The sequence below is a fragment of the Streptomyces sp. NPDC043876 genome (genome assembly GCF_056435825.1).
Window position 1 is genome coordinate 57672 of sequence record NZ_JBWKDV010000004.1, and the last position, 55851, is coordinate 113522.

Annotated in this window: 52 protein-coding genes and 5 pseudogenes (2 of these 57 running past the window's edge); 27 read left to right on the forward strand and 30 right to left on the reverse strand. The window is 70.4% G+C overall.

Annotated features, from left to right (window positions below):
* Both AC0693_RS13985 and AC0693_RS13990 read left to right on the forward strand, forming a co-directional pair.
* Positions 1 to 74, forward strand: partial view of a cytochrome P450 family protein gene (locus AC0693_RS13985; protein ID WP_478801896.1) — the end only. It extends 1225 nt beyond the left edge of the window; 74 of the gene's 1299 nt are visible here — the last part of the coding sequence; the start codon falls outside the window, past its left edge; it ends in the stop codon at positions 72 to 74.
* 223 nt (positions 75 to 297) lie between these two features.
* Positions 298 to 510: pseudogene (locus AC0693_RS13990) on the forward strand (LacI family DNA-binding transcriptional regulator); the annotation flags it as partial.
* Here the strand turns inward: AC0693_RS13990 and AC0693_RS13995 are convergent.
* Positions 505 to 837, reverse strand: a pseudogene (locus tag AC0693_RS13995) (helix-turn-helix domain-containing protein); the annotation flags it as partial. The pseudogenes AC0693_RS13990 and AC0693_RS13995 sit on opposite strands and share 6 nt — an antisense overlap.
* A 501-nt stretch (positions 838 to 1338) precedes the next feature.
* Here AC0693_RS13995 and AC0693_RS14000 point away from each other — a divergent pair.
* The 9 genes and pseudogenes from AC0693_RS14000 (at position 1339) to AC0693_RS14040 (ending at position 10562) form a co-directional block, all read left to right on the forward strand.
* On the forward strand, positions 1339 to 3228 hold the full coding sequence (locus tag AC0693_RS14000; RefSeq protein ID WP_478801897.1) for an ATP-binding cassette domain-containing protein: 1890 nt from the start codon (positions 1339 to 1341) through the stop codon (positions 3226 to 3228).
* A gap of 138 nt (positions 3229 to 3366) precedes the next feature.
* Complete coding sequence (locus tag AC0693_RS14005; protein WP_478801898.1) at positions 3367 to 4254, forward strand: phosphotransferase enzyme family protein; 888 nt, start codon at positions 3367 to 3369, stop codon at positions 4252 to 4254.
* Positions 4251 to 4736 (forward strand): NUDIX domain-containing protein, encoded by a 486-nt coding sequence (locus AC0693_RS14010; RefSeq protein ID WP_478801899.1) that lies wholly within the window; start codon positions 4251 to 4253, stop codon positions 4734 to 4736. Before AC0693_RS14005 ends, AC0693_RS14010 begins: the two co-directional genes overlap by 4 nt.
* Positions 4737 to 4860: 124 nt before the next feature.
* Complete coding sequence (locus AC0693_RS14015; RefSeq protein WP_478801900.1) at positions 4861 to 6027, forward strand: MFS transporter; 1167 nt, start codon at positions 4861 to 4863, stop codon at positions 6025 to 6027.
* Positions 6024 to 6602, forward strand: coding sequence for a class I SAM-dependent methyltransferase (locus AC0693_RS14020; protein ID WP_478801901.1), 579 nt, complete (start codon positions 6024 to 6026; stop codon positions 6600 to 6602). The genes AC0693_RS14015 and AC0693_RS14020 overlap by 4 nt, the downstream gene beginning before the upstream one ends.
* A 36-nt stretch (positions 6603 to 6638) precedes the next feature.
* Positions 6639 to 7793: a bifunctional class I SAM-dependent methyltransferase/NUDIX hydrolase gene (locus AC0693_RS14025; protein WP_478801902.1), complete on the forward strand. Its 1155-nt coding sequence runs from the start codon at positions 6639 to 6641 to the stop codon at positions 7791 to 7793.
* Between the two features lie 560 nt (positions 7794 to 8353).
* Positions 8354 to 9100, forward strand: a pseudogene (locus tag AC0693_RS14030) (PIG-L deacetylase family protein); the annotation flags it as partial.
* Between the two features lie 840 nt (positions 9101 to 9940).
* Entirely contained in the window at positions 9941 to 10402 is a 462-nt protein-coding gene (locus tag AC0693_RS14035; RefSeq protein WP_478801903.1) for a hypothetical protein, read from the forward strand.
* Positions 10403 to 10412: 10 nt separating this feature from the next.
* Positions 10413 to 10562, forward strand: a complete 150-nt coding sequence (locus AC0693_RS14040; RefSeq protein ID WP_478801904.1) for a hypothetical protein — start codon at positions 10413 to 10415, stop codon at positions 10560 to 10562.
* Between the two features lie 356 nt (positions 10563 to 10918).
* Here AC0693_RS14040 and AC0693_RS14045 read toward each other — a convergent pair whose 3' ends face one another.
* The 6 genes and pseudogenes from AC0693_RS14045 to AC0693_RS14070 form a co-directional block, all read right to left on the reverse strand.
* Positions 10919 to 11500 (reverse strand): YdeI/OmpD-associated family protein, encoded by a 582-nt coding sequence (locus AC0693_RS14045; RefSeq protein WP_478801905.1) that lies wholly within the window; start codon positions 11498 to 11500, stop codon positions 10919 to 10921.
* A 557-nt stretch (positions 11501 to 12057) separates the two neighbouring features.
* Positions 12058 to 12720: a hypothetical protein gene (locus AC0693_RS14050; protein WP_478801906.1), complete on the reverse strand. Its 663-nt coding sequence runs from the start codon at positions 12718 to 12720 to the stop codon at positions 12058 to 12060.
* A gap of 299 nt (positions 12721 to 13019) precedes the next feature.
* A pseudogene (locus AC0693_RS14055) lies at positions 13020 to 13404 on the reverse strand (hypothetical protein); the annotation flags it as partial.
* Positions 13405 to 13781: 377 nt separating this feature from the next.
* Entirely contained in the window at positions 13782 to 14525 is a 744-nt protein-coding gene (gene lepB / locus AC0693_RS14060; RefSeq protein ID WP_478801907.1) for a signal peptidase I, read from the reverse strand.
* A gap of 77 nt (positions 14526 to 14602) precedes the next feature.
* Positions 14603 to 14817, reverse strand: a pseudogene (locus AC0693_RS14065) (IS256 family transposase); the annotation flags it as partial.
* 400 nt (positions 14818 to 15217) lie between these two features.
* Entirely contained in the window at positions 15218 to 15883 is a 666-nt protein-coding gene (locus AC0693_RS14070; protein ID WP_478801908.1) for a ribonuclease FAU-1 family protein, read from the reverse strand.
* Positions 15884 to 16172: 289 nt separating this feature from the next.
* Here AC0693_RS14070 and AC0693_RS14075 point away from each other — a divergent pair, with 289 nt between their 5' ends.
* Positions 16173 to 17036, forward strand: coding sequence for a hypothetical protein (locus AC0693_RS14075; protein ID WP_478801909.1), 864 nt, complete (start codon positions 16173 to 16175; stop codon positions 17034 to 17036).
* A gap of 203 nt (positions 17037 to 17239) precedes the next feature.
* The gene (locus AC0693_RS14080) at positions 17240 to 17950 is read left to right on the forward strand and encodes a DUF6193 family natural product biosynthesis protein (RefSeq protein WP_478801910.1); all 711 of its coding nucleotides are present in this window, start codon (positions 17240 to 17242) and stop codon (positions 17948 to 17950) included.
* Between the two features lie 467 nt (positions 17951 to 18417).
* Here the strand turns inward: AC0693_RS14080 and AC0693_RS14085 are convergent, their stop codons facing one another.
* The 4 genes from AC0693_RS14085 to AC0693_RS14100 all read right to left on the reverse strand — a co-directional run bounded on the left by AC0693_RS14085 (position 18418) and on the right by AC0693_RS14100 (position 21541).
* Positions 18418 to 19029 carry a hypothetical protein gene (locus AC0693_RS14085; RefSeq protein WP_478801911.1) on the reverse strand — a complete coding sequence of 204 codons (612 nt, stop codon included), beginning with the start codon at positions 19027 to 19029 and terminating at the stop codon, positions 18418 to 18420.
* Between the two features lie 240 nt (positions 19030 to 19269).
* Positions 19270 to 19500, reverse strand: coding sequence for an excalibur calcium-binding domain-containing protein (locus tag AC0693_RS14090; RefSeq protein WP_478801912.1), 231 nt, complete (start codon positions 19498 to 19500; stop codon positions 19270 to 19272).
* Between the two features lie 287 nt (positions 19501 to 19787).
* Positions 19788 to 20447 (reverse strand): LuxR C-terminal-related transcriptional regulator, encoded by a 660-nt coding sequence (locus AC0693_RS14095; RefSeq protein WP_469337516.1) that lies wholly within the window; start codon positions 20445 to 20447, stop codon positions 19788 to 19790.
* On the reverse strand, positions 20435 to 21541 hold the full coding sequence (locus tag AC0693_RS14100; RefSeq protein ID WP_478801913.1) for a sensor histidine kinase: 1107 nt from the start codon (positions 21539 to 21541) through the stop codon (positions 20435 to 20437). Before AC0693_RS14100 ends, AC0693_RS14095 begins: the two co-directional genes overlap by 13 nt.
* Before the next feature lie 243 nt (positions 21542 to 21784).
* Between AC0693_RS14100 and AC0693_RS14105 the strand changes: the two genes are divergently transcribed.
* Together AC0693_RS14105 and AC0693_RS14110 are read left to right on the forward strand one after the other, a co-directional pair.
* Positions 21785 to 22000 (forward strand): hypothetical protein, encoded by a 216-nt coding sequence (locus AC0693_RS14105; RefSeq protein WP_469319358.1) that lies wholly within the window; start codon positions 21785 to 21787, stop codon positions 21998 to 22000.
* A 553-nt stretch (positions 22001 to 22553) separates the two neighbouring features.
* Positions 22554 to 24056, forward strand: a complete 1503-nt coding sequence (locus AC0693_RS14110) for a non-reducing end alpha-L-arabinofuranosidase family hydrolase (protein ID WP_478801914.1) — start codon at positions 22554 to 22556, stop codon at positions 24054 to 24056.
* Positions 24057 to 24316: 260 nt separating this feature from the next.
* Here the strand turns inward: AC0693_RS14110 and AC0693_RS14115 are convergent, their stop codons facing one another.
* Positions 24317 to 25564 (reverse strand): amidohydrolase family protein, encoded by a 1248-nt coding sequence (locus AC0693_RS14115; RefSeq protein ID WP_478801915.1) that lies wholly within the window; start codon positions 25562 to 25564, stop codon positions 24317 to 24319.
* A 98-nt stretch (positions 25565 to 25662) separates the two neighbouring features.
* Here AC0693_RS14115 and AC0693_RS14120 point away from each other — a divergent pair, with 98 nt between their 5' ends.
* The 3 genes from AC0693_RS14120 to AC0693_RS14130 all read left to right on the forward strand — a co-directional run bounded on the left by AC0693_RS14120 (position 25663) and on the right by AC0693_RS14130 (position 27046).
* Positions 25663 to 26139 (forward strand): MarR family winged helix-turn-helix transcriptional regulator, encoded by a 477-nt coding sequence (locus AC0693_RS14120; RefSeq protein ID WP_469337523.1) that lies wholly within the window; start codon positions 25663 to 25665, stop codon positions 26137 to 26139.
* A 128-nt stretch (positions 26140 to 26267) separates the two neighbouring features.
* Positions 26268 to 26675 carry a DUF3662 domain-containing protein gene (locus AC0693_RS14125; protein WP_469319362.1) on the forward strand — a complete coding sequence of 136 codons (408 nt, stop codon included), beginning with the start codon at positions 26268 to 26270 and terminating at the stop codon, positions 26673 to 26675.
* Positions 26676 to 26905: 230 nt separating this feature from the next.
* Entirely contained in the window at positions 26906 to 27046 is a 141-nt protein-coding gene (locus tag AC0693_RS14130; RefSeq protein ID WP_469319363.1) for a hypothetical protein, read from the forward strand.
* A gap of 116 nt (positions 27047 to 27162) precedes the next feature.
* On the opposite strand, the gene AC0693_RS14135 is transcribed toward AC0693_RS14130, so the two are convergent.
* On the reverse strand, positions 27163 to 27516 hold the full coding sequence (locus tag AC0693_RS14135) for a PRC-barrel domain-containing protein (protein ID WP_478801916.1): 354 nt from the start codon (positions 27514 to 27516) through the stop codon (positions 27163 to 27165).
* Positions 27517 to 27878: 362 nt separating this feature from the next.
* Between AC0693_RS14135 and AC0693_RS14140 the strand changes: the two genes are divergently transcribed.
* Entirely contained in the window at positions 27879 to 28385 is a 507-nt protein-coding gene (locus tag AC0693_RS14140; protein WP_478801917.1) for an SET domain-containing protein, read from the forward strand.
* Positions 28386 to 28508: 123 nt separating this feature from the next.
* Here AC0693_RS14140 and AC0693_RS14145 read toward each other — a convergent pair whose 3' ends face one another.
* From AC0693_RS14145 to AC0693_RS14195, 11 genes are all read right to left on the reverse strand, one after another.
* A complete protein-coding gene (locus AC0693_RS14145; protein ID WP_478801918.1) occupies positions 28509 to 29861 on the reverse strand; it encodes a preATP grasp domain-containing protein in 1353 nt (450 codons plus the stop codon).
* Between the two features lie 51 nt (positions 29862 to 29912).
* Positions 29913 to 31019 (reverse strand): ricin-type beta-trefoil lectin domain protein, encoded by a 1107-nt coding sequence (locus tag AC0693_RS14150; protein WP_478801919.1) that lies wholly within the window; start codon positions 31017 to 31019, stop codon positions 29913 to 29915.
* Between the two features lie 174 nt (positions 31020 to 31193).
* A complete protein-coding gene (locus AC0693_RS14155) occupies positions 31194 to 32591 on the reverse strand; it encodes a glycoside hydrolase family 43 protein (protein ID WP_469320793.1) in 1398 nt (465 codons plus the stop codon).
* Between the two features lie 440 nt (positions 32592 to 33031).
* Positions 33032 to 35365: a glycoside hydrolase family 44 protein gene (locus AC0693_RS14160; RefSeq protein ID WP_478801920.1), complete on the reverse strand. Its 2334-nt coding sequence runs from the start codon at positions 35363 to 35365 to the stop codon at positions 33032 to 33034.
* Positions 35366 to 35641: 276 nt separating this feature from the next.
* Positions 35642 to 36034, reverse strand: a complete 393-nt coding sequence (locus AC0693_RS14165) for a hypothetical protein (RefSeq protein WP_478801921.1) — start codon at positions 36032 to 36034, stop codon at positions 35642 to 35644.
* A complete protein-coding gene (locus AC0693_RS14170; protein ID WP_478801922.1) occupies positions 36027 to 36890 on the reverse strand; it encodes a heavy metal-binding domain-containing protein in 864 nt (287 codons plus the stop codon). Before AC0693_RS14170 ends, AC0693_RS14165 begins: the two co-directional genes overlap by 8 nt.
* Position 36891: 1 nt before the next feature.
* Positions 36892 to 37770 carry a heavy metal-binding domain-containing protein gene (locus AC0693_RS14175; RefSeq protein ID WP_478801923.1) on the reverse strand — a complete coding sequence of 293 codons (879 nt, stop codon included), beginning with the start codon at positions 37768 to 37770 and terminating at the stop codon, positions 36892 to 36894.
* 166 nt (positions 37771 to 37936) lie between these two features.
* Positions 37937 to 38863, reverse strand: a complete 927-nt coding sequence (locus tag AC0693_RS14180; RefSeq protein WP_478738545.1) for a hypothetical protein — start codon at positions 38861 to 38863, stop codon at positions 37937 to 37939.
* A gap of 155 nt (positions 38864 to 39018) precedes the next feature.
* The gene (locus AC0693_RS14185; protein ID WP_478801924.1) at positions 39019 to 39636 is read right to left on the reverse strand and encodes a hypothetical protein; all 618 of its coding nucleotides are present in this window, start codon (positions 39634 to 39636) and stop codon (positions 39019 to 39021) included.
* Between the two features lie 142 nt (positions 39637 to 39778).
* Entirely contained in the window at positions 39779 to 40873 is a 1095-nt protein-coding gene (locus AC0693_RS14190; protein WP_478801925.1) for a hypothetical protein, read from the reverse strand.
* A 66-nt stretch (positions 40874 to 40939) separates the two neighbouring features.
* Positions 40940 to 41509 carry a DUF6434 domain-containing protein gene (locus AC0693_RS14195; RefSeq protein ID WP_478801926.1) on the reverse strand — a complete coding sequence of 190 codons (570 nt, stop codon included), beginning with the start codon at positions 41507 to 41509 and terminating at the stop codon, positions 40940 to 40942.
* A gap of 708 nt (positions 41510 to 42217) precedes the next feature.
* On the opposite strand from AC0693_RS14195, the gene AC0693_RS14200 reads away from it, so the two are divergent.
* Entirely contained in the window at positions 42218 to 42886 is a 669-nt protein-coding gene (locus AC0693_RS14200; RefSeq protein WP_478801927.1) for a hypothetical protein, read from the forward strand.
* A 288-nt stretch (positions 42887 to 43174) separates the two neighbouring features.
* A complete protein-coding gene (locus AC0693_RS14205) occupies positions 43175 to 44605 on the forward strand; it encodes a non-reducing end alpha-L-arabinofuranosidase family hydrolase (protein ID WP_478801928.1) in 1431 nt (476 codons plus the stop codon).
* A gap of 150 nt (positions 44606 to 44755) precedes the next feature.
* Here the strand turns inward: AC0693_RS14205 and AC0693_RS14210 are convergent, their stop codons facing one another.
* The 3 genes from AC0693_RS14210 to AC0693_RS14220 all read right to left on the reverse strand — a co-directional run bounded on the left by AC0693_RS14210 (position 44756) and on the right by AC0693_RS14220 (position 47174).
* Positions 44756 to 45055 carry a cupin domain-containing protein gene (locus AC0693_RS14210; RefSeq protein WP_469320484.1) on the reverse strand — a complete coding sequence of 100 codons (300 nt, stop codon included), beginning with the start codon at positions 45053 to 45055 and terminating at the stop codon, positions 44756 to 44758.
* Positions 45056 to 45334: 279 nt separating this feature from the next.
* Positions 45335 to 45748 carry a VOC family protein gene (locus AC0693_RS14215; RefSeq protein ID WP_478738558.1) on the reverse strand — a complete coding sequence of 138 codons (414 nt, stop codon included), beginning with the start codon at positions 45746 to 45748 and terminating at the stop codon, positions 45335 to 45337.
* A gap of 64 nt (positions 45749 to 45812) precedes the next feature.
* A complete protein-coding gene (locus AC0693_RS14220) occupies positions 45813 to 47174 on the reverse strand; it encodes a pectate lyase family protein (protein WP_478801929.1) in 1362 nt (453 codons plus the stop codon).
* 152 nt (positions 47175 to 47326) lie between these two features.
* Here AC0693_RS14220 and AC0693_RS14225 point away from each other — a divergent pair, with 152 nt between their 5' ends.
* The 3 genes from AC0693_RS14225 to AC0693_RS14235 are packed head-to-tail and all read left to right on the forward strand — an operon-like array spanning position 47327 to position 48614.
* Positions 47327 to 47827: a DUF2975 domain-containing protein gene (locus tag AC0693_RS14225; protein WP_478801930.1), complete on the forward strand. Its 501-nt coding sequence runs from the start codon at positions 47327 to 47329 to the stop codon at positions 47825 to 47827.
* Positions 47827 to 48078: a helix-turn-helix domain-containing protein gene (locus AC0693_RS14230; RefSeq protein WP_469333442.1), complete on the forward strand. Its 252-nt coding sequence runs from the start codon at positions 47827 to 47829 to the stop codon at positions 48076 to 48078. The genes AC0693_RS14225 and AC0693_RS14230 overlap by 1 nt, the downstream gene beginning before the upstream one ends.
* Before the next feature lie 20 nt (positions 48079 to 48098).
* Complete coding sequence (locus tag AC0693_RS14235) at positions 48099 to 48614, forward strand: hypothetical protein (protein WP_478801931.1); 516 nt, start codon at positions 48099 to 48101, stop codon at positions 48612 to 48614.
* 68 nt (positions 48615 to 48682) lie between these two features.
* Here the strand turns inward: AC0693_RS14235 and surE are convergent, their stop codons facing one another.
* Positions 48683 to 49600, reverse strand: a complete 918-nt coding sequence (gene surE / locus AC0693_RS14240) for a 5'/3'-nucleotidase SurE (protein WP_356408586.1) — start codon at positions 49598 to 49600, stop codon at positions 48683 to 48685.
* An 85-nt stretch (positions 49601 to 49685) separates the two neighbouring features.
* Complete coding sequence (locus AC0693_RS14245) at positions 49686 to 50963, reverse strand: MFS transporter (RefSeq protein WP_478801932.1); 1278 nt, start codon at positions 50961 to 50963, stop codon at positions 49686 to 49688.
* Between the two features lie 889 nt (positions 50964 to 51852).
* On the opposite strand from AC0693_RS14245, the gene AC0693_RS14250 reads away from it, so the two are divergent.
* The 3 genes from AC0693_RS14250 (at position 51853) to AC0693_RS14260 (ending at position 55401) form a co-directional block, all read left to right on the forward strand.
* On the forward strand, positions 51853 to 52587 hold the full coding sequence (locus AC0693_RS14250) for a phosphatase PAP2 family protein (protein ID WP_478801933.1): 735 nt from the start codon (positions 51853 to 51855) through the stop codon (positions 52585 to 52587).
* Between the two features lie 107 nt (positions 52588 to 52694).
* Positions 52695 to 54260 (forward strand): carboxylesterase/lipase family protein, encoded by a 1566-nt coding sequence (locus tag AC0693_RS14255; protein WP_478801934.1) that lies wholly within the window; start codon positions 52695 to 52697, stop codon positions 54258 to 54260.
* A gap of 133 nt (positions 54261 to 54393) precedes the next feature.
* Positions 54394 to 55401 (forward strand): LacI family DNA-binding transcriptional regulator, encoded by a 1008-nt coding sequence (locus AC0693_RS14260; RefSeq protein WP_478801935.1) that lies wholly within the window; start codon positions 54394 to 54396, stop codon positions 55399 to 55401.
* Between the two features lie 27 nt (positions 55402 to 55428).
* Here the strand turns inward: AC0693_RS14260 and AC0693_RS14265 are convergent, their stop codons facing one another.
* Positions 55429 to 55851, reverse strand: the 3' portion of a protein-coding gene (locus tag AC0693_RS14265) for a phosphatase PAP2 family protein (RefSeq protein WP_478801936.1). 378 nt of this gene lie beyond the right edge of the window; 423 of the gene's 801 nt are visible here — the last part of the coding sequence; the start codon falls outside the window, past its right edge; it ends in the stop codon at positions 55429 to 55431.

Genomic DNA, 55851 nt, shown 5'->3' on the forward strand with positions numbered 1-55851 from the left:
AGCGCGACCTGCGCTGGCGCAACACGATGATGCTGCGCGGCTTGGAGGCGCTGCCCGTCACCCTGCGCCGCTGACCCCCGCCCCGACCCTGCCGCACTCACCACCTCCCGCACCGTCGCGGCCTGGGCGGGGCCGGTCGAGGAGAGCGGGACCCGGGGTGCGCAAGGTGGAACCGCGCCGGACGTACGACAGGCGAACGGGCCGCCGACCGACACCAACCCGCCGACTCGCCGGTCCGCCGATCAGGCGCCCGCCCGGGACCGGAGGACCGGGTGCCCTGGGGGTGGGGTGAATAGGGTGGAGCGGCACCCCGGCACCACGCCGACGCTGGAGGAAGTGGCCACGCTTGCCGGGGTGGGGCGGGGCACGGTCTCCCGCGGCATCAACAACGCGTCCGGTGTCAAGGAGTCGACCCGGCGTGCCGAGCAGCAGGCCATCGTCGAGCTGGTCTACGTGCCCAAACTGGCGGCCCGTTCACCGGCGGGGCGGCGCGCGGAGGCAGTGGCTGTCGCCGACCCGGTCGCACTTGGCGAGCGTCCCGTAGAGCAGGACGTGATCAGGATCCGTCTCGCGCAGGAGCCGCAGCAGACCGGGTGCCCGGCGGGACAGGTGGTCGACGACGGCCGTGACGTAGGCGTGGGCGGTTCCGACGGATGTGCCGAAGCCGGCGGCGATCTGCGCGAGCGTCTCGTGCCGGCGCAGGTAGTCCAGGCCGACGAGGGCGCGCTGGCGGGGCGGGAGCTTGCAGCGTCGGTCACCCTCACGGGTGACGATGAGCATCGAGACCCACTCGGCCAGAGCGTGCGGCAGGTCGAGTGCGGCAGGACGGGCAACCAACGAGGCTTCTGTTGATGAGTTGACACGTCAGGCACTTCTCTCAACGGCACGGGAGCCTCGTGCATTGCGGGACGCCGGCCCGTCACTCGATCAGTGGCCACTTCTGAAAGAGCTCTGTGACCGCGGTAGCTGCTCACCCCCATGTCGCCGCGAGGGGGGTGCCGCTGAGACCGACCGCTCGAAGGCGGCCAACGGGCACATGCACAGTCTGCTCCGCAGGGGTTGGTCCGCGAGCGGTACGAGACGCCTCGAACTCTCCAAGCGCGCCCTGCCCGATCGGCCCCCACGCTCCCGCGCCCTTGCGGTGCTTGAAACCCTCGGCGATTCGGCCAACCCCCTTTAGTGGCACTGGCGTTGCAGGGCGCGGGTCGGTGTAGCTCCCACGGTCCGACAGGCGCTCCGTTCCGGGATTTCATGGTCGACCGAAACACATGTGTTCGAAAAATCATCGGCTGTCGTTGAGCTTCCGACAGCATCCGAACGGCGATCCAGGGGGACCCGATGACCACATCCGGACTGCACAGCCAACCGGTCGGCACACCGCCCCCACCGCCGCCCGCGGAGATCACCTACAGCGGGCAGTACTCCGTCAATCCGCTCGCCGAGGTCTCCTTCCGGAAGATGTGCGCCACGCTCCCTTCCGTCCTGGCCCGCATCGGTCGCCTGTCGTGGCAGACCGACCGGCAGGCCGTCCGGCTCCTGATCGGGTGCCAGATCATCACGGGCGTTTCCGCCGCGGTGCTGCTGACCGCCACCGCCCGCGCGATGGGGCCCGTACTCGGCTCCGGAAGTGCCGGCGACCGCCTCCAAGGCGCTTTGCCCGCGCTGCTCGTGGTCGCGCTCGCCGCCACGATGAACCGTGTCTCGGGGGCCGTGGCCACCTACGCCGAGCGGCGGATCACTCCCCGGCTGACCTCGGAGACGGACAGCGCGCTGGTCGAGGCGGTCTGCCGGGTCGAGGCCGCCGCCTATGCCCGGGACGGCTTCTCCGACCGTCAGGAAGCGGCCGAGATGGGAGTGGTCCGCACCCACGTCATGGTCACGGACGCCCAGCGCTTCATGTCCTCCCTGATTCGCCTGGTCACCGCCGGCAGCGTCCTGTCCCTGCTGAACGTGATGATGCTGCCCCTGTTGCTCCTCGCCGTACTGCCGGCCGGCATCGGCGCCGTCCTGACCGCCCGCGTGGACTACGAGATCCACTACTCCAACATCTCCGACAGGAACGTGCGGGGAATGATGCGCTGGTGGGCCACCGCATCCCAGTACGGCGACGAGGTCCGCGCGAACTCGATGACCGACTACCTCGTCTACTGGTACCGCGCCCTGTCCGACCGGTGCGACCGCAGGAACCTGGCCGCAGCGCCGCGGACCCTGCGGATCTCCCTGCTCTCCGCGCTCGCCGGCGGCGTCTTCCTCCTCGCGACCTGGGGTGCGCTCGCCTGGCTCGCCGTGACCGGCCGGATCGAACCCGCCATCGCCGCCACTGCAGTCATCGCCGTCCAGACCGCACTCGCCGCCCTCTCCCAGGTCGTCATCAACGGCGCCGCGATCTTCCACACCAGCCTCTACCTCACCGACATGCAAGCTTTCCTCGACGAGGCCGCCGCCCGCGCTCCCCGGCGCGGACCTGACGAGATCACCGGCCCGGTCGAGGAGATCCGGCTCGACGAGGTCGTCTACCAGTACCCGGGCAAGGACCGCCCCGCGGTGGCCGGCGTCTCCCTGACCCTGGAGCGTGGGCAGATCCTCGCGATCGTCGGAGCGAACGGCTCGGGGAAGTCGACCCTGTTGCGACTGCTCACGGGGATCTACCTGAGCGACAAGGGCCGGGTCACCTGGAACGGGAGCGACCTTGCGGGCACCGAGCCGGGGAGCGTCTGGCGCCGCACCGGCCTGGTCCCGCAGGACTTCGCCAGGTGGCCGCTGCGGGTGCGTGAGAACGTGACCCTCGGCCAGCCCCGCACCCATGACGACGGCCCCGTATGGGAGGCCATCGACGCGGTCGGCCTGCGCGAGACCATCGAAGAACTCCCGAACGGTCTGGACAGCCTCCAGGCCCGCGACATCTGGGGAGGTGTCGAGTTCTCCGGCGGCCAGTGGCAGCGCGAGGCGTGTGCCCGGGCGTTGTACCGCAAGCCCGACCTGTTGATTTTGGACGAGCCGACTTCCCAGATGGACCCTCGCGGTGAGCACCTGATCTTCGAACAGATCAAAGCGATCGCCGCCGACCGGATCACCATCATGGTCACCCACCGCCTGGAGAACACGAAGATCGCGGACCACATCGTCGTGATGGAAGACGGCCGGATCTCCGAGCAGGGCCGCTTTGACGATCTTGTCCACGGCGGTGGGACCTTCGCGGAACTCCTGGCGCTCTCCCAGGACCGCTGACCGTTTCGCCTGCTCCTGCGGTCCGCGCGAAGCTGCGAGCCGCACATCACCGAAGGAGAAGCCCGTGCCCGATGTCCACAACGCGGCCGAGGTGCGCGGCCGGCATGCGCTCGCCTCGAGCATGGAGGGAAGCGCCGCGTGAAGCAGACGGCGAAGACCCTGCCCGCGCTGTTGCTCCGCTGGGCGGAGGAACGGATCGGGGCCGTCGCGGCGGTACGTGACGCCTCGCACGACTGGGACCGCTCCCGGGTGTGGGAGCTGGAGGGCACCGGCGGGGTCTCCTGGTACCTGAAGGTCTCGCCCAGCGAAAAGTTCTACCTGCGGGAGAGCCGGGCGTACCGTCATGTCGTTCCTGCCTTGGGGCACACCCGGGCACCGCAGCTCGTCGATTGCCAAGCACGGGACTTGGTCCTGCTGCTCACCGCGGTACCCGGCGCCCCGGCGAAGGAGCTCGGCCTCGAAATCGTCGAGTGGCGGGCGGTGCACCAGCAGGCGGGAGTGCTGTGTGCCCGGCTTCACGAAGCCGGGGAACTCGAGTCCGCCGATCGGGGCGACGCCGAAGCCTCCCTGGACGCCGCTGCGGACGGAGCGGAGAAGTACCTCGCTCGAGCCGGGGACCGGCTGACCGAGGACGAGCGGCAGCTGATCCGGGACCACGCTGCCCGGCTACGCCGCGTCGGCGCCGTTCCCGTCGGCCACATCCATGGCGACAACCAGCCCAGGAACTGGCTGGTCTCCGAGGGCGTGCTCGCGCTCATCGACTTCGAGCGGGCCAGGCCGGCGGCTTGCGTGCAGGACTTCATCATCCTCACGGCCACCCAGTGGGCCGACCATCCGGACCGCGAGAAGGCGTTCTTCCGGGGGTACGGGCGGTCGCTCACCGATGCGGAGCGTCAGGCTCTGCGCTGTCTGACCGCGCTGGACGCGGTCAACTGCCTGGCCTGGGGGCCGGACAACGGAGACGAGCTGGTCACGGCCCGGGGCCGGCGGACCCTGGACCGCCTCATGAGGGAGGAACGGCCGTGAACGCCGTACACCGGAGCATCGGCAACGTCAGAGTCCTGCTCCAGCGCCCCGGCGACGGCCGGGTCCTGGCCGTGCGGCACCGGGAGACGTCGTGGCACTCCCCCGGGATGCTGACTGTGGTCGTGGGCCGCCTGGAGGAAAGCGAATTCCTTGACGAGGGTGCGGCGCAGGAGCTCGCCGAGGAAGTCGGCATCCACCTCGCCCCGGACCGGCTGCGGCTTTGTCGGCCGCCCCACTTCCACGCCGCGGACGGGGAGCGGGTGACCGGCGCCGTTTTCACCGTGCGGGAGTGGGATGGCGCCCCGTACAACCGCGAGCCGCACACGCAGACGCAGACGCACAGCGAACCGGTGTGGGGCGATCCTGCTGCGCCGCCGCTCGGCTGCAACCCGTTCGCACACTCGGCCCTGGCCCGTTTCGCCACCGGCCGGCTCTACGCGAACGTCACCACCCCACAGCTGCCGGGTGGTGAAACCGGGTGACGGCCTCCACCCACCCGACCGAGGCGCGGAAGCGCGTCTCCCCGGACCTGCGGCGTCTCGTGGCAGCGAGTGCGTGAGCCTGTCGGGCTCGGCTGTCAGCACCGTTGCCCTCCCCACCCTGGCCGTGCTCGATCTCGATGCGTCCACCAGCCAGATCGCTCTGCTCGCCTTCCTCGGCCAGCTCCCGAACGCCATCGTGGCGCTCCCGGCCGGCGCGTTCTCGGACCGGCATGCCAAGCGCCCCCTGATGATCACCGCGGACCTCACCGCTGCCGCAGCCCTCGTGACCATTCCGGCCGCCGCCATCGCCGGGGTGCTCGGCATCGGCCAGCTCTACGCGGTCGCCGTCGTCCTCGGCATCGCCAAGACCGTGCACGGTTCGGCGTCCATCAGCTACCTGCCCGTTCTCGTCGAACCGCGCCTGCTGCAGCACGCGAACTCAAGGCTGGGCGCGGCCTCATCGGTGGCCGACAGCGCAGGCAGCAATGTGGGCGCCGCGCTGGTCGGCGCCGTCGGCGCCGCCCGCTCCGTCTTCGCCGACGTCCTGTCCTACCTCGTCTCCGCATTCCTTGTGTGGCGCATCCGCACCCCCGAGCCGGCCGCCGCGCCGCCCGCGGGCCGCCGCAGCCTCGCGCGGGACATCGGTGAGGGCCTGCGTTACGTGGCCGGGCAGCCCACCATCCGTACGGTGATCGCCGCCCTGTCCACGCTGAGCTTCGGCCTCGCGATCATGAACACGTACTGGGCGTACTACGTGCTGACCCACTTGCGCACGTCCCCGAGCGCGTTCGGCGTGATGATGGGGGTGGGTGGGGCCGGCAGCCTGGCCGGGGCGCTCCTCGCCCCGCGCATCGCCTCCCGTATCGGCATCGGACCGACGATCATCATCGGCTTCGCTGTGAGCCCGCTGGCCCACATCCCCCTCCTCCTCGCCGGACCCGGCCGTACCTGGCAGATCCTCCTCGCAGCGGCGCTCGCCGCCCAGTTGTTCTGGGCAACGGCCTCCGGGACGAGCCAGCGATCCCTGAGACAGACCTTGTGCGAGCCACGCTTCCAGGGCCGCATGCAGGCCGCGAGCACCATGCTCACCGCCGGAGCCCGACCCGTCGCCGCTGCGGTATCCGGCGCTCTGGTCCTCCTCGTGGGCCTACGCGGCACTCTCGCCGTCGGCGCGGTCCTCCAGGCCGTCCCCGTGGTCCTCCTGCTCCTCTCCCCCGTCCGCGCGCTGCGGGAGATGCCTTCCCCGCTCGCGCGGACCGCCGCGCCGCCCGCCCGTGAAGGAGCCTCGTGACGACGATCGTGAACGCCGACTACTGGGAGGCGCTGTGGTCCTGCGGCCGTCGGTACCGACACTTCGACGGTGCCGAAGCGCGCCTGATGGACGAGCGCCTCGGCGTCGGCCGAGGGCGCCCGGCCCTCGACATCGGCTGCGGCGACGGCTCCCTGGCCCGCCACCTTCACCACGAGCTCGGATACCGCACCACCGGCATCGACCTCTCCCCCACAGCCGTAGGCCTCGCCGCCTCCCATCACACACGGTCCGGCTCGGGGCCGGCCTGGCAGTGCACCGATATCACCACCGGCGCCCTCACGGCCCTGCCGGACCCCGCGTACACGGTCATCACCTGCCGTCTGGTCTACCGATGGATGGACGACAAGGGAGCCTTCCTCAGCCGCGTCCGCCACCTCCTCGCACCCGGAGGGATCTTCTGGGTGGTCACCGAAGTCGCAGGCCGCCGCCAGGACACCGACCCCCGCCGCACCCTCGGAATCAGCCCCGCCGAGACCGAACTCCTCACCTCCGGCTGGTCCAGCGTCCAGACCGCCGACCTCGACGTGCTCCGCTGCTTCGCCCTACGCCCTTGAACCCTGCCCCGCTTCCTGAAGGAGGACTTGTCGACCATGGAGAAGGACACCGTCGCGATCTGGAACACCTATGGGACACACCAAATGGCCCGCGGGATCGAGCCGCCCGAACTGCAGCAGTGGAACTGGGGAATCGAGGGCGTCGGGCCCGGCATCGAGGTCATCGGCGAGGTATCGGGACTGCGGGTCCTCGACCTCGGCAGCGGTCTCGGACGGCATGCCGCCCGCTTGGCCGCCGCGGGCGCCGACGTCACCGCCGTGGACGCCTCCCCCGCACAGCACGAGCGTGCTCTTGCCCGATACCCGCAGACTCCCGGCCTGCACCTGGTGTGCACGGACGCCGTGGACCACCTGCGGGACGCAGATCCGTACGACCTGATCTACTCCGTCTGCTCGATCCCGTACCTGGACCCGGCCCGGCTCCTGCCCGCCCTCACGAACGCTCTTCGGCCCGGCGGGCGCCTCCTCTTCTCCGCGCTGCACACGAACTCCGCCGGGGCCGGCCCCGCTACCCAGGTGGCTGCGCGGCCCGAGATCCTGCGGCTGCCCGGCACCACCGAGGACCATCCGGTGAGCATGTGGACGCTGACTCCGCAGCTGTGGGAGGACCTCCTCGGCGAGCGGGGCCTCATCATGGAGTCGGTCACCGCGATCGACTCCCCGCAGCCGGACAGCACGGTCTCCTACCGGCTGTACTCGGCACGCCGCCCCGAGCGGGTACCGAGCCGCCCGCGCAGCAGCGCTCCACCCGCGCCGACGGCCGCGCTGGGCGTCGGCGTGATCGTCCACGGCCCGCACGGCGTCCTGCTCGGGCTGCACCGCCGCGGAGCCTGGGAGCTCGCCGGCGGAACTGTAGAGCCGGGCGAAAGCCTTGCCGACGCCGCCGTCCGTGAACTCCACGAGGAGGCCGGGATCCTGGCCGACCCCAGTGCCGTGCAGGTGCTGGGCACACTCCTGGACCAGGTGGGCGACGTCGTCCGGATCACCGTCCCCGTCCTCGTCACCCGCTGGACCGGCATCCCCCACCAACGTGAGGAAGCCCTGGGGTCCTGGAGGTTCTGGCCCGCCGACACACTGCCCCAGCCGCTCTTCGTGCCGAGCGCCCAGTGCCTGACGGCTTGGGACCCCACCCTCCCCCTCGACCACCCGCCCGCCCACTTCCAGCCCTACGAACGACCCGGCCAACCCTAGCCCGACCGCGCCACACGGACCCGCGTGAGCTTCGGGCGTCCGGGACCCGCAAGACCACCCTCACCACCTTGGGAGTGCCATGCCCCCGTACACGTTCCACGCCGGTTCGCCACCCGTCCACCGTGCTTCGCCGGGCAGGCGGGTCGGTCGCCGAGCAGCCTCAGACCTGCTGCCAGTGGAGCAGATCTGAGGACAACGGCTGCTGAGGCCTCGGCGGCGGATGCCCGTCCGGTGAAGACCCTGCCGACCGCACGCCGAGAACTCGCTGAGGAAGCCGGGATCCGCGCCTCCGCGGTCGAACTGCTGACGATGATGTGGCGGATGCCGGCCGGCGCACGTACCCGCGGGCACCTGTACCTCGCCCCGAGGTCTGAGCGCCGGCGAGCACCACCAGGACCCGAGCGAGACCGGTACCTTCCCGGCGATCTTGCCGCCACGCAGCGCATCACTGCCAGGTTTGCTGCCCCGCCGGCCGCAGCCACCGGCAAGGGCTCAATCCCCAGCCCGTAACCGCCAACCACCCCGTCCCCGCACACCGACTCCACTGTCTGGAGACACCCGTGACACAACCAAAGCCCTCCCTTCTCGCAGTCTTCGCACATCCCGATGACGAAGCGCTGCTCGCTGGGGGCGTCCTCGCACAGCACGCCGGCGCGGGCGCGGTGACCGCCGTGGTCACCGCCACCTGGGCCGCCGACACGCACCGGGCCGTCGAACTCGCCGATGCCCTCGCGATCCTGGGGGCCGGGAAGCCCCGGATGCTCGGGTACGCCGACGCCCGCGTTCCCGAGTCCGCGCCCGGGCGGCCCCGCCTGTGCGATGCCCCTCTCGATGAGGTGGTCGGGCGGATCGTCGGCCACATCCGGGAGCTGCGGCCGGACATCGTGATCACCCACGACCAGTACGGCCAGCTGACGGGCCACCCCGACCACCTGCACACCCACCGCGTCACCCAACTCGCCGTGCACGCCGCCGGACTCCCGCACCTCTACCCCGAGGAAGGCGAACCCTGGACGCCGGGCGCCCTCTACCTGGCGACGCACCCCCAGTCGGGCGTCGCCGACCTCGGCCCCCTCCTCGCGCGCGTCGGCAAGACGGTCCGGAGCATCCCCGACGACCAGGTCACCGCGAGCGTCGACGTGGGACCCGTGGCGACGACGAAGTGGGAGGCCATCCTCGCCCACCGGAGTCAAGTCGCAGGCCGGCGAGCCCTGCCAGCCCTCCTCTCCGGCGTCCCGGACGACGTCCGGCACCGGATCCTGGCCACCGAGTGGTACACCCGCCTGGACACCGGTCCCCTGGCCGGCCCCGTGCGAAGTTCCCTCACACCACAACCGCCGTACCCGGCCGTGTGGGACACGATCGGCATGCTCGGCGAACTGTTCACCGGCCTGGACACCGAGCGCGGCATGACCCCGGAGCAGCAGTGGACGCTACAGGTCCTCAAGGTCGCCGAAGAAGTCGGCGAAGCCGCGCAGGCCGTCGTCGGCGCCTGGGGCACGAACCCCCGAAAGGGACAGGGTTCATGGCTGCACGTCCAGGAGGAAGTCGCGGACACCGCAATCACCTGCATGGTCACGCTGTTCCGGATGCTCGGCGCCCAGGCACCCGGGTACCTCGCCGAGGTGCTCGCCCAGAAGTCCGCAAGGTTCACGGAGCTGCGATGCGGAGATTCATGAGGCCCGAGCGGCTGTCGGGTGGAGCGCCCTTCGGGACGCGGACAGGGCGCAGCTCCGCTTGCGCCGCATCTCCCGCGCAGATCTAAACCCTGGCTACGGTCGTTCAGTGCCGAGGGGGGGTTGCCGGCCGGATCCGCACCTGCTGCCGTGACTTGCCCCATGAGTCCGTTGGGGGACTGATCTGGGATGGAACAGGGCGTGAACGTTCGCCGGAGCCCGCACGGAGCGGAGGACCTGGGTACGTATCGGGCGCCAGGGCATTGAGCGGATTGGCCAGCAGGGCGGGAACGGCGCCGAACCCGCCGCAGTGCTGCATGGGTTCGTCCCGCACCGCTGCAATGACGGCGGGGCGGGATACTCGGGATGGTAAAAGTAATGGGCGGATCCCTCCGCAATTGGGCTGCCCGCGGGCCTCTTCCCTGGGTCGGACAGGCGACGTCCTTACGACACTCCTCCGACACTCGCCAGATGATCATCATTCTCTGCGTCATGGAGGGCTTCCTGGCATTCCTCGTCTCGAGGATGGTGCCTCCGGTTATGCGGCCCGCGCATGCGCTGTTGGAGATATCGATCGTTCTGATCGGGTTCGGTGCGGTTGTCGCCATGCATCGCCATCCGCACCTCCTCACCTCCGAGCAGATCACGCTGCGGACGGATTTTCTCGGTGCAGTGGATATCCCGGTCCATGCCATCAGTTCCGTCGGTAGGGGGACGCGCACGGTCACCGGCCGGGGGCTTCGTTCCATAACGGACGAGGGTGACGCCGTTGCCTGCTCCGTCGGCGCCAGCGTGAATATGTACCTGGAATTTGATCAACTCCTGAGTCTGGATCTCGGGAAGGCCGGTGTTGTAGCGGCGAAGAACATTTATTTTGCGGCGGACGATCCCGACACCGCAATGCGAGCAATACGAGCGGTCGTCAAACCGTAAGGTAATCGCTGTGATTGATGAAATGAAGGAATTGATTTCCTTACCGCTGGAGACCGAGGAAGCCCAAGTGGTCGAGCGTCAGGTCGATGCTCACAACAGCCAATCGCTCGACGATTTCATGGAAACTGTTGACCCACGGAGTCCCTTGCCCCGTTTCTGAACAGGAAGTACTGCGTGGGATGTACGCCCAGCAGTTCGGGACCAAGCCTGCTCAGGCCACGGGGTCGGGCACCTTGTTGAGGGCGAATGGGTCATCGACGAGGAGCGGGTCGTCGTAGAAGGCGATACGGCGACCGTCGCCGCTATTGAGGCATGCGCCTTTCGGATGGTCGCACTCAACATCTTGCCGTGGGCGCATCCCGATTCGGGGCAGCAGCCCCAGCCTGCTGCGCAACGTCAACTTGACGCCTGGCGTCGCGAGGTGTCTGCGGTGAATCCGGCCGCCCGCGCGGGTGAGTTATCCGCCGAGGGCCTTTCGGGGCGATTGTCGTGCCCGCTGGACCCCTGGCACGTTGCTCATGATGGCCGCTCGGATCTCGCCATCGCCGTCACCATCCGCTCCAGGCGGGCCATCCGGGTCTTCTCGGTGCGGGCGGTGACCAGGCCGAGGTACAGAGCGAACCGGTCGGACTTGCCGAGCGTCTCGTAGAACGCCCGCGCCGTCGGATTCGCGTCGAGCGCCTCGACGAGATCCGGCGGTGCGGTGGCATTCCTCTGCGAGGCATATGCCGTCGCCCAGCGACCGTCCGCACGTGCCGCCTCGACCTCGGCGAGGCCGCGGGGGCGCATCCGTCCCTCGGCGATCAGGGCCTCGGCCTTGTCAACGTTCACCTGCGACCAGGACGAGCGGGGGCGGCGCGGTGTCGTGCGCTGCAGGAAGTACGTGTCGTCGAAGCCGCGCCGCAGACCGTCGATCCAGCCGAAGCACAGCACCGTGTCGACCATCTCTTCCCAGGAGAGCGACGGGATGCCGGCATGCTTCTTGGCGATCTTCACCCAGAGCGCGGTCTGTTCCTCGTGATGCTCGTCGAGCCATGCCTCGAGATCGGCCGGGCTGGCGGGGACAAGAATCTCGACGCCGTCCTCGTATGTCTGCATGAATGGCAGGCTAGGGACCAGATAGGACAGGTTCTGACCTACTACGGACACGCGCCCTCCGACGCCCCCGGATGTCGAGCAGACCTGCCGACTCCGGCGAGCCCCGGTGAGCTGAACGTAGAGGATCTCATCCACGCGGACGTTCTTTGGAGTCCGGCGGCGGCGGCTACCACCAGGGACTGTCCAATGGGCCGTGTGCGCAGATCAGGGCTGTGGGCTAGTCCGCTGAACGAACGGGTCGCATGGCGCAAAGCACTGCGTGACCCTGGCCGAGCTGCTGGTTCGCCTCGGTAGCCTAGGCCTGGGCCTGATGCGGCGCGTCGAAGTTGACGAGATCGTCGATCCTCGGTGTGTCGAGATGGAGAAAGGTCCGCAGACTCTGACATGGACATTCTTCAGGCCGGCGCGGTCACCCTCGACGGCGGCAGCGAGTTCATCATTCCGTCCCCGTGCTCTCGTACGCCCTCACCGTTCCGGTAAGCACCGCACCGTCCGGGACCGGTACCGAATGTCGGGCCAGGCCAGGCCCTGTCATATGCCTCCCATCGCCGCCGTTCTCACCAAGGGCTCCGTACCCTGACGCCAAGGGCCCGGACGTGCTCCTGGGCGCGAGGGTCGAGCTTGAGCAGCAGGTCCTCGCCGACGACTCCGTCGCGCCGCCAAATGGTGCAGAGGCTTTCCAACCCTGCTTCGGCGACCTCCGGCTCCGCGTCGGCCGAGGTCTGCAGCAGGGCTTCGACTACCGGCCTCCCCCGCAGTCCCGCGGCCGCCCGGGCCATCCCGGCCCGCTGGTCCGCAGGGACGGCCGGGTCGACTAGCGAGCGCAGCACGTCCGCAGTGTCGCGGGCGTCCTGGCAGGGCAGCACCCAGACCAGGTAGACGAACTGCGCGCCGACCACGATCAAATACTGCAGTGGCACGAGCAGGGCCACGGGCAGCAGCAGGACCAGGGGTAGCACGATCAGCCAGCCACCCCGGATCCGCGAGGGGCCGCCGGTCGGCGGCTCGAACCGCCGACCGGCCAGCATGACCAGTACGAACATGGTCACGACCGTCAGGGGCGGCACCACGATCAGCCCCGCTCCCAGCCCCGCTCCCAACGACGCCCAGAAGGGATCATCGCCCAGAACGGGCAGCACCAGGGCTGCGGAAATCCAGCCGAGAGAGGCGGTCATGACGTAGCGCCGTAGACAGACCCACAGCCAACTTCCCGCAGTCATGGCAGCTTCCTCATCTCAGCAGCTCTTCGCACAGGTGCCATTAACCCACGTCCGGTGGTCACGTCCTTGTAGAAGAGGCCGTCTGAACCGTCGGGGGGCCATCGCAGCCGCTGGTGTAGGTCATGCTGCCGTGGGCTCTCCACCGTGGCCTCTGGTACTTCTGGTACTGCACGACCTCCATGTCCCCCTCCAAGCGACTCCTCAAGACCGCCCTCGACGCGACGGCCGGTGTCGGATACGGCCCTCGGTCGCAAGGCAACGTCCCAGGAGGAGGTGTCCGGGGGTCAGGACGAACGCGAGGGGCGGCATCTACGGCCCGCGCCAACGTGAATCTTGCTGGTGAGTCCGCCCCGGAACCGGCCGAGCAGGGCTTTCCTCAGGCGGAGGTTGCGTCGGCGTCGGATGCGCCAGCGTTCGGCCTGTCCGTTCTGTTTCCTCCGAACTGCCCTCTTTTGCCTGGCTGTTTCTGCTCCTGCACGACTCCTTCCAGGGCCGACATCAGGTGGTTGCTGACGCGGAGCCCCGCCGCCTCGTGATGGGCGTGCACCGTGGTGGAGTCCACGTTGACCAGCGACAAGTCCCCCTCCCCGTCCGGGCCGCCGCAGCCATCTGGCCTTCCGGCAGGGTGGTGAACACACCGGCGTCCCGCCGGAGGCAGAGGCGTCCGGAGGCGGTCGCCCAGGGGGTTGTGCCGGAACCAGCGCCGTCCCTGCTCGGTCCGGTACGCCGGCGGGGCCTCGGCCCCCTCGGTCCGGACCAGCATCTCCCGCGCTTGGCGGCGGCGCTCCGGGGCCGCGTCCTGCACGGCCGGGAGCGCACCGAACGGCAGCACGGACGGCATGCTCGGTGGGTCCGCATGCAACTCGCCCGGCGCCGTCGAACCCAGAAAGCCGTTCACCGCCTTTCGGACCGCGACCCGGAGCGTCTCCCGGACGTTGACGGGTACTTCGTACTGCCCGGCGGTCTGCTCCTGGCCGCGGTCCTCGCACGGCAGGCCCGGCAGCGCGGCGGCCGCCACGGCCTGGCTCTCTGCCGCGTAACGACGAGGTGGTGCGCTGCTTTCAGGGTGCGGATACCGGCACCGTGTCCGCCGTCGGTGCCGCGGCCGTCACCGCTCGGCGGCGCAACCGCAGCGCGGCGACGCCGGACACCGCGCCCAGGAACAGCAGCCCCCCGCCGACGGGCAGGGCCGACCGCAGGCCGATGACCAGCGGGTCGTCCTCGTCGATGAGCGCGCCCTTGACCGCCGACAGCGGCACGGTGCCGCCCTCCGCCACCGCGTACTGGTACCGGGAGTCGGCGGAGTTGCCGCGGTTGTCGCCCAGCAGGAACAGCCGGCCCTCGGGCACCTCGACGTGGAACGCGGCGGGCGTCCCTGCCACCGGATCGCCGTTCATGACGTACGGCTCGTCCAGCGGCCTCCCGTTCAAGGTCAGGGTCCGGTCCCCGGGGGTGTAGGCGATACGGTCGCCGCCCACCGCGACCACCCGCTCCACACCCAGGTGGTCTTCACCCCAGGCCGCTGCGTCGAAAAGCACCACGTCGCCCCGGTCCACACCGGTGACCAACAGGTTGAAGACCATCGACCCGCCTGCCGGAAGGGACGGCATCATATGGTGAGACGGCATAACCCTGGTCGGCATGAAGAAGTACCCACCGAGCCCTCCGACACAGCTCAGAACCCCGCCCAGCACCAGGAGTGCCACCGCTGCCGCCCCAAGACGGCGTCCCCTTCCCCGGCCCTGCGTTCCCACGATCTTGCCCTGCTCTCCTCGCTCCGATGTGCGCCCGAACTGTACGGGCATGCGGCGCGAGGTACGCCAACCGGGCTCCCCGTGGGGGGTCTGCCCAGTAGACGGTGCAACCGGTCTGGTTGCTGAGGTCAGGCTCGGTTGACGGTGAGGCGTCCTTCGAAGGCGATGTCGAAAGCCTGGAGGGCTTGCTTCCAGCGGGTGGTCCAGCGTTCGCGGCCGGTGTCGGTCTGGTCCAGGGAGATCACCGCGAGGTAGACGCACTTCAGATGCCGCGCGCAACTCGAGGAACCGGCTGGTGGGAGCTTCCTCGGTCGGCGCGGTACAGACGGGCTTCAACGCTTTCGCGACGACCTCCAGCACGGCCGCGTAGGCCGCGTCGACGTCGTCCACCTCGATGCGCAGGTCGGGGTTGACCGGGGTGGTTCATCACCTGGTCGAAGCGCAGCAGGCCGTAGAGATACCGGCTTTGCCAGCCGCCTCCGGCCGACGCGCCTACCCGCAGCACCCACGTCCGCCCATTGCCGGGCCGATGCGCCGATGCGCCGATGCGCCGACGCCCCAACTCCGCACAGCACGGCATGCCTCCGCCGGAACGCATCACCTGCACGACCGGGATCCCGAGAGCTCGGGGGACCCGTCCGACAGCCGAGCATCTTGCCCCCATGGGGCATCCGACCGCCGTCCGTGTGGAGTCGGGTTGCGCATAGTTGCGCGATGACCGTCCCGCGGGCGGGGCCCCTCGGTCAAGAGCGCCATACCAGCGGCTCACGGCCGCTGCATGGCAGGCGCGGCGCGGGCCACGCCGGTTCCCAGCGCCAGGACGCCCACCGGTCGGCGTCCATGAACGGCCCGGCACGTTCCTCGAGCATCGCGAGGGCCTGGGCGCGGGCGGCCTCCACCGCTTGGTGCTCGATGTCGGTGACGATGCCCAGGCGCCTGACGTGGGCGTATTCGTCTTCGTCCTTCCACGTCCACGTGCTCAGGTCGGGGTCGATGACGAGGTCGACGGTGAGGTCGAAGGTGTCGAAACCGGTCTCGGTGCGGTGGGTGGGGTGCTCGAAGTTGACGTACCAGTTCCGCAGCCCGGCCGCGGTGAAGAAGGCGTTGATGCTGAACCACGCCGTCGGCGGCTTCCACAGCAGGAGCTCGGTCTCCTGCCACACGCCGGGGGCGAGCTCCCACTCCCCCGTCGCCATCGCATCGAACGCCTCCGAGCGCACCGATCGGTCACCCTCTTCCCGGGCCTTGGCGTACAGGGCCGGCCACAGCGTTTGTGCGCCGGGTGCGCAGGCGGTCACCAACGCCTCGCCGGTGTCGGCGATCACACGCAACGCATGCTCGCTCCACACCCGCCCGGAGCGGTGCACATCACGGCGCACCACCGTCTCCCCCACCTCGAAGGTCTCCACCGAGTGCCTCCCTCACGAACCTGGCCGGGATGTCCGGCCACGCGGGCACCACCTCAGCCCACCGGGGCGGCGTGGGCAAGCCCCCCGTTCGTCGCGCTCTGCCCATCGGGGGCCGGAGAGAAGCGCTGACGACGTTGTCGCCACGTGGCCCCGGTCGGGGTGCCGCGAGGTGGCAGGATGACGCGGTGTCCGACTCGCTTCGCTCACTCCCTTGGCCACGGACCCGTCCGGGATCGTCCGCTATCGGCTCGCCGGGGGCCCCCGGCCCAGGCCCCGATGGGTCCGACCGATGCCGGACGACATCCTCGCCACCCTCCTGACCGCCCAGGACGGGGGCGAGGACTGCGTGGTCACCGAGCACGAGATGGTCCAGGCGCTCGGCTTCTCGCGGCAGATCCCTCTGTCCTTCTACCGCGCCATGGTCGGGCACGAGCACCCCGGGCTCCGCGTATGCGCCGCCCGGAGGTGGCAGTCGCTCACCCCTGCCCAGTGGCAGGCGCTCCTCGACGACCCCGACCCCGCCGTACGGGAAGCGGCGCAGGAGAGCAGTTGGGAGCTGGACCCGGAAGCGGTGGAGGCCACGCTGCCGTCCATCGGCTCGCACAGCAAGTCGTTCGTGCTCGGCACGTGCACCCTGTCTCCCGCACTGGTCGAGCAGTGCTTCGCGGACGACGCGGTGTACCCCCTGGCCTGGAACCGCCACACCCCTGCCGACGCCGTCGCCCGGCTCGCCCGCCACCCCGAGGCGAAGGTCCGTGCGATGGTCGCCGCACGGCCCGACCTGGGACCGGACCTGGTCGCTGGGTTGAGGGAGGATCCGGACGAGGATGTGCGGATGCGCGCACGCCTGCACCTCTTCCCCCGCACATGGGCCGAGCACGCGGCGATCCACGCGGTCATCGAGCACGGCCCGGACTGCACGTGCACCATCACCGAGTTGGCCGAGGAGCCTTCGCCCGACTGGTTCACCGCCTGCGCGGCGTCCGGGGAACCGGTGCTCCGCCGTGTCGCGGCGAGCTGGCCGGGCCTGCCCGCGGAACTCCCCCGCACTGCGGAGGGCGCGGCCGCCGACCCATCACTGCCCGTTCCCCGCATGCACGCACTCCTCGACCACTGCCTGAGCAGCGCCCCTACCCCGGCGGCGACAGCCTGACGGCGACGGCAGACATCCACGCAGCAAGGCAACCAGCAACCTGGAGTTGAACGAGAAGGACGGCACGCGCTTCCAGCGGCGGAACGGCGCTTCCTACGCGAGCTGGCCGACCGCTGACATCACCCAGGCCGCTCCCGCTCCCGGGCAACCGATGATCGGAAGGTGGGGTCGTCAGGCCGGAGTCGTTCGGCCACACTGGTGCGATGAACTTCGGGGCGGGGTTTGGCGAGGGTGGCTGGGGCGATGACGGAGCCCTCCGGGCCGCGCTGGGGCGCACAGCTGAGCGGCTCGGGGTTGACCTCCCCGAGTCGGGCACGGAGTGGGGCAGCCTCGCGGAGTACCTCGACGCGAGGAGCAGTCGACGCGTGATGGTGTATCCGCCCGGCGAGCGCCGTCGAACTTTCCAGGTGTTCCTCAAGGCCAACCGCACACCCTTGGCCTGGGGAGAGACCGCAGACCTGGCCGAAGTGGTCAGGGCTACGGCTGCCTGGACGGGCGGACTGGGCCTCGAAGAGACAAGGGCAAGTGCCCCGTTCGTCCGGTTCAGACCCTGGGCCCTCGTCCAGGAGCGCGAACCGTTCGGTGTCGTGGAGTTGGCGTGGCGCGTCAAGCTCGACCGCGTCCACATGCCGCCGTACGACCGGCATCCGCGCCCCCACGCGCTTCTGGTGGCGGCATACGCCCAGCCGGTGCTCCGTCAGTTGATGCCGGTCAACAGTCACTTCAACCTCTGGTTTTCCACCAGTGTCGAGGAATTCTGGAAGACGCGGGTCGGATACACCATCTGCCCGTACGACGAGGGGCTGTACGGGGTGCGCCACGGAGGCAGGCTGGTCGCACGCGCCGAGACGCCGGAGGAAGCCGTCGCTCTCACGGTGGCCGCCCTCCCGGAGGGGCTGGGACCGGCGAGCTGAGGCCAGAGGACCGCGGGCGGGTGTGGGGCCGTACAGCACTGCTCTGACCAGCGGCCGGGGAGAGATTGCCCTCCCCGCCCCATGGCACTCCCTGGAGTGACGCACTCACGTTCCCCACGTGGCACCGAGCGCCGCGCACTTGGACCACAAATCGCTTTAGCGGCAGCCGAGTTGAGAAGCCCGTGGCGGTGGCCCGGATGTCTGGGCCGTCGACGCGGGCCGCGGTGAGGGGGGACGGGCCGTGCAGGTGACGGTCCGGCCGTCGATGCTGACCTGGGCGCCGAGGGCCTGCCCGGGGGGGGGGGATGTGGGCGGCCCGGTAGGTGTACTTCCACTCCTCGACGCGGGAGGTGCCCGGTGCCTGGCCGGTACACGGGACGGCCCTTCACGCAATCCTCGCTCAACCGTGCTGCGTGCCCGCTCGGTCAGCACAAGGTGCGGCACCACGTGCGCTTTCCCGCTGTCGGTCACCGGTAGAAGTCCCAGCGGCCGAAGCGGGCCAGCAGGCGGCGCGCCGCCGGCTCGTCCAGCCCGAACGCCGCGGCCGCCTGCAAGAGCGTCAGGTCCGTCCGGGTGCCGTGAGCGGCCCAGTAGCCCACCCGTTCAGCCGTGACCTCAAGGCGGCGTGCAGCGCGGACCGCGGCGGCCGGGGAGGTCTTCGTCAGCTTGTCGATCTCCTCCTCCAGCCGCGCGAGCAGCGTGGTGACCGCCTCGGGCAGGGGGATCGCCGACGCCTCGACCTGGGAGGTGTGCCCGTCCCAGTCCCGCAGGCAGGCATCCGCCTCGCCGGCGCCGGCCTCCGCCAGGGCCTTGCCTGCGATGCTCTCCCAGTCCAGCCGGTGTTCCGGGCCCGTCCAGCCGCAGGAACACACCGCGCGCAGCGCGGCCGCACGCGGCACCCGGGGGGAGCGGCCGTCGTAGACGTTCCACTGCGACACCGTGGAGCCACCCGCGCCGGAGCCCGCATCGAAGTACACGGGACCGGGCACCGTGCCGTCTTCCTGGAGCACGCCCACCGTGCCTTGGTGGGACCGGCCGAACTCGTCCGTCGTCCACGTCTCCCGCTCACCTGCGCCCATGACAGCCCTCCAGCTGCGCTCGGTCCCGGGGCGCCCGGCGGGGGCGCCGGTTATGACGATGCCGCAGCCGGACCTGGCGGCGCGGCACAATCCCCGAACGAGCAGGCGGAGCAGCGATGTCCTGGGGCCGGTGCGCTGCTGCACGGACGTCCGTCCGGTCCGCCTCGCCCGTACGCGGTCCGTCCACACCCAGAGGTTCGTGGTGGCTCGTACCGGCCGTTCACCGCTGATCACCGCTGATCACCGCCAAGGTTCGCAGGCTACGCCGTCGCCATCCCGGTCGAGTTCCGATCGGTAGCCCGGCTCCCCGCGGTGCAGCGGCGCGGCGCCGGCCGCGCGAGCGTCGGCACACCTTCGGTAGTACGCGCTCGGAGCCTCGGTGGCAGGTGCGGCTGATGTGGTGGCCGGGCTCGGCCCAGCGGGCGTGACCGGGTCCGCAGGCGAAGGGGGTCCGGTCGGGGTGGCCGACATGGCGTCCGGCGCCCGGGTGGGTGTCGGTACCGTGCCGGGCGTGGCCGCGGAGGCAGTGCCGCGCCACCCGGCCGGAGATCCAGAACCGCCGGCCGGACCCGTTCAACCGTTCAGCCGTTCACGCTTGCGGCTCGGGCACGCAGCCAGTGACCACGGCACGCCGCGGTGTCCCCATGCGACCCCGGCCAGGCCGGCGGCCACCGGACGGTCCGGCCGCCAGAGGTCGCTACGACGAGGCGACCGGGATACGCCGGCTGCCGGTGAAGCCCGTGAAGCCAGCGACGGTTTCAGGCGGGGCCGCCCGCGCCGGGATCGAGCCGGTCGCGGTCCAGGATGCGTTCCTGAGCCCAGTCCCGGTAGTCGGTGGGTCGTTTGTACGGCCGCTGAGACGACTGGTACTTCTGCCGGACGTTCGCCAGATGCGTGCGTACGGTGCTTACCGCGCAGTCGAATTCTGCCGCGATGTCCTTGTGGGACACACCGTCGCCGACGAGCCGCAGGATCTCCTCCTCGCGCGGATATAAAGGCGGCGGACTGTCGTCCTGTGCGAGCCAGAACGCGTGGTCGGCCGTGGTCGGCACCTGACCCGCCGCGATCTGGCGCACGACCTGGACGAGGGTGTCCAGGCCGTGCTCAGGTTTGAGGAGATAAGCCGTTGCGCCCGCCGCGGTGACGTCGCCGATCCACTCCTTGGGAGGTACGACCGTCATGACCACCACCTTGTGCCCGGCCGCGGTGAGCGCCCGAACGTTCTCCCCCGGCATGGATTTGTCACCCAGGTGCAGATCGAGGGTGACGATGCCGGGCGCGGACTTGGCGGCAAGGAATTCAGGCAGCGAAGGGAAGGCAGTGGCGCGGATCTCGGTCTCCGCTGCCAGCCACGAGACGATGCTGCTGCGGAACATCCTGTCGTCGTCGATCACACTGATGTCGATCACTGAGGCCATTTCAACTCCACGGTCGTTCCGCTGCCGGGCGTGCTCCTGATGGTGGCGAGGCCGCCGATCGCTTCGAGTCGGGCGGTGACCGAGCGCTCCAGGCCCCGGCGGTCCGCTGTCTGCGGATCGAACCCGACGCCGCGGTCGGTGACGGCGATGCGTATCCCGCCCCGGGGGTACTTGGCCGCGGTGACCCGCACCCAGTCCGTTCGCGCGTGTGCGACGACATTGTTGAGCGCCTCGCAGGTGGCCGACGTCAGTGCCTCCACCACCTCCTCCGGCAGATCCGCCGGCAGTGTCGAGATGGTGCTCTCCACCCGGTCGAGTACGACCTGCGCCGTGTGCGCGCGGATCATCGTGGCCAGAGACTCGCCGAGTTGGAGAGCGGACGTACCGGATTCCACGTAGGTCATCGTGCGCAGGAACTGCAGATCCTTCCTGGCCAGCCGTTCGACCTTGTCGGCGCCCATCGTGTGAGCGCCCTGAGCGATCACCTGGAGCGTCTGCAGGGCGTGGTCGTGCATCAGGCCCTTCTGCCGTTTCTCCTCCTCCACCCGTGCCTTCGCGTTTTCGGCGGTCACGGCGCGCGCCGTGGCGTCGTCCGCGGCCACCGCCCCGGCCAGCAGCAGCTTGCCGGTGAAGCCCGCGACTACGGCGAAGAGCGTCATCATCGTGCTGTTGGTCAGTAGCTCCAGCCTGCTGTCCGTACCGACCGCAGGCCAGGCCCCCACCACCCAGGCCGCTATGACGGCGGCCACTGCCACGCTCCGGTAGCGGCCGCCATAGATCGCCGCCGTCACCGTCACCCCGCACAGGGGTGGGATGACCCAGTTGCTGATGGACGCCGCTTCGACCGGCGGATACGAGCGGCTGATCACCAAGGCGTAGGCGACGGCCAGCACCACGTCCGCGGCCACCCAGCGGCCGGGCAGCGCGTCACGGCGGATCGCCGTACCGAAGAGGACAGCCGAGAACAGCGCGGCCAGCACATAGCCGACCGGGACTTGGAGCGGGTAGGCGCTGAGGCCGTCACCGACGAAGGGCACCCACAGCCAGAGCGCGAACTGAACGGCCCGCAGAAAGGCCAGAGCACGGAGGAGCATTCGATTTGTCCGTTCCAACGCCGTTTCCAGAGCGGGTTGCGATGTCATGCCTCACCATGGCAGGGCCGGGGCGGTCCGCGTCATCCTTCCGACAGCTACCCCCTCGCCGTCCATGGACCGGGGGTCCATAGCGGCGGGGACGTCCTCCGCACGTCGATTACGCCCTCTGCCGCCCCTCCCTACCGTCGTGATCCGCAGGCCCCGTGCACCGCGCGGCTTGGTGGAGTGGGAGGGAGATCGGACATGGACAGCTCGGTCCACAAGGGACTTCTCGTTCTCGTAGTGATCCTCGTCGGTGTCACCACAGCGCTGGCCGTCAGTCTCATCAGCGTCATCGGCGAAGCGGACAGCGCCAAGCGCACGGAGGCGTTCCGGCATGGCGCCGTCGCCTTCATGGGCGCCGTCTCGACGACCGTGCTGCTGCTGAACGCCGCCGGCGTGCTCGGCGGCGGGGACTAGGGCGGGGCGGGTCGGGGCTAGTGTGCACAGGCCGGCGCCGGCCTGGGGTGCGGCCCGCCGGGGCGACGAGGGCGTGTCGGGGCCTGCTGGGAGGGGCCCTGACACGTCGGGAGAGGTGCCGAGAGCCGGGGCCCTGAGGGGCACCGGCTCTGTTGGCAGCCCTCGCGCGCCGGCGCGCTCGTGCGGGTTCCCTGGAGGTGCGTCCCTTCGGCAGCATGTGACGCCGGTGTGACAGCGAGGCCTCCAGTGGGCCACCGAAGGAGTGTGCGCGTTCACATCATCTCGTCAACGGCTGTGACGAAAAACTGCCCTGATGGCCTTTCAGTTACGAACGGGTGGCGACGAATCCCTTGACGCCCTCTGACATGTCATGGTCTTCTCCCTGAAACACGCCGGATGTTCGACGTTCAAATTGTTAGCGCTAACAAAACGCCGGAGAACCAGGGTTCCACCTGCAGGGGTCACGTCTTGGCGCCGCCTCGGACCTGCCGTGCCGGTCCGCACGCACCGAGGAAACCCGACCCCTTCCCAAGTCGCCCTCAGGAGGGTGCAGATGAACGTTCTAGGTACAGCTCCCCGAACCTCGACACGGCGAGGATGGCGTCCACGGGTGGCCGCCCTCCTCTCGATGGTGTTCGTGGCCGGCTTCCTGGTGATGGTGAATCCGTCGACCGCCTTGGCGGCCTCCGTGGACACCGGCAAGTGGTACGTGCTGGTGAACCGCAACAGCGGCAAGGCGCTGGACGACTACAACTTCGCCACCGCCGACGGTTCGCCCGTCGTCCAGTGGAGCCGGTCCGGCAACCAAGCCCAGCAGTGGCGCTTCCTGGACTCCGGCAGCGGCTACTACCGGCTGCAGAACCGTAACTCCGGCAAGGTCCTGGACGACTACGGCTGGTCCTCGGCCGACGGCGCCGACGTCGTCCAGTGGAGCGACCTCAACGCGACCAACCAGCAGTTCCGCCTCGCCGACTCCGCCGACGGCTACGTCCGCCTCCTGAACCGCCACAGCAGCAAGGCACTTGAGGTCCAGAGCGCCTCCACCGCCGACGGCGCCAAGATCGTGCAGTACGCCGACTGGGGCGGCGGCAACCAGCAGTGGCAGCTCGTCCCCGTCGCCGATGTCGACACCGGCACGTGCTCTCTTCCCTCGACGTACCGCTGGGCATCGACCGGCCCGCTGGCCCAGCCGAAATCGGGGTGGGTCGCGCTCAAGGACTTCACCAGCGTCGTCTACAACGGCAAGCACCTCGTCTACGGCACGACGCACAACACCGCCACCGGGGAACAGGGGCGCTGGGGACTGACGAGCTTCAGCCCCTTCACGAACTGGTCCGACATGGCCACCGCCACCCAGAACACGATTCCCTTCGACGGCATCGCGCCGACGCTGTTCTACTTCGCCCCGAAGAACCTCTGGGTGCTCGCCTATAACGGGGGTTGGCCGCACACCTTCTCCTACCGCACCTCTAGCGACCCCACCAACCCCAACGGCTGGTCCGCGCAGCAGGAGTTGTTCTCGGGCACCCTCCCGGTCGGCGGCCCCCTCGACGTGACCCTCATCGGCGACGACAAGAACATGTACATGTTCTTCGCCGACGACAACGGCGGCATCTACCGCGCCGGCATGCCCATCGGCAACTTCCCGAGCAGCTTCGGTTCGTCGTCCACGAAGATCATGAGCGACACGGCGGCCAACCTCTTCGAGGCGCCGGAGGTGTACAAGATCCAGGGCAAGAACCAGTACCTCATGATCGTCGAGGCGCAGGACTGGCGCGGCCGCTTCTTCCGCTCGTTCACCGCCACCAGCCTGGACGGCACCTGGACACCACAGGCCGACACCCAGAGCAACCCCTTCGCCGGCAAGGCCAACAGCGGCGCGACCTGGACCAACGACATCAGCCACGGCGATGTGGTGCGCACCAACCCCGACCAGACCAAGACCATCGACCCCTGCAACCTCCAGTTCCTCTACCAGGGGCGCGACCCCAGCACGGATGGCATGGACTACGGCATCCTGCCGTACCGGCCGGGGGTACTGACGCTGCAGCGATAAGGCCTGTTGCGAAAGTGGATCTTCAACGCTGATGCGCACGTCCCGTGGGACGTGCGGACCTGACGAACGGCCAGTGGCCCCCGCTTGAGCCGTTGCTGCCGCGGGGCATCAAACCTGGTCGGGGCGGCGGCGACGGAGGGCTGCCGACGGGACCGGTCGCGGACGCGGATGACGGGGTGTGTCCGCGCCGGCCCCAGGTGCGGGGAGAGGAAGGGGCAAGGCCGGGCCCTTCGGCCCGGCCATCGATCTGGCGGGGGTTTTCAGGAGGCCAGTCGGGTTCCGCGCCGCCACACGGCGCGGGTGTTGAGGCTGTCGGTGATGGTGGTGGTGGGGTCGCCGTCGACCAGGAGCAGGTCGGCGCGCAAGCCCTCGGCGATGCGGCCGCGGTCGGAGAGACGGAAGCGCCGGGCGGTGGTGGCGGTGGCTGCGCGCAGTGCCGCCGCGGGGGTCAGGCCGGCTTGGACGAGGTGCTCCAGTTCCTGGTGGACGCTGGCGCCGTGGGCGAGGCCGCCGAGGAACGGCATGGGCAGGGAGGCGTCGGTGCCCACGAGCAGGTCCACTCCTGCGTCGGCGAGGGCCTTGACGCTGTCCAGGACGTCCTGGAGCTTGCCTTGGGGGTAGTGGCCGAAGCAGGAGCGCAAGGTGGTGTCCCACTCGGTGTCCAGGCGGGAGGACACGCGAGGGTCGTCGGCCAGCTCGCTGCCGGTGATGCCCATCATGGAGGCGTTGAGCACGGTGCAGGGCACGACGAACATCCCGGCGTCCTTGATCATGGTGATGATCTCGTCGGTGGGGGGCTCGACGAACAGGTGGGCGAGGCCGTCGATGCCGGCCTGGACCGCCATGCGGGCGGCGTCGATGGTGAGCACATGGGCGACGCTCAGCACACCCAGCTTCTTCGCCGCGGCGACGCCGGCGTTCAAGGTGTCCTGGTCGAGCATGGGAAGGCCCGGATGCCCCTCGACGCTGCCGTCGTCGATCATGAACTTTATGTAGTCCGAGCCGTGCGCGATCAGCTGCGGAACGGAAGCCGCCGCAGCCTCGGGACCAGTGGCGTCGGGGCGGTAGGGCGGCGCACCCCGGTGCCCGCCGCCCTGCCCGCCGCCCTGTCCGCCACCGACGGGCCTGCCCGGGTCGAAGCCTTCGGGGAAGAGCTCGCTGGGGTGTCCTCCGGGCGGGGTCAGCGCGAACCCGGAGGAGCGCACATCGGCCACCGAGTCGTCCTCGCTGATCGCTCCGCGCCGGTCACGGGTGTGCACACCCTGCATCTCCAGCTCGGTGGTGACGCCGAACTTCAGGGCCAGCGCGAGGGAGTCACGGTCGGTATGGACGTGCGCGTCGATCAGCCCCGGCAGCAGCGTAGCCCCGGAGCCGTCGACGACCTCGGCTCCGGCCGGGGCCTCCCCGCCGACCTGAACGATCCTGCCTCCTTCGATCACCACGGTGGTGACGCCCAGGGGCTTCTCCCCGTCGAAGACCCGGGCGCCGGTGATGGCGGTAGTGCTCATGGCTGTGCCTCGTTTCTGGTGGACCGACTCCTCACTGTATACCTTGAGTCATATATATGCGGCACGCATGTTGATTAACCGTGTCGTAGATTAGGGGTGTGACCAGCCAAGGACATCGTGCGCCCGATGACGACTCCCTCCTCGACAACGTGGGGCCGGCGCTGTCCCGGCTGCGTCGGCGCATCGGCGGCGGTCGCGGAGACCTGACCCGCAACATCGTGCTGAACGTGGTCGGCGACGCAGCAGACCGGATCACGGTGGGAGGAGTGGCCGAAGAGATGGGCGTCGCCCAGCCCGTCGCCAGCCGTGCCGTTGCCGCATGCATCGCGGAGGGCCTGCTCCGTCGAGTCGCCTCCCAGCAGGACGGGCGCAGCAGCCTGCTCGAACTCACCGACGCGGGAGAGTCCGCACGTCGGGCCTACGCAGCCGAGCAGCGCCGTGCCTTCGAGGAGATCACCGCGCACTGGGACACCGCGGACCGCTTGCAGTTCGCACGTTTCCTCACCCGCTACGGCCAGGACGCGAGCGACTGGACGGCCCGCAGGGGACCCAACGGCAGCCGGTCGGACGACTGAACCGACCACTCATCGACGGCCGCCCGCCATCTCGACCGGGCGGACGACTCTGTCTGAAATGTCGCAAGGCGACGGCTCCTGCTCCAGAGCGGGCGAGTGGCGCCGTCGAACCCGGGCATGTGTAGTTCATGGGCACACTGAAGGGTTGGGAACGGGCGATCGAGCGGGCCGAGCAGGCACTGGTGGCGAAGCTGTTCGGGAGTGATGCGATGGAGGCAGAGGTGGTCGAGGCGCTGCTGCGGACGTGCGACGAGCAGGCCGTCGTGTGCAGCTCCCAGCGCACGGTGGTGCCGAACGTGTACACCGTCGAGCTGCCTTCGCCCGTGTACGCCGAGATCGGCCCGCACCTCGCCGTCGTGGGGCAGGATCTGACCGACCGATTGGTGCGCCACGGCGAGCGCGAGGGCTACGAATGGGCCGGGCCGCTCACCGTGCGGGTCGCCGCGGCCGAACACGTCCCCAACGGCCGCTACCAGGTCCGCTGCGCCCCCATGGCCCACATCACCTCCGCACCACTGAGTGCGCCGAACGCGTAGCCCGGCTGCCTACCGCCCCCATGGGTACGCCCCGCTGGCGGACCACGGCGCTGTGTGGCGCCGAGTGGGGAAGACGGGCCCCACACCTCGGCGGCCTGGGCGGCGCCGGCCGGGCCTTCGCTCCCAGCTATGCGCGGCAGCGTCCAGGAGGAGTGGCAGCAGCTGATCGAGTCGTGTGGGCACGGACGGTGCAAAGTCGGCGCCCTGCGGCTTCGCCACCTGCCGACCACGTGCTGTCGATCCCGCTCACCGTCGCCCTCGCGCTGGGGGCCATGGAGGCGGCGTTCTACGCGATGCTCCTGCTGGGCCCCGTCCTCACCTGGAGCCTGGCCCGCTCCTTCCGCTCCACCTCCGCGTCGAAGGCGGACTGACGGCTCCTGGTCGGCTGCCTTTGACCTCACCCACCGCACCCGGGTCGCGCCGCCGACCGCGAAGGATCAGGGCGGGGTGCCGAGCCCCCGCCCCTCAGCCCGCGTGACCGCCACGCCTACGTGTGGGGCTGGCCGTAGTACCGGCCGAACCGCTCCAGGTAATTGGACTCGCCGGCCTGCTTGGCCTCGTCGTATTCCGGGGCGTCCTTGATCTGGTCCTTCGTCCGGTTGACGTAGACCTTCTCTCCGATCATGTCGATGCGCTCGATGGTCCCGGCCGGCAGCAGCACGTGCTTGCCGAAGATCCACGTCCCGGTGTCCACGACCAGGTAGGAGGCTCCGACATCCTCGGAATGCTTACTGATCTTGCCGATGCTCCCGTCGGTGGCCTCGACCTTGTAGCCGACGATGTCGGCGCCCTTCAGGTATCCCGCACTGGGGTGGTAGCCCCAGATGTTGAACTCGCTCACAGCGACGCCTTTCGGTAGTTCATGACTACCGACAACCTCACCAGATCGCACCGAACGCAAAACCCAAGCAGGAGAAAGCCACTCCGCTGCCCTGCCGCTCGCCTACTCCGTCTCCCCCGTAACGCGGACCGCCTGCTGCACCTCCTGGAAGTACACCGGATCTTTGCAGGGCGGACCGTGGGGCGTCGCGCTCGGCCCCGAGCCCCCCGGCGGCCGCAACGGTATGGGCATTCGGGCAGCGGGTGTGACCGTGCTGCGGCGGTGATTGCGCCCTATGGGTGGCTGAAATGCACTTCTAGCCGCCGGCTGTCCCGATCGGTAGCGTCGCTGCGCCATAACAAGATCGTTCTTGAGGGGGCGGAGTGCACGAGAACACGGACGCCACGGCCCTGCCGGCGCGCAGCACGCTCGCGGCGGCGGCTGGATCCACGCTGAATTCAAAGGACGCGGTCGTTGTCCGGGAGGCTCCTGGCAAAGGGTTCGGCGTCTACGCCGTCAGGGACTTCGCGGTCGGTGAGCGGGTCGTTCGCGGGGTGCCGGTTCGGACCGAGCCACATCGCACGATGCATTCCTTCCAGAAGGACTGGGAGCTTCACGTCGAACTGGACGAGGTGGCCCGCAGCATCAACCACTCCTGCGCACCCAACACCGGGGTCGTGGACAACGCCCAAGGGGGCTACGACTTCGTGGCCCTGACCGCGATCCGGGCCACCGAAGAGATCACCTGGGACTACGAGACCACCGAATACGAGAGCATCGCCGTCGGCACCTGCTTGTGCGCCAGCACGGCGTGCCGGGGCCGCACCCGCGGCTTCCGGTACCGCACCGACCCGGTGGCGTACACCGCGGCCTACCTGCGCACCAGGTAACGGCGCCACCCGCAGCTCGCGGGCCCGGGGCACAAGGGCCGGCGGCCACCGGCACGGCTCGCCGGCCCGGGCACCGCCGGGCACCCCGGGCGCCGCACACCGGTGGCGCTTGCTTCGGCAGCGCTACGCGGCTCGGTGCGCCAGCGCCCGCAGGTCGAGCTCCAAGGCTCGCGCGGTGTCCAGGTCCGGGGCGAGGGCGGCATACTCGACGGTGCCGCAGTTGAGGGTGTCGTCCGCAGTGATCACCACCCCGGTTCCGGTGGCGGGATTGAAGGCCGAGCCACTTTCGTTCAGCGCCTCCAACAGCCGGGGGACGCTGGTGACGGACAGGTCGTTGTGGGCAACCAGGACATGGTGGCGCTCCCATTGCGGACCCAGGAGTGCGGTGGCGAGGTGGTGCAGGTGGGTGCAGCCGCCCAGCCGGGCGTTGACCTCGTTGAACCACACCTGCCCGTTCGGCGCGACGATGGCGTCGATGTTGACCAATCCGCGGTAGCCGAAGGAACTCATGGCGCCGGCCAGCCGCAGCGCGTGCAGGGAAATGGTCTCGAGCACCTTGGCGGAAAGGTCCTGGGCCGGCATGACGAAGCCGTTCCAGATCGGCTCCATCAGCATCTCGCCGACGTTCAGGATGTGCGGGGCTCCCGACTGCGGTGCAGGGCAGAGTACTTCCACGCACAAGGATCGACAGTGGGGGTGGTAGGTCTCGGCGACGACCTGCCCGCGCGGGGCATGGGTGACGGCGAGACCCGTGTGGGCGAGGATCGCCTCCCGGTCCTGGGCGCTGCCCAGGGGGAGCGTGAAGGCAGCGCCGGCCGACGGAACGTTGGGGTCGGTGCGACACAGCACGTTGCCCGCGCCACCGCCCATGCGGTCGGCCTTGACGATCACCGCACCGGTCGGCGCGGCAAGCCGGTCAAGTGCGCGCTCCAGATCACCGCGGTTGGCGCACACCGCCCCGTCCGGGACGGGGACATCGAGGCCGGCCGCCAGAGCGCGGAAGACGACCTTGCTGTTGAACAGCTCCGCGCCACCGGAGGCATCGAACGCGGAGACCGCGTCCTGGGGCAGAGCGATCTCCGACGCCACGGCGGCGATTCCACGGTCCGACATGTACGCCCGGATCTCCCAGTCCTCGGGGACCGCTACGACCTTGCGCAACCGGTCCAGGAACTCGGGCCGCAGCAACGCCTCTTGGCCCAACACCCGGACGTCGCTGTCCTCGGGAGTCAACAAATCCACACGTGCCGGATCGAAGCCCATCAGCGCACCCACATGGGCGACGAAGGACGGGTCCACCGGCTGCGGCAGCACCAGGGCGTCGCCGTCGCGCAGCAGCCACACCATCCGCGCCGCGACGACCGGCGTTCCCTCCCGTTCCCGGGGATCCAGGTCCTCCAGCCGATCCACCATGTACTCGCTGTTGCAATTGCCGACCCATAACCGCCGCACACCGTCCCCCTCCGCCAGCCGCATCACCCCATCCTGTCCCGCCCGCGGCCACATGAACCCCCCTTGCGTTGCTCGTCATCCGGCGGACAGGGTGGTCCACTTCTGGTTCGAGTCGCCATGGCAGTCCCATAGTTGGAGCTGCGTTCCGTCGGTCGTGGAGTAGCCCGGGATGTCGAGGCAGCGACCGGAGACGGGGTTGCGGTAGCCACCGTTGTAGGGCTGCCAGATCTGATTCGAGCCGCCGTGGCAGGCCCAGATCTGGATCTTGGTGCCGTTGGCCGTCCCGAAGCTGGCGGCTTCGAGGCACTTGCCCATGGAGCGCAGGGTGCCGTCGGTGTAGGCGGACCAGAACTGGTTGATGCTGTTGCCGCAGCTCCAGATCTGGACGGCGGTCCCGTCGGCGGTGCCGAAGCCGCTGACATCCAGGCACTTGCCGCCCAGGCCGGACTGCACGGCTGCGGGAGCGGGGGCGGGGTTCCTCAGCCACCCGGCACTGTCCGCGGTTCGGATGCCGCGGTGGAAGGCGTCGGCCATCTTCTGGTAGCCCGCGTCGTTGGGATGCAGGGCGTCGGCAAGGTCGGCCGTGGTCAGGCTGCTCATGTCCACGTACGCCACGTGCTTGCCCGCGGACTGTGCCTCGCCCACGATCTGGGGGATGGCCTGGTTGTACGCGGCACGGTACTGCTCCTCCGCGCCGCTGGTGGACACGACCAGGGAGGCCACGAGGACGGTGGCGTCGGGGACGTCGGCGGTGATCTGGTTGACCAGCGACTTCAGCCGGGCGGGAGCGGTGGAGACCTGGTAGCTCCCGGCCAGGTCGTTGGTGCCGATCATCAGCGTCACGACGTTGGGCCGATAGCGGGTCAGCGAGGCGTCGGCGAGTTCGGCGACCTGGTGGATCCTGTATCCCTGGTGACCTTCGTTGTCGGGGTCGGACATCGAACCGGCCCGCAGCGTGCCGACGAAGTCCAGCGGATGGCCGTCCGCGGCGAGCTTGCTCCACAAGGCGTTTCGGTAGCCGTTGTCCGTACTGCTTCCCACGCCCCAGGTTATGGAGTCGCCCATCGGCATGACCCGCAAGGGTGTGCTGGAGGCGGCGGAGGCAGAGGTCGCTCCTGTCGTCGTCACCCCGAGGGTGGCAGCGACGAGCGCGAGCAGGAAGGGAACCCAAAACTTTCTCATGAAGGCGTCCTCTTCGGTGGTGGGCGCTGATTCAACGGGGCTGATCACCGTTCATGCGTTCCATCAATTCGCCGCGGGCGTGGTCCCTTCGCGTCCACCCGAAGGGAGCAGGCCCGCGTTTCCCACCGGCCGTGAAGCCAGCGGCGGTCAAGGTAACGGCCCGAGCCGGACCGGTCAGTAGCCGACCTGGAAGGTGGCGTCGGCCTTCTCCGTGGTGGTGGATATCGGGTCGATGCGCAGGACGTAGCCGGTGTGCCGGATGTAGCGCGTCGGGAAGTTGTGCGAACGGAACGACGACCAGGCGGAGTCGGCCAGTCCGGCGGTCCTGTGGAACGTGGCGTCCGCGGCGAAGGTCGCGGTGCCGTCGTTCTCTTCCAGCCGCAGGTCGTAGTTGTAGTGCCGCAGATAGCGGGTCGGGAACTTAGCCGACTGGAAGGACACACCCGCGCTGTCGGCCAGGCCGGGCACGAGCTTCCACTGGGAGTCGGTGAACGGGTCGAACGGGTAGGGGTCGATCCGGCCGACGGAGTTGGCATGACGGACGTATCGGTCGGGGTAGTTGTAGGACTTCAGCCGGTTCCAGGCGGGGCTGCCCCACTTCGCCACGAGGTTGTTGTACTCGGTCGTGGTGATCGTCGCGATGGTGCAGTGCTTGGAGTTGAGAGGCTGGGTGTACAGGCGCTGGTCGAGGGGGGACCAGGTGCCGGAGGCGAGGTCGTTGCTCTGCCAGGCGTAGTAGACGCCGTTCGGCGTGTAGGTGTCGCCCCACAGGTACCAGGATCCGGAGGTCAGGGACTTCACCAGGGTCGGCGCCTCGGTGCCGCCGTGGGCGACCGCCGTGCTGAAGGGCGTGAAGCTGCCCGGATCGAGGGTGGTCGACCGTGCGCCGACCAGGGTCTGGTCCCTCTTGTAGTAGAGGTAGTTGACGCCGTTGACGCCCACGGCCAGAGTGCCGTCGATGATGTCGTAGCCGGGATCGAAGAAGACTTGCGGGGACGACACCGTCTGGAAGTCGGTGGTGTAGTTCACCATGATCACGCCGTGGCCGCTGGCATTGACGGAGGAGTAGATGATCCCGTACTGGCCCCTGCCGGCGTCCCAGAAGGACTCGGGCGCCCAGCTGTGGGTGACCATGTCGTGCAGCTTGAGGCGCCGGTAGCCCGTGAGGCTGCGCAGGTCCGCGGAGTCCCAGACGTGGATGTACTGACTGTTGTAGCCCCAGTCGGTGCCCTTGAGGTCCGTGGCGAGTACGACGAAGGTGCCGTCCTGCTTGCGCATGATGAACGGATCACGCAGGCCGCCCGCGCCCGCGGTCGGGGTCACCACGGGGTTGTTCTGGTTGAGCGGCATCCAGCGGAGGCCGTCGGTGCTGACGGCCAGGTGCAGGCCGTAGTCGGCTTCCAGCATGGTCGCGGACTCGGTGAAGTAGCCCATGACGTACGCGGCGTCGGCGGCGTAGGCGGGCAGGGCGCCGAGCGTCAGCGTTCCGGTCAGGGCCAGCGGGACGGTGGCGGCCATACCGAGGAACAGCCGGCGCGACGGGTGCGGGCCGGGGCCGGTGGTGGCGGTCATGTGCGCTCCAGGGTGCGTGGGGGGCGGGCGGCCGTTCTCGGCGGTCACGGCATGCACCGTCGCGGTGCTGGGCGAGGCACCCCGACCGCGGAATGCAACGGGTGCCGCGGGTTGTCGCGGACGGTGCGTCCCTGCTCAGGGGGGTGCTGCCCTTCCGTGGGGCCCGCCCGTCGGGCGTGCGGGGCGGTGTAGCGGGACTGGATTGTTAGCGCTAACAATTCAGTCGGCAGAGTCAGGCGTTGAATGAAGGCGGCTTGATGGCCATCACTATGTGTCAGCCCGAGTAGTGCGTCAAGGTCACGCGCAAGGTCATCCCGCGGTCCGACCGGGAATCGCGGCCAGGCCCACCTGAACGTCTGGAGCGTCCATGTGCAGCCGGTCTTGACGGCGCATGGCCGACCCCTAGTTGTGCGGGGTCGGCCATGCGTGGCAGGGGTGGGTCAGTGCGGCGCGGTGCCGGCAGTGGCGCAGGTGGCGCCGTTGAGGGTGAAGTCGCCCGGTGTGGGGTTGGCCCCGGAGTAGGCGCCGTTGAAGCCGATCGTGGCGGAACCACCGGTGGGCAGGGACGCGTTCCAGCCGGCGTCCTTGACGGTGACCTTGGCACCGGTCTGCGCCCAAGTGCCGTTCCAGCCCTGGGTGAGCGTCTGGTTGCCGGCGAAGGTGAATCCGAGGTTCCAGCCGCTGACCGGTGCCGCCAGGTTGGTGATCTTCACGCTGGCGGTGAAGCCGGCGCCCCAGTCGTTGCCGACCTGGTAGGCGACGATGCAGCCGCTCGTCGTGGCCGGGCCGGTGGTGACCTGCAGCGGAGCCGACGGAGGTGAGCTGCGGCCCCCGGTGTCGACGGCCACCACGCGGAACGTGTAGGCGGTGGCCGGAGTCAGGCCGGTGACAGTGGCGGTGGTGGCCGGCGCGGGGACGGTGGCCAGCGGCGCCGTGGTGGCCGGGTCGCCGGCGTACACGCGGTAGTCCGCCAGGGGGGAGGTCCCGGGTGTGGCGGCCGGCCAGGTCAGCGTCACGCGGTCCGGGCCGGTCGCGGAGGCCGTGGGAGCGCCGGGCGCCGAGGGCGGGGTGGTCTGGGCCGAGCCGGCGGGAATGACGTATTCGGTGATGGAGTACGCCGGGAAGGTCGCGGTGAAGGAGCCGCCGCCCAGCGGCTGACCGGCCAGGTGCTGGATCGTGGTGGGGTCGCCCTGGCCGTAGCGGTAGACCTGCGCCGCTGCCGCGAGCGCGGCGCCACCGGTCACGGATACGGGTGCGGTCAGGTCGCCGGTGCTCTTGTTGATCACCATGACCGTGGTGGCATGGTCGCTGCTGCGCTCGGCCGCGTACACCGAGAGTTTGTCCTGGTCGGCGCTCGCGGCCTTGACGGAGGTGTCGCCGAAGGTGCCGCCCTGGCCGTCGTAATTCAGGAACATGCGGAAGGCGTACGCTCCGGGGTCGGTCGCCTTGGGCGGTGACCAGAGGGTGGCCAGGTCCAGCCCCTGACGTCCGAAGATCCCCAGCACGTCGGCCTGGGCCAGGCCGCCGTCGATGTGGTCCAGCGCGCCCCAGTTGTACTCCGAGACGGCCAGTTTCGTACCGGGGTAGTTCTGGTCGACGAGCGAGCGCATGCGGGGGACGAACTGGATCGGCTGGTTGATCCAGCTCTCGTCGACGTAGGAGGGATCCCACAACTGGCGGGTGGAGCGCAGTCGCAGGGCCTGCGTCGCCGCATCGTCCGCGCTGCCGGACACACCGGACTGCTGCGGGTAGATGTGCTCGTCGAAGTAGTCCAGGATCCGGCGCCCGTGCGCCTGCTCGTACTCCTTCATCTTCTGCAGGTACCACGGGGCGAACTGCGCGCCCCCGTGCGCGGCGGCGTCCGGCGGATTCGACCAGCAACTGCCTCCCTGCCGGCCGCACACCTGCTGGTCCAGGCCGGAGTAGATCAGCGAGTTGAAGCCCCAGCCGACCGGGCCGAGGGTCTGCGCCGCCGGGTCGGCGTCCTTGACGGCTGCGGCGACGGCGTAGGTACTGTCACGCATTTCGTCGTAACCGGCCCCGACCGGGCGGACATCGCGGTGGGTGCCGAACCACAGGTCCGGTTCGTTGTCCAGGTTGTAGAAGCGAACACCACCGCTGTTCGCGGTGCCGTGGGCACTGTCGAGGTGCTGCACCCAGCCCTTGACGAAGTCCGGGCCCGCGGGCGTGCTGGTCTCGGCCGGAGCATTGCCCGTGATCAGGGTGCCGTCGGGCTTCCTGCCGTTGCCGCAGTCGGGGCGCCACTGCGCGTCGGTCTCCTGTTGCGGACCGTACTTGGCGACGCTGAACCCGCAGCCGCTGTCGCGGCCGGCCGCCGTCCAGCCGATCAGCGGCACCGTCATCAGCGTGTCGGTGCCGGTCCTGCGGTTCTGCTCGACGAACTTGTCCGCCTGCGATCCGGCGGGCAGTGCGGCGGGGTCGTTGTCGTAGTGCAGGTCCTCGAAGTACCAGTCCGACCCGGCGTTGTAGGCGTCGAGCTTGTAGTTGTATCGGCTGGTGGCGTTGCCGCCCCAGCGGCCCATCGGCAGACGCAGTTCCTTGGCCAGGGCTTCGTCGGGGAAGTTCATGCCGTAGATGTGGGGGTCGATGGAGTGCCGCCCGCTGGTGGCGTCCACGGTGATCGCCGGGCCCGCGGTGGCAGCGGCCGCCGACATCGCTCGCCCGGGCGCGGTGCCGACGGCCTGCGCCGCTCCGGTCCCGGCCAGCAGTACCGCGACCGCCGCCAAGGCGGCCGCCTTGTGTGTCGTACGCATGGTCTCCTTCTCAGCAGCCGAGCGCGGGCGGTACGGCCCGCAACGCCTGGAGCGTGCGATCGACACGTACCACCGGCAGCGCCGCGGCCTTGGACGGGGGGACGGAAAGGACCGCGCTGAGGGAACGCCGGGAAGACCCGGTACGCAACTCGCCGCCCAGTGGGGCGAGTCATCGCGTGGGAGCGCTCCCATGCAGGAGTCTGGAGCGCCCGGACCGGGGTGTCAACACGTATGCGCGCATCGCTCTGACTACGGGTCAGGCGCTTCCGGTAGCTCTCAGGCCAGGAACCGCTCGACGGCCTGGCGGGCGCGGGCGTTCGAGGCCGCCGCTTCGGCGAGGTACCGGGCGAGGGCATCGATCCACTCGTCCATACCGACGGGCCGCCGCGAGAGCACGATGCCCCGTACCTCGTGGCGGATCTCCCCGGTCACCCGGCCACGGTCCATCCGCAGCGAGAGCCCCTGCTCCCCGAGGGCGACGTCCAGTTCGGCGACCGCGCCCTCGCGACCGGCCAGCCGTTGCGTGACGGAACGCCTGCGCTCGACCCGTACGGCGCCCGGCGGCAGCAAGTCCGCAAGGTTCGCCGCAAGCACGTTGACGTAGAGGTTCAGGTCCGCGCTGTCGCGGCGCAGCGCCGCGGCCAGCAGTTCCACTTCCCGCTCAGCCATCGAGGCCCAGCACCATGGTCGGCCGGTCGATGACGTGGTCTTCGCGCAGTGAGCGCACCGCAGTGCCTATGGCGAAGAACTCGGTGGTGTGCGATCCCCAACTGTGTGAGTGCTGCCTCAGCTGGACCGCCACGATCCCTTCGGCGTCCAGGGCTTTGCCCTCGGCCTGCATGCGGCTCATCGCCAGCTCGCGCGCGTCGTAGAGCGCCTGGGTGAACGGCTCGATCTCGACGTTGCGGCCCGTGGTGCTCAGCGCTTGGGCGAAGCGCTGGTGCGCGATGTGGTAGACGCACGAGCCCATGACCATGTCCAAGGGCGCGTATCCGGCCCGGATCAGCGTCCAGAAGTCCTGGCCGGAGAGGTCCGAGGTGAACGGCTTGCCCTTGTTGTTGAGCCAGGTGCCGCCCGGCCCCGGGTCCGCGCCGTCCGCCTTGACGGCCGTGCCGACCGCGATGAACTCGGCGATGTCCGAGCCGAACTCCTTGAACCGGATGTCCAGTCGCACTCCCACGACCCCGTCCGCCCCCAGAGCGCTCGCTTCGGCTTCCATCCGGCTCATCGCCAGATCGCGCGCGTGGTACATGGCCTGGGACAGTTTGGTCAGTTCCTGGTTCTTCGACCACCTGCCGAGTTGCAGGCCCACGTGGTAGACCGAGGAGCCGAGGACCAGGCCGCGCGGGCGGAAGCCGGCTTCGCGCACCAGTAGGAACTCGTTCACCGTCAGGTCAGAGGTGAAGAACGAGTCCTTCTCGCCGGGCTGCAGCTGTGCGAGCCGCCGCATCGCCCCCTCGGGTATTCCCTCTGCGGCCGGCTGTGCGGCAGCACCGACCGGTTCCCGCCCCGTTGTCTCGGTCATGTCAGCCCTCGCGCTCCAGTCTCATGATGGTCAGTGGTCTCGGCCCGGCAGGCCGCCCGGAGCGGCTGAACCGGGCGATGGCGGTGCCGACGAAGACCGCCTCCGCGCTGAAGTCGCGCGCGTACCCGAAGCTGGGGCATTCGCTCTCGTGCACCTGCAACTCCACGTCGTCCAGCACCACCCCGTCGGCGCCGTGCTTCGCGGCGTGCACGGTCAGCTGTCGCCGGGCGTCACTGCGCACGTGGTGGACCAGCTGGGTGTAGCCGTCGACCTCCTGGTTCCCGGCGGTCCAACCGGTCCGGCGGGAGGTGCGCCAGTCGTCGTGGCGGGCTTCGAGGGCGATGCCGAAGGCGAGTCCGGTGGGAACCCACCCGGCGGACAGGAGCTTGGCGAAGTCCTGGCCGCTGACGTGCGAGGTGAAGGGCACGCTCGGCCGGACGCGTGAAGAGGCCCGCACCGCGGTGCCCAGCGCGGTGAACTCCACTGCCCCCGGCGAGGACTCGACCGCACGGACCCGCAGCTCCACCCCGACGATCCCGTCACCGTCGAGCGCACCGCACTGGGCCACCGCGCGGGCCAGCGCCAGCCTGCGCGCCTCGTACATCGTCTTCACCAACGGCGAGAAGGACGAGGTCCACGCCGAGGACGGCACCTTCTTGCCGCCCGTGACCGACCATGCGCCTGGGCAGCCCCCGAGGCCGGTGTAGCCGATGGTGAAGACGGCCGTACCGAGCACCTGCCCGACCGGCTCGAACCCCACGCCCTGGACCGCCGCGAACTCCTCGACCGACAGAGCCGAGTCCCAGCTACCGCCGGCCCAGGGCCTGCCCGTGCGACCCGCAGCGCTGCCGGGCGGGCCGGCGTCTCGTTCGTGTGTCATCCGCTCCTGTGCCATCGGGCTCCGGGCCGACCGCACGGATCGCGTCGCCCTCATCTGGAGCGTACGTCATCGACCGGACGAGCGAGACGGCGATCCCCGGACGCCAACCAGTCGTCCGCTCAGGGCCCTTGGTCACCACCCACACCTCCGCATCGATGGCGGTGGGTCACGGGGTTCCGTTGGCTCCGCTGGCGCAGGGGCTGCCCAAGCCGACGATCCCGCCCGCCCCTCCGGTTCCGCCGTGGAAGAGGAGGCCGCCGGTGGCGTTGCCGCCGGCGCCGCCGATACCGCACGCTCCGTCGGTGCCGGCACCCGACTTGGTGCCGCCGTTGCCACCGCCACCGCCGTTGCCACCGGAGTTGAGGACGCCTCCGGAACTCAGGCCCCCCGCACCGCCGATGCCTGCGGCACCACCCGGGTAGGCGCCACCGGAGCTGCCATTGCCACCGTTGCCGGCCTTGCCGCCCTTACCGCCGTTCCCGGCGCTGTTGATGCCGCCCGCGCCGCCGTTCCCGCCCGCGCCACCGCCGTGGCCGGTGCCGCCGCTGCCCGCGTTGCCACCCGCGCCGCCGTTGGATCCCCCGGCGCCGCCGAGACCGCCGCGGCCACCTGCGCCTGCGTCGGCGCCGGAGTTGCCGCCGGAGCCGCCGGCGCCGCCCGCACCCCCGTGGGTACCCGGACCGCCCGCGCCGCCCGCACCGCCCGCGCCGGTCAGTCCGCCGGCCGCGCCGGTGCCGCCGTTGCCGCCTGCCGCGCCGTTGGGGCCGGCGTCGCCACCGAGAGCACCCGCTCCGCCGGATCCGCCGCCGAGGCCGGTGCCGCCGTTGCCGCCCGCCCCGCCGACGCCGCCCAGGACACCGTTGCCGCCGGGGCCGCCCGCACCGCCGGCGCAGTCCCCGGTTCCGGTCGCGGGGCCACCCGCGGTGCCGGGGAATCCGCTGGGGTGGGAGGGGTTGCCATGGGCGCCTGCGACGCCCGCGGTGCCTGCGGTGCAGGCGAGGGCGGAGGCTGCGGCGGGAGAACCCAGGAAGAGTGCTGCGCCGGCGAAGAACGTGGGCAGGGCGAGGAGAGCGGCGGTCTGGTTCCTGTGCATGACGGGGTTTCCTCAGACTCGGGTGAAGCGCGGGTGAGTGCGGATCACTGCGGCAGGCCGGTGCCACCTCGCCCCTGCAGACGCTGTAGGGGCGAGGTGGCACCGGGCGATGCTCGTTGTGCTACGGGAGCCGGCTCGGCAACCGCTGCGGGGGGTCAGCAGGGAAGGGTGGAGTTCCCTGCGGCGCCGGTCGCACCGGTGGTGCCGTCCGCAGTGGACGTGGCGGCAGTGCCGTTGCCTCCGGGCTTGCCGGGACACACGGGACTTGCCGCGCCACCCGCACCGCCGGTACCGCCCTTGTGTCCGCCACCGACCGTGGACGCACCGCCGTTGCCGCCCTTGCCGCCGCCGATGCCGACACCCGCGTTGCCGACGCCGCCCACACCGCCCTTGCCCCCGGTGCCACCCAGCGCGGCGCCACCCCCGGAACCACCGCTACCGCCGTTGCCGTTGGCGCCCCCGGCGCCGCCGGCACCGCCCGCGCCACCGACGCTGGCGCTGCCGCTCGCGTTGCCGCCGATACCCCCGTTGCCGCCGTTTCCGTTGGCACCGGCCGCACCACCGGTACCGCCCAGGCCGCCGATCCCACCACCGGTGCCGATGCCGTTGGCCCCGTTACTCCCAGGAAGCCCCAGCAGACCGAACCCACTTGCAGCCCGGGCACTGCCCAACTCGGCACGGGCCGACGCGGAGGCCAAGGCCGGGGCGGCGGTGAGGCCGGCCACGGCGATCACGGAGATCAGGAAGGTCCGGGAGAGAGTGGTGGTGCGCATGAAGCGCATGAGGAAGCCTCTCGAAGTGCGCGACCGCAGATGCTCCACGGCCGACACCCTGAACCTACGCAAGAACACACCACCCCAAACTTCACACAATGATCCAATAGCTCAAAACAGACCTTCTGGGCAAAATTTGGCCTTAACGCCCTCTGTCCGAGGCCGCCCGGGTCGTGAGCCGGGCGACCGCCGTGTCGTACCGTGCCTGAAGTCCCGCATCGGCCGATGCCCGCAGCAGCGCGCCGAGCGCGCGTACGGCGAAGTCGTCATAGCCGCAGGATTCCGCTTCCCGCGCCGCCAGGTCGAGTTGCCCGAGGCCCGCGGCCTCGTCCCCGAGCCCCAGCAGCGCCTCTCCCCGTACCGTGAGGAGCAGGATGCGCGGCACGTCGGCCGCGTCCGAGCGGTCGTCGAAGGCCAGCGCCTCGGTCGCGGTGTCGAGCGCCTGGCGCCACTTCCCGGCGTCGGCCCGGTGGCGGGCCAGGTACTGCATGGCCGGTCTCTCGATGGTCCGGTCACCGGCCTTGCGCGCCGGCTCCACCGCCCGCTCGCATCCTTGCGCGGCCCCGTCCAGGCTGCCGCGTGCGGCTTGCGCGACGGCCAGGACGACCAGGGCGTTCGCCTCGGCCACCGCGTCACCCGCCCGGGAGGCCAGCGTCGAGGCGGCCTCCAGGTGGGTGAGCGCCTCGGGGACGCGTCCTTCCTCGGTCAGCACCCGGCCGAGCACGTTCAGCACCCGTGCCTCGCCGTACTGGTCGCCGGCGGACCGGGCGGCTTCGAGCGCGGTCTCCAGGAGCGGGGCCCAGCCGTCCCGGACGCGCCATACGATCAGCGGCCACATCGTCAGGACGATCCGCCAGGTCCGCTCGTGCAGTCCGGCGGCGTGTGCCGCGGCCACCGCCTGTGCGAGGTCGTCCCGCTCGGCCGCGTACCAGCCCACGGCGGCGGACCGGTCGCCGAATTCCCGGACGGCGGCAGGCGGCAGGTAGTCCGCCGGCAGCGGGAAGCAGTCCTCGTTGCCGGGCTCGGCCGCCGCCACGGCCGCGATGCCCGTGGCGAGGTAGGGGTCGAGGACGCGCCCCAGTGCCTCGGGGCCGCCCTCCAGGCTGCGTGCGGTCTTCGGGGCGGGTCTGGGGGACGGGCAGCCGACCCCGTATCCGGCGAACCGGCTGGACGCGGCGCGCGAGGTGGTCCGGCGCGAGCCCGGCGGACCGGAGGCTGTCGTCCGGTCGTGCGTCACAGCCCGTGCGGTCGGTCATCTGCGATGTTCCCGGGCGCTCGGCTCCCGGACATCACCGCAGACCGGTCACCCCGCGGCCGGGTTACGAGGCCGGTCGCGCTGAGCGCGCCAGGCGGCGAGTGCTTCGGCACGGCTTCCGGCCGGATGCTCGGCATACCAGTCACGCAGAAACCGGTTGAGCTCGAACTGCGAGCCGATCTCCTGGGGCTGGGCAGCGGCTTGGCGCGTGGCGTGCCAATGATCGATGGCATCGGCCAGGGTGCGCCCTGCACCTTCGGCTACGAATGTCCGCATGTAGGCGTCGAAGTGGAAACCAGCTCCGATCTCGCGGCGGAAGTACTCGCGGAGCACCTGACTGCACCGCTGCCCCTCGGGAATCACGGTGAGCCCGTCCACTGGCGCGGCGAGCCGGCGGCCGGCCTTGCGCGGCCGGGGCGGCGCGGGAAGCGGGGCGACGCCGTCCAATGCGGCCCGTAGCCGCTCTGTCAGTGCCGCCTTCCCACCGCCCCGCGGCACCCCGAGTTCGCGGGCAAGCAGGGTCAGCTCGGCCAGCGTCCAGTACCAGCGGGACAACTCGTCCCCGCTCAACGCCGCACTCAGCGCTGGTCGTGCCTCGGCATCCACATTCGAACTCACGTCCCCATGATAGGAGGGGTGATCCACCTGGCGTCTGACGAGACGAATCGGGGGCCAACCACGAAACGGCGAGAATCTGGCGGCTCAGATGAGAGCAAGTGGCGACGCCCACCGCCACCGGCGCGATGAGAACAAGGGCCCCGGGACGGGGGGTGTGTCCCGGGGCCGGTCGCGGCACCGCAGGGGGAGCGGTTGTGCATCTGCCGCGACGATATGGATAAACGATTCAGCAGGCGCTCGGTTACGGCCGCACCGCCTTCGCACGCGCGCGGTCGCGGGCCTGCGCCACGCGTCACGCCCCGCGCCGGGAGTTCGGGCGGCCTGGCCGGGGGGTGGGACCGGGCGGGTAGCGCCAGAGTTGCGGGCCGCTTGGCGCGCCGGGCCCGCGACTGTGACGCCTACGGCTCCGGTTCCAGGGCCACGCCCACCTTGTGACCGCCCAGTCGTCCCTGCCCAGGGCCCGCCGTCCGGAGGCCGGCAGCGGGTTGCGTGCCCGCAGCTCGGGTGGGGGCGCCGCCGGTGAGAGCGGTGAGCGCCCGGGCCAGATGCTCCGGAGCCCGGACTGCCGCGATATCCGTGCGCTCGCCCAGCGAACGGGCCTGCCGCGTGATCGCCGCGAACACCTCCGTACCGCAGGGTGGAGATCGCTTGGGAACCACCTCCTCCAGGGGTTGGGGGCGTGTCAGTGGGGTGCGGGAGGATCGCCTCATGGACGGAATCACCTGGCTCGCGGAGCCACGGAGCATTGCCTTCGGCGGCTACAGCGTGACGCTGGCCCGAGGCCTGGGGGTGGAGGCGCTGGCAGCACGGATCGCGGGGTTGTCCCAGTGGTCTCAGCGGACGGCGCACCCCGTCGGGGAACTGACCGGGGACGGGCTGGACGAGGTGCTGGAATCGGAGTGCGGGGACGTCTGGGACGGCATCGGGCTGCGGCTGGGGGTGAGCGGCGGGTGGTCCTTCGCGGTGGCGTACGGGGGCTGGTTCGGGGAGTTCCGGGACGATCCGGCGATCTCCGAGGACGGGGCCGAAGTCTTCCTCATCGAGTACGAGGAGGAGAACGGCAAGCCGGTGCCGCCCACCTTCCGCTACCACCGGGACGGCCGGACGGTGTGCTCGTTCAATCTCCACTTGGACGACTCCTGGGGCAACGGCAAGGTCGCCGGAGACCCCGAAGTCAGAGGCGAGCTGGAGAAGTTGCTGCGCGCAGAAGGCCTGCCGGACGAGGAGCGGGCGGATCGCGAGGTGCACCGGACGGTCCTGGGCGTGCTGGAGCGGTACTTCGGTCTGACACTCCCCCGGGCCCTGGTGCTTGAGGCCCCGTTGCCGGCGGTCCTGCTCGCCGATCGCAGTTGCCTCTTCGACGGGTTGGGCTGCTGATCGGACGCCTCCCTCCGGTCGGTGATCCGAGATCGCTGCGGAACCGCCGAGGATTCTTGTAGTAGATCTTGACACTCACTCAGACCCTTGGTTTCCTGCTCCAACGCCGTTGCGCGAGCCGCGAATTGTTAGCGCTAACAATACTCCGGCGCCCCCTACCACCCAGGGGTCACACCCTGTCGCCGCTCCGACGCGCCGCATCCGGTCCAGCCGGATCCGCAGGCGCCGAGGACAGGTCGCCCCTGCCTGAACCGTGTGACAGCTCATCCGGTCACAAAGGAGATCTCCATGCGCAGACGAAGTTTCAGCCGCGGGCGCCCCTCCGCGGTGCTCGCCGCCGTGTTTGCGGCCCTGGTCGCGCTGGCGGCGCTGCTCGTGGCCGGCCCGGCTCAGGCGGCCACGACCAGCGACTTGCGCAGTGCGGCTTCCGGCCGCTGTCTCGACGTGGCGGGCTTCAGCCAGAACGACGGCGCGAACGTGCACATCTGGGACTGCCACGGTGGAGTCAACCAGCAGTGGACGCTGACCGGCAGCAGCCAGCTGACCGTGTTCGGCAACAAGTGCCTGGATGTCCGTGGCGGCGGCACCACGTCCGGTACCCCGGTGCAGATCTGGACCTGCAACGGCAGTGAGAACCAGCAGTGGCGGGTGAACTCGGACGGCACGGTCGTCGGCGTGCGGTCCGGGCTGTGCCTGGAGGTGTCCGGCTGGGGTACGACCAACGGCACGGGGGTGCAGGTCTGGTCGTGCCACGGCGGCAGCAACCAGAAGTGGACCGGCCTGGCCGGGGCGAGCAACGCGTGTGCTCTTCCCTCCACTTACCGGTGGACCTCGACCGATCCGCTGGCGCAGCCGGCCAACGGGCAGCTCGCGCTGAAGGACTTCTCCACCACCACGTACAACGGCAAGCACCTGGTCTACTCGACCACCTCCAACGGAACGGCGTGGGGCTCGACGGGGTTCAGTCCCTTCACGAACTGGTCGGACATGGGAGCGGCCACCCAGACCGCGATGAACGAGCCCGCGGTGGCGCCCGAACTCTTCTACTTCGCACCGAAGAACGTCTGGGTGATGGTGTCCCAGTGGAGTCAGTGGCCGCTCTACTACCGCACGTCCAGCGACCCGACCAACCCCAACGGCTGGTCCGCGGCGCAGCCGCTGTTCACCGGCAGCCTTCCCACGGGCCCCGGGGACCGGCGGGACGCTCCGATCGACCCGACCATGATCGCTGACGACCAGAACATGTACCTGTTCTTCGGCGCCGACAACGGCAAGATCTACCGGGCGAGCATGCCGATCGGGAACTTCCCGGGCAACTTCGGCTCCTCGTACACGACGGTCATGAGCGACGCGACGGACCTCCTGTTCGAGGCGCCGGAGGTCTACAAGGTCCAGGGCCAGAACCAGTACCTCATGATCGTCGAGGCGCAGGGTTCGAACCGCTACTTCCGCTCGTTCACCGCCCCCAGCTTGAACGGTCCGTGGACCGTCCAGGCCGGCAGCGAGAGCAGCCCCTTCGCGGGCCAGGCCAACAGCGGCTCCACCTGGGCCAAGGGCGTCAGCCACGGCGACCTGGTCCGCAACAACCCCGACCAGACCATGACCATCGATCTCTGCAACCTGCAGTTCCTCTACCAGGGTCTCCCCACCGACACGCCGGCGGGGACCGACTACCTGAAGCTGCCGTACCGGCCGGGGCTGCTGACTCTCCAGCGCTGACCCGCCCGATCCACCGAAATCGCGACGGGGCACGGGGCGGTCTTGGCAGAGAAGGTCAGGGGCGGTCTCACGGAGACCGCCCCTGACCACCGCGCACCAGTCCAGCCCGTTCTGAACAACCGAGCGAGGCGGCATGAAGTGCCTTGTCTCCTACGGCAGTTCCACGATCAGCAACGTGCCCCGGCTCCCGGGGCGGACGGCGTGCACCGTTCCTGCCGGCACCATGAACAGCTCGCCGGCCCGCACGGAAACGGGCGCGCCCTCCACCTCCAGCTCCAGTCGGCCGTCGAGGACCACCAATGCCTCGGCAGCCGCATGGCTCTCTTCCCCGACGGGCAACTCGTCCATGCGCAGCACCTTCACGCAGGCCGCTCCCACCATGCCCAGACTGCGAGAGCTCCACGCCTCCGGCAGACCGGCGGCCGTTTCTGCAAGGTCAATGGCACTCATGGCACACCCCTCCACACGGACCCGTTCGGTTGTGCCGAAGGGCCACGGATAAAGATCAATGGATGACCTGAAACCTACGTGACCTGGGAAAACAACGGGTCGACCGTTTGGCAAAACCCGACGCCGACCGCCGCCCTCGCCCTCAGATGCCCTCGGTGAGCTGCCGCTCCGTCCGCTTCGAGGACCACTCCGGCTCCCGGGAGCCGGAGTGGCCGCGAGGTCTCCGGTGTCCGGTCCTTCTGCTCGATGAACCGTTACCGGAGACCTCGCCCCTTGAGGTCAGGACTCGCGCTGGGGCCAGACGGGACCCCCATCGGTCCAGACGACACCCTTGTTGCGGCAGAGGCAGAAGGGGTGGCCAATGGGGTCGGTGTAGACGCGGAAGCCGTAGCCGTCGGGGTCGATGCAGTCCCGTTGCAGGGTCGCGCCGAGGGCCAGGACGCGGCGCTGTTCGGCCTCGATGTCGTCGACTTCGAAGTCGAGGTGGAACTGCTTGGGGTGCTCGCTGTCGGGCCACTGCGGGGCGCGGTAGTCGTCCACCTGGATGAAGGCCAGTTCGATCTCGCCGAACCGGATACCGGCCCAGTGCTCGTTACTGTCCTCCTTGACGGCGAGGCCCGTCACCTCGGAGTAGAAACCTGCCAGCTCCATCGTGTCCGGGCAGTCGATGATGAAATCGGTGAGTCGCAGCATTCCGCGATCTTGCCACAAGACGAAATGAGGCTGGGGGCCCCGGCCCGACGTCCCCCTTCTGGCATCAACTCGTGCTGCCGTTGGCGCCGTTCAGTACGCCCGCACCCGCTGACTTGGTGAGCTTGGCGGGCAGGCCGCTCGCGGGTTCCAGGCCCGCGTTCAGCTTCGGCGTCCAGTTCACGGTCGTTGCGATCTTCTTGCTGGAGTGTTCGGCGTTGTACGCACCGACGAGGTCGGTCGTGGTGCCGTTGACCAGGTTGCCGCTGCCGGCGACCGCGCCGGTGCCGTCGCCGCTGAGCAGTTGGGAGACCTTCCGGCCGCCGGAGAGGGCCCAGTAGTTGTTCTGGGCGACGATCTGGGCGTGGGCGCGGGAGTTGATGCTGTAGCTGTGGGCGTAGCCGTTGAGCGTGGCCGTCTCGTAGTAGTTGTCGTACAGGTGTATCTGGCCGACCCGGGCGAGCGGGGCGCGCTGGACGATGCCCTGGAAGAGGTTGTGGTGCAAGGTCACCCGGAGCTTGGTGTCCTTGTCGCTGCTGCCGATGAGCATGGTCTTGTCGTGGTTGGTGAACCGGTTGTACTCGACGGTCACGAGGTCGGAGGCGTTGGTGATGTCGAGGGCGCCGTCGTGGACCTGGTATTCGCGGCCGAAGTACGAGGGGTTCGAGCTGTCGTAGTGCGGGCCGTCGCCGAACGTGTTGTGGTCGGCCCAGACGTGGGTGGAGCGGCGCACGGAGACGGCGTCGTACTGGGAGTTCCAGTTGCCCGTCGATCCGTCGGTCGGATCCCACTGGGGGAAGCAGTCACGCGTGTCGCTGAAGCTGAGGTTGCGGATAATGACGTTGTCCGCGTTGCTCACCTGGAGGCTGCCGCCGACGATCGCCGCGCCGGAGCCGGGCACGCCGACGATCGTGGTCTTGGAGGGAACGCTCACGACGACGCGTGCGGCTTGCCGGGCCTGGGCGGCGGCACGGGCCGACTCCTGTGTGCCCGAGGGCAGCTTCGAGCGGCCCCAGGTGGCGGGGTCGTAGGCCTTCAGGTACGCGTTGAGCGAGTAGCCCGTCCCGGCCGCGTAATCGGCGCACGTCAGGGGCTTGCCGGAATCGTCGGTGTTCATATTGATCGCCCCCTTGACCTGGATGATCCGCGGGGCTCCCTCGGGGCCGGCCTTGAGGGCTTTGGCCAGATCCGCGCGGGTCGAGACGGTGACGGTGTGCGCGGAGTCCGCGGCGTGCCCGCCCGTGGTGCCCGATCCGTCGGCGGCCCAGCCGTCGTTGGCGGGCAGCACCGCGTGCGCGAGGTCCACGGGGGCAGCGCCCGCACTCATGGCCAGCGGCACGGCCGCGAGACCGGCTGCCACCAGGGAGGCCGCGCCGATCAGTGCCAGGCGCTTGCGGGCGGGTGAGCGGCGGTGCGATGAAGCAGACACGTGGTGTCGTTCCTTTGTGAGAGACGAGAGTCCTGTCAGTGCCTCAGTTGCCGCTGCTGCGCAGAAGGTTGCCACCGCTGCGCAAAAAAATATCAGCATTGCCTATCGAGAAACGATAGATTATCGTCGCCTCACGATAGAAGGAGGCTTCCATGGGGAAAATTACAGTGCTCGCGCTGCGAGCGGTGATGGTGGTACTGCTAGCCGGCTCCCTGTTCGCACAGGTGGTGATGGGGCTGCTGCTGGTCCGCGACGAGGGGCGAGTGGACAGTGACGCCGTGGACTTCCCGCGCCTTCCGGTCCTGCTGATCATCATCGTGGGCATCGTGTGCGCCGAGATCGTCTTGGCCTGCGTGTGGCGGCTGGTGACGATGGCCCGCCACGGAACGGTGTTCTCCCAGCCCGCCTTCCGGTACGTGGACCTCGTGACCGGTGCTTTCACCGGAGCCGCGCTCCTGCTGTGGGTGCTCGGTGTCGTCCTGGCGCCGGGTGAGGCCGTCCCTCCCGGCATGGTCCTCCTGATCGGCGCGGCCGGCGTGGCAGTCCTCGGCGTCGCGCTCATCGTGCTCGTGCTGCGGATGCTGCTGGCCCAGGCCGTCGCGCGCGACGCGCAGGCCTCGCGGATGCAGGCCGAGCTGGACGAGGTGATCTGATGCCGATCGTCGTCGACATCGACGTGATGCTGGCCAAACGGAAGATGTCCGTGGGCGAGCTGGCCCAACGCGTCGGGATCACGCCGGCCAATGTGGCGGTCCTCAAGAACGGCCGCGCCAAGGCCGTGCGCTTCGCGACGCTCGCCGCGCTCTGCGAAGTCCTCGACTGCCAGCCGGGAGACCTCCTGCACTGGGAGGCTGCGGACGAGCCGGAGGGCCGCGTAGCCCCGGAAGCGCCGGCGCGCAACTGACGTACGGATAGGCTTCTTTCATGGCGAGCCAGCAGCGTTCGACGGGCTTCACCGAAGCCCAGCTGTCGATCATCGATGAACTGACCGCCCTGCCGTTCCCGGAGGAAGAGGGCAAGCCGGGGACGGACGGTGGGTGGGGTGGGCCCGGATACCACGTGGCCGTGCTCCGGGAGAGCCGGGACTTCTGGGATGACCGCAGTGAGGAGATCGTCGAGGCAGCCGAGAAGGAGCTGGAAGACGATCTCGACACACTGACAGTCGCTCTGACCGCTCTGTGGGGCGGTCCCACGATGGTGGATCTGTGGCCGTATCTCGGGTTCGACCATCCAGACCCCGAGTTCGTGGCTCCAGAGCCGCTCGGCTTCCTGTGCACCGTCGCCGGCAGCATGCGGCTGTGGCAGCCACCGACCTGCGGCCGATGGCTCGCACTGGCTATCGGTCAGGCGGATCCGGAGCTGCCTTTCCAACTGCTTGCCGCGGTGGGTGAGTCGTCCTCGCTCGGAGAGACGCACGGGCCTGGGCTGGGCGCACCGTAAGGGGCGACCGCCGACGAGCCGGGGGTCCGGGGAGGAGGCCTGCACCTCCCCGGACGGGGCGGAGGGTGTTACGGGCGCAGTCCGGCCATCAGGGCCCGGGTGACGGCGAGGTCGGCGGGGCCGGTGTTCCAGTCGGCGTTGATCGGGCTGACCGCGATCTTCCCCGCGCTCACGGCTTCGATGTCGCCGCCACGGGCCGGGGTCCGCAGGTCGACGCGTACGCCCACCTTCCAGGTGCCGTCGCCCGCGTCGGTGAAGTCCGCCTTCAGCAGGGTCTGCGGGTCCTGGAAGGTGGTCGCCACCCCGGCGGCGGCGCCCTTGCCGTCGGCGCCTACGACGGGGTGGTTGACGTTGAGGCCGACGCCCGCGGGGAGCAGCGGTCCGGATCCGGCCCGCGAGCGGAGCCGGTCGATCAGCCGGACCGCGAAGTCGACGGTCGGACCCATCGCGTTGACGGTGGTCACGGGGTCGGGGGCGGCGACGCCACCGGTGCTCAGGGCAATGGCTGGCACGCCGGACTCCAGCCCGGCGACGGCGCCGCCGACCGTACCGGAGTGGGTGGCCAGACCCGCCACGTTCGGGCCGAAGTTGGTGCCGGACACCACCAGGTCGGGGGCGCGGCCCTCGAACACCTCGGAGAGACCGAAGGCCACCGCGTCGCCGGGGGACCCGTCCACGGCCCACACCTTCGGCTCGGGGTGGCGCACGGTGACCGAGGGGGCGTTCGAGGTCTTCGTGCCCGCTCCGCTCTGATTGGTGAGCGGAGCAACGATCGTCACGTCGTGCCCGGCGGCGGTCAGCCGTGCGAAGGCGAGGCGGATGCCGGGCGCGCCGTAACCGTCGTCGTTGGTGAGCAGGATCCGCAACGGGCGCGCCGGCACGGGCGCCGGTCCGGCCTGCGATGCCGCGGCGGCGGGCGCCGTACCGGCGAGGGCGGGGGCGCACAGCAGCAGGGTGGCCAGCGGCAGGACTCGCTTGCGTTGCACGGAAAGCTCCTTGGGAGAGGGGTGACGGGGTGAGGGATGAGGGGCGATGCGGTGGTGGGTGAGGGGCGACGGACCGGGTGGCGGGTCAGCGCACGTTGCGGATGGGGAGGATGGCGAGCGCGCCGATCAGCGAGAGGCCGCCGCCGACCAGGAACAGCGGGGGGTATCCGCCGAGGGTGGTGACCACGGCGGAGGCGACGAACGGGGCGATGATCTGCGGTCCGGCGTTCGCGATGTTGAGGACGCCCATGTCGCGGGCCGCGTCCTCGGCGCGGGGCAGGACCAGGGTGACCAGCGCGGTGTCGACGGCCATGAAGCAGCCGAAGGCGAGGCCGTTGAGGGCGCTGAAGACGAGCATCCCGGTCCACGTCGGGCTGATGACGGGCACGGCCATGACGAGCCCCGCGAGGGCCGCGGAGAGACCCACGAACACTTTGCGGCGGTTCCACCGGTCGGACAGCATGCCGCCGACCACCGTGGAGAGCGCCATCGCGGCCATGGAGACCGGGGTGAGGACCGCCATCGCGGCGGGCGGGGTCAGTCCCCCGGGCAGTGATATGTGATCGTCCAGGATGTAGAGCTGGTAGCCGACGACCGAGAAGTAGCCGAGGACCATCAGGGCCCGCCCGATGAAGGCCCACCGGAAGTCGTGGTGGCCGAGGGCGGAGAGGAACGCCTTGACCTGCGCCCCCTTGGGGGCACGCGGGCCGTCGGCGGCGCCCGATGCCGCAGCCGATGCCGGGGCCGCGGAGCGCGGCTCGTCACGGCAGAAGGCCGTGAGCAGCATCGCGGCCGTGGCGATCACCGCGCCGAAGACGAGGTAGCCGGTGCGCAGGTGGTCCGCGGTCTGGGAGGCGATGAGCACGCCGACCGTGCCGCCGATCGGCAGCCCGAGTCCCACCACCGCGGACGCGGTGCCGCGCCGGGCGACCGCGACCCGGTCGGGCACGATCGCGGTGACGGCGGCCTGGTAGACGTTCATGGTGGCCTGGATGAGGCACCACCCGATGCCGACGAGCAGGGCCGTGGAGACGCTGCCCAGGAAGGCCAGGCCGGCGAGCGAGGCGAGGGCGCCGCCCAGGATCCAGGGACTGCGACGGCCGCTGCGGTCCGAGAGGGCACCGGCGACGGGGTTGAAGGCGGTCGCGAAGATCGCGCTGACGCCGCCGATCAGGCCGAGGACGGCGACCTTGTCGTCACCGGCGATCTCGGCGATCTGGGTGGGGAGCAGGATGGATCCGACGCCCATGTAGACGGCCATCATCGCGGAGTTGGCGACCAGCAGCAGGAACAGGAGTCCGCTTCTGCGGGGAGGTTGGTGGTCCGCCGGGACGGGCGGATCGATGAGTTCGTTCGTGACCATGACGACTCCTCGGGGACGGAGCGGGGAGGTGGGGCGGGGGGGCGCGGGTGGCGTGTGGCGGGTGGCGTGTGGCGGGTGGCGTGCCGCCGAGGTGCGGGCACGCGGCGGGGCGCGGTACGGCGGGCTGGCGGGGGTGGACGGCGCGGAACGGAGTCGCCGGGACGCCGTGTCCGTGTACGGGCCCCGGGTTGCGGGACCGGGGTCCGAGTCCGGTGGGTGGGGATACGGGTGGGGTCCGGTTACGGGTGCGGGTGGCCCGGCGGCCAGCCGGGTGGCGCATGCGGGTGCGGTCGACGTGCTGGTTCACGTGGTGTCCGCGAAAGCCCGGCGGGCCGGGCTCGTTCGGCGCGATTTCCGGGATGTACGCGAACGTTGTTACACGTGTCACTTGGTGCGCCTGGTCACTGTGTAGCACCACTTCCCCGGCGTCGCCAAGGGTTGGCACGCAGCAATGCGCGGATCGTGACACAAGCGGCGCCTCTTGGAAGGGGCACGTGTAACCGCCAGAGCCCGGCCACCTGACAAGCCGATCACGACCGAGAACCCCCTTGCCCTTGTGGCCCCGGCCACCTGTCCGCGATACTCCGTGCCGCGGTGCGGCGCCTCCCCCGCGCCGCCGGGGACCAGGCCCGCGCTCCGTCACTGCCGCGCCCGCCCCGCACCACCCCCACGGCCCCGGCCACCGACCCCGGTCCGGCGGCGCGACTCACGCCGGTCCGATCCCCGAGGGCCCCGGCACACCCCTCCCGCGGACCCGTAGGCGGCATCCCGAAGGCCCCTCCGCTCCACGACTCCGCCCGCATCCGCCCAACCGCTCCTCCGGCCTCGCCGCCCGGCACTTAAGCACCCGGCGCCCACCGCCCCGGCCACCGACCCGAAAGGCCCCGCCATGCCGCACTCCGTCACCCCCGCGCCGCCACCCGCCCCCGCGCCCCTGCCCGTCTCCGCGCCGCCGCCCTTGCACCACCTCCCCGCCCCTCCGCCCCGCTTCGCACTCCCGACGGGCGCTTCGCTGCTCCTCGTACCCCTGCTCGCCGGGCTCCTCCTGCGGACGGGCGAACGGCCTTTCTTCCAGGGCCTCGACGACTCCTGGGCCGACGCGGCCCGCGGCTCGTCCACGGGTCCCGCCACCGAGTTCGCCCTCTGGCTCGACCACCTCGGCGGCCCGTTGGGGCTCCTCCTCCCCTTGTTGCTGACCTGCGGTCTCTGCCTGTACGGGCGTTGGCGCTCGGCGCTCTTCGTCCTCGCTACCGCCGTCCTGGCGAACATCCTCGTCGCGCTGCCCCTCAAGCAGCTCGCCGACCGGCCCCGGCCGCCGCACACCTGGGTCCTGGTGAACGACGGCTCCTACCCTTCCGGGCAGGTCTTCAGCGCGGTGGCGCTGGTCGTCGCGGTCGCGGTGGTGGCGATGCCGCCGCGCGCGCGGCGCTGGTGGTGGCTGTTCGGCGCCGGGTACGGCGCGGCCATGATGTGGAGCCGGACGTGGCTGCACACCCAGTGGCTGACCGACACCTTCGGCGGCGCCCTGGCCGGGGCGGGGGCCTGCCTCCTGTTGTGGCGGGCGTTCGCGCGGCTCCTGGAGACGGAGGCGGAGCGCGCGGCGGCCGACACCCTCTGGCTCTGAGCGGACGACGACACATGATATCGAGCACAATTGACGATCGTTGATTTGACGCCATATTCTCGAAGGGCCGTCGCGCACACGGCGCACGGCCGAGGAAGGAACGGCTCATGGCTCACACCCCACGCCCGGACCAGACCGTGGTCGACCTGCCGACGGGACGCGTGCGCGGCATGGTCGAGGAGGGCCTCACCGTCTTCCGCGCCCTCCCCTATGCGGCCCCGCCGGTCGGCGCGCTGCGCTGGCGGCCCGCGCAGCCGCACCCCGGATGGAACGGCACCCGGGACGCGCGCACCGACGGCCCGAGCGCTCCTCAGATGTACCGCGAGGGCGGTGACCCGGTCCTCGGCGGCCACGGCGAGCCGCCCTTCGACGAGGACTGCCTCACCCTGAACGTCTGGACGCCCGCGGCCGACGACGCCCGCAGACCGGTCCTCGTCTGGATCCACGGGGGCGGCTTCGTATCCGGCTCCGGGTCGCTGCCGATCTACTCCGGCGCCACCTTCGCGCGCGACGGTGACCTCGTCGTGGTCAGCATCAACTACCGTGTGGGGCCACTGGGTTACTTGCATCCCGACGCGAAGGACGACACCCGGGGCAGTGACCCGGCGGGCGGCGGCAACCACTGGCTGAGCGATCAGCTCGCCGCGCTGCGCTGGGTGCACGAGAACATCGCGCGCTTCGGCGGCGACCCGGAGGCCGTCACCGTCGCGGGTCAGTCCGGCGGCGCGGTGTCCACCGCCGCCCTCGCCGCCACACCCGAGGCCGCGGGCCTGATCCGGCGGGTGATCCTGATGAGCCCGCCCTTCGGCCTCGACTTCCCCACACCCGCGGCCTCCCTGGAGCGCACCACCGCCTACGTGGAATGCGCCGGGGCCGAGGACCTGGCCGAGCTGCGCGACCGCCCGTGGCCCGAGCTGATCGGCGCCGGCGGTGGCCTCTTCGCCCGGACGGCGCGGTGGGGCTACTGGCCCACCCCGTTCCTCCCCGTGATCGACGGCGTCACCCTCCACCACCATCCGGCCGAGGCCCTGCTGCACGGGGCCGCGGCCGGGATCGAGGTGATGATCGGCTGGACGCGCGAGGAGGCCAACTTCGGGTTCGCCCTCGACGAGGGCCACGCGGGGGCGGACCGGGAGCAGGTGACCGGCCGGATCGCGGACACCTTCGGAGCCGCCGCGGCTCCCGCCGTGTACGCGGCGTACGAACGCGCCCGGCCGGGGGCCCGCCCGGGGGACGTCCTGATGGACCTCATCACCGACGAGCTGTTCCGGGCGCCCGCCGTGCGGTTCGCCGAGGCGCGGGCGGCCATGGGGCGCCCGGTGTGGGCGTACCAGTTCGACCTCCCCTCCCCCGCCCACGAGGGCCGGCTCGGCGCCGCGCACTGTCTGGACCTCGCCTTCGCCTTCGACAACTTCGAGCAATGGGCACACGCCCCCTTGGCCGCCGGCCTGGACCCCGCCGTGCGCGACGGGCTGGCGCAGACCATGCACCGGGCCTGGATCGCCTTCGTCCGCACCGGCGACCCGAACCACCCGGACATGCCGCAGTGGAGCCCGTACGAGGAAGGCACCCGGACCACGATGCGCTTCGACGCGGTCGTCGGCGCCCTCGACGACCTGGCCGGCCACGCCCGGCGGCTGCACGAGGGCGCGCTGCGCCGGCTCTCCTCGTAGCGCCACACGGAACCACGCCGCGGGGGCCCGGCGGGGCACGTACGTCCGAGCGGACCCCCGCTCCCGTGATCTAACTCGTGTAACCTGTGGAGAGAAGGCACCGGGCCGATCAGAACGAGCGTCGAGGGACGTCATGGCGAAAGACATTCCCGTCCCCGCTTCGGTCACCAGTGCCGACGTGGCCCGGCTGGCCGGGGTCTCACGCGCCACCGTCTCCTTCGTGCTCAACGACACCCAGGGGCACCGCGTCAGCGCGGCCACCCGCGCGCGCGTGCTCGACGCCGCCCGGCAGCTCGGTTACGTCCCGCACGCGGCCGCCCGCTCGCTGCGCGCCGGGCGCAGCAACCTCGTCCTGATGCCCGCGTCGATCTCCGCCGTCGGCCGACTGGTCAGCGACTGGGTGGACGACCTGCACAGCGAGCTGGACCGGCACGGTTACACGGCCGTCCTGCACGCGGGACGCTTCACCGATCCGCTCGACGCCGCCCGTGCCTGGGCCGAGTTGCGCCCGGCGGCCGTCATCGCGCTCGACGGCGACCGGCTGACCCCGCAGGCCGCCGAGCTGCTGAGCCGGGCCGGAGTCCGCGGGCTGCTCGCCTTCGCCGCTCACCCCGTGGCGGGCGTGCACACCATCGGTTTCGACCACGCGCGCATCGGCGCGACCGCAGCCGAGCACCTCATCGCCCGCGGCCGGACCCGTATCGGCGTGGTGATGCCGCAGGAGCGCGGCCTCGCCACGCTCGCCGCGCCCCGACTGGCGGGAGCCGAGTCCGTCGCAGCCCGGCACATGGCCACCGTGACGCCGGTGGAACTGTCCTACACCCGCGAGTCCGCGACCGCCCTGGCCCGGCGCTGGCCGGGCCTCGGCCTGGACGCCGTGTTCGCCTACAACGACGAGTACGCCGCGCTGCTGCTCCACGCGCTGCGGGCCGAGGGGATCGCCGTACCGGAGGACGTGGCGGTCGTGGGCTGCGACGACCTGGTGCTGGCGGCGCTCCAGCAGCCCGCCCTCACCTCGATCCGGCTGGACCTCGCGTCCCCCGCTCGGGTCGCGGACGCCGTGCACGAGCTGATCGAGACGGGCACGACCGCCCCCGTGCCGGAGATAGAGGCGGTGCTGGTGCACCGCCAGACCTCATAGGCATGTACGAACCGCTGGCCAGGGAAACTACGCTGACGGTCCGTCAGGTGCAGTCGCGGACGCGGCGAGGGTCACGGTCACCGCGGGCGCGGCTCCCGTACCCCCGGCCGGCCCTCGGCGGTTGCTGACGCGGGCGGCCTCGCGCGCGAGCGCGGGGGCGCAGAGCCACCAGGCAAGCAGCCCGGCCCCCGCTCCGGCGGCCGCGCCCGCGACGGTGTCGCTGAGCCAGTGCGCGTGCAGCCAAATTCTGCTCCACATCATGACCAGGGTGAACAGCGTCCCTCCGGCCCACCAGGCCCGGCGCCGCGCGGCCGGCACCAGCAGGACGCCGACGAGGACGACGAGCAGCGCCGCGCCCGCCGCGTGCCCGGAGGGGAACGAGCCGTGGTCGACCCGGACCAGCGGGTGGGCCGGACGCGGGCGGTCCACCGCGCACTTGAGCCCCTGGAC

What these genes read in the sequence shown, in the direction of transcription:
- AC0693_RS14025 (WP_478801902.1), top strand. Translation starts at nt 6,639, where the DNA reads ATGGAGAAGGACACCGTCGCGATCTGGAACACCTATGGGACACACCAA.
- AC0693_RS14050 (WP_478801906.1), bottom strand. Translation starts at nt 12,720, where the DNA reads ATGACTGCGGGAAGTTGGCTGTGGGTCTGTCTACGGCGCTACGTCATG.
- AC0693_RS14235 (WP_478801931.1), top strand. Translation starts at nt 48,099, where the DNA reads ATGGCGAGCCAGCAGCGTTCGACGGGCTTCACCGAAGCCCAGCTGTCG.
- AC0693_RS14225 (WP_478801930.1), top strand. Translation starts at nt 47,327, where the DNA reads ATGGGGAAAATTACAGTGCTCGCGCTGCGAGCGGTGATGGTGGTACTG.
- AC0693_RS14085 (WP_478801911.1), bottom strand. Translation starts at nt 19,029, where the DNA reads ATGGGCGCAGGTGAGCGGGAGACGTGGACGACGGACGAGTTCGGCCGG.
- AC0693_RS14045 (WP_478801905.1), bottom strand. Translation starts at nt 11,500, where the DNA reads ATGCAGACATACGAGGACGGCGTCGAGATTCTTGTCCCCGCCAGCCCG.
- AC0693_RS14170 (WP_478801922.1), bottom strand. Translation starts at nt 36,890, where the DNA reads ATGACCGAGACAACGGGGCGGGAACCGGTCGGTGCTGCCGCACAGCCG.
- AC0693_RS14255 (WP_478801934.1), top strand. Translation starts at nt 52,695, where the DNA reads ATGGCTCACACCCCACGCCCGGACCAGACCGTGGTCGACCTGCCGACG.
- lepB (WP_478801907.1), bottom strand. Translation starts at nt 14,525, where the DNA reads ATGCCCGTACAGTTCGGGCGCACATCGGAGCGAGGAGAGCAGGGCAAG.
- AC0693_RS14250 (WP_478801933.1), top strand. Translation starts at nt 51,853, where the DNA reads ATGCCGCACTCCGTCACCCCCGCGCCGCCACCCGCCCCCGCGCCCCTG.
- AC0693_RS14200 (WP_478801927.1), top strand. Translation starts at nt 42,218, where the DNA reads ATGGACGGAATCACCTGGCTCGCGGAGCCACGGAGCATTGCCTTCGGC.
- AC0693_RS14075 (WP_478801909.1), top strand. Translation starts at nt 16,173, where the DNA reads ATGCCGGACGACATCCTCGCCACCCTCCTGACCGCCCAGGACGGGGGC.
- AC0693_RS14210 (WP_469320484.1), bottom strand. Translation starts at nt 45,055, where the DNA reads ATGAGTGCCATTGACCTTGCAGAAACGGCCGCCGGTCTGCCGGAGGCG.
- AC0693_RS14150 (WP_478801919.1), bottom strand. Translation starts at nt 31,019, where the DNA reads ATGAGAAAGTTTTGGGTTCCCTTCCTGCTCGCGCTCGTCGCTGCCACC.
- AC0693_RS14215 (WP_478738558.1), bottom strand. Translation starts at nt 45,748, where the DNA reads ATGCTGCGACTCACCGATTTCATCATCGACTGCCCGGACACGATGGAG.
- AC0693_RS14035 (WP_478801903.1), top strand. Translation starts at nt 9,941, where the DNA reads ATGATCATCATTCTCTGCGTCATGGAGGGCTTCCTGGCATTCCTCGTC.
- AC0693_RS14155 (WP_469320793.1), bottom strand. Translation starts at nt 32,591, where the DNA reads ATGACCGCCACCACCGGCCCCGGCCCGCACCCGTCGCGCCGGCTGTTC.
- AC0693_RS14230 (WP_469333442.1), top strand. Translation starts at nt 47,827, where the DNA reads ATGCCGATCGTCGTCGACATCGACGTGATGCTGGCCAAACGGAAGATG.
- AC0693_RS14205 (WP_478801928.1), top strand. Translation starts at nt 43,175, where the DNA reads ATGCGCAGACGAAGTTTCAGCCGCGGGCGCCCCTCCGCGGTGCTCGCC.
- AC0693_RS14095 (WP_469337516.1), bottom strand. Translation starts at nt 20,447, where the DNA reads ATGGCCTCAGTGATCGACATCAGTGTGATCGACGACGACAGGATGTTC.
- AC0693_RS14175 (WP_478801923.1), bottom strand. Translation starts at nt 37,770, where the DNA reads ATGACACACGAACGAGACGCCGGCCCGCCCGGCAGCGCTGCGGGTCGC.
- AC0693_RS14080 (WP_478801910.1), top strand. Translation starts at nt 17,240, where the DNA reads ATGAACTTCGGGGCGGGGTTTGGCGAGGGTGGCTGGGGCGATGACGGA.
- AC0693_RS14180 (WP_478738545.1), bottom strand. Translation starts at nt 38,863, where the DNA reads ATGCACAGGAACCAGACCGCCGCTCTCCTCGCCCTGCCCACGTTCTTC.
- AC0693_RS14000 (WP_478801897.1), top strand. Translation starts at nt 1,339, where the DNA reads ATGACCACATCCGGACTGCACAGCCAACCGGTCGGCACACCGCCCCCA.
- AC0693_RS14100 (WP_478801913.1), bottom strand. Translation starts at nt 21,541, where the DNA reads ATGCTCCTCCGTGCTCTGGCCTTTCTGCGGGCCGTTCAGTTCGCGCTC.
- AC0693_RS14160 (WP_478801920.1), bottom strand. Translation starts at nt 35,365, where the DNA reads ATGCGTACGACACACAAGGCGGCCGCCTTGGCGGCGGTCGCGGTACTG.
- AC0693_RS14125 (WP_469319362.1), top strand. Translation starts at nt 26,268, where the DNA reads ATGGGCACACTGAAGGGTTGGGAACGGGCGATCGAGCGGGCCGAGCAG.
- AC0693_RS14260 (WP_478801935.1), top strand. Translation starts at nt 54,394, where the DNA reads ATGGCGAAAGACATTCCCGTCCCCGCTTCGGTCACCAGTGCCGACGTG.
- AC0693_RS14245 (WP_478801932.1), bottom strand. Translation starts at nt 50,963, where the DNA reads ATGGTCACGAACGAACTCATCGATCCGCCCGTCCCGGCGGACCACCAA.
- AC0693_RS14115 (WP_478801915.1), bottom strand. Translation starts at nt 25,564, where the DNA reads ATGAGCACTACCGCCATCACCGGCGCCCGGGTCTTCGACGGGGAGAAG.
- AC0693_RS14165 (WP_478801921.1), bottom strand. Translation starts at nt 36,034, where the DNA reads ATGGCTGAGCGGGAAGTGGAACTGCTGGCCGCGGCGCTGCGCCGCGAC.
- AC0693_RS14185 (WP_478801924.1), bottom strand. Translation starts at nt 39,636, where the DNA reads ATGCGCACCACCACTCTCTCCCGGACCTTCCTGATCTCCGTGATCGCC.
- AC0693_RS14090 (WP_478801912.1), bottom strand. Translation starts at nt 19,500, where the DNA reads ATGTCGGCCACCCCGACCGGACCCCCTTCGCCTGCGGACCCGGTCACG.
- AC0693_RS14105 (WP_469319358.1), top strand. Translation starts at nt 21,785, where the DNA reads ATGGACAGCTCGGTCCACAAGGGACTTCTCGTTCTCGTAGTGATCCTC.
- AC0693_RS14110 (WP_478801914.1), top strand. Translation starts at nt 22,554, where the DNA reads ATGAACGTTCTAGGTACAGCTCCCCGAACCTCGACACGGCGAGGATGG.
- AC0693_RS14145 (WP_478801918.1), bottom strand. Translation starts at nt 29,861, where the DNA reads ATGCGGCTGGCGGAGGGGGACGGTGTGCGGCGGTTATGGGTCGGCAAT.